Origin of the sequence: Denitromonas ohlonensis (assembly GCF_007625205.1) — a bacterium.
GTDB lineage: Bacteria > Pseudomonadota > Gammaproteobacteria > Burkholderiales > Rhodocyclaceae > Nitrogeniibacter > Nitrogeniibacter ohlonensis.
The window spans coordinates 110,292-164,954 of sequence record NZ_VMNI01000003.1 but is presented as its reverse complement, the minus strand read 5'-3'; the positions used below and the strand labels follow the sequence as shown (position 1 = coordinate 164,954).

The window sequence follows — 54,663 nt, the reverse complement described above, 5'->3', positions numbered from 1 at the left end:
CGGTGAAGGCGTAGTCGATGATGATGGATTCGCGCCGGCCGTCGAGCAGGCTCTGTCCGCAGTACAACTGCGCGGGGAAGAGCAGCCACTGGTCCTTGCCGTTGACGGTGATCTCCTGCAGCGGGTTGGCGTCGCTCTCTTCGATCAGGCCGACGGCCTTGAGGGTTTTGAGATCTTCGATGCGATTGCGCAGCAGGCGCTCGTCGCGGTAGAAGACCTTGCCCTTCCACAGGATCTCGCCCATCAGGTCGAGCTTTTTGCCGGCCACGTTCACCAGCAGGCCCTTGAGTCCGCCGCCGGCAATCTCCGACAGACGCAGCTTGCCGCTGCCGCCTTTGGGGAAGAACAGGTCGCCCTCGTAGGGGCCCTCGGGGATCGGCCCGGCGGACAGGCGCGCGTAGATCTGGTCGACCTGTTCCTGCTCGAGCAGGGCGAGGTTCTTGGGCGTGATCTTGTAGAGCTCCTCGACCGACAGCGGGTGCTGCGCCTCCAGTTCGGCGAAATCAGGCTTGGCGTTGTGGGCTTCGCCGTAGGGCGCGAAGCTGATCGCCGGCGGGGTCTTGTCTTCCTTGGCGCCGCAGCCGGCGAGCAGGGCGAGGGCGGCGGCGGTGGCGAGGAGGCGGGCGGTGCGGTGCGTTGTCATGGCGGTCCTCCTCGCTTACAGGGTGGCCAGGAAGGCGGTGAGGGCCTTCTTGTCGGCCTCGGAGAGGTCTTCGCCAAAGCGGTGACCGGCGTTTTCGATCTCGGCAAAGCAGGAGGAGTAGATCTGCTTGACCAGATAGGGCCGCTTCTTGAGCGCCTCGACCAGGCCGTTGGGTTGGCTGGTGACCTCCTCGGTGATGGCCTTGAGGTCGGTGAACACGCGCTTGCCGGCATCCGGCCCCCATTGCTTGACCAGCCGCGCTTCAACCTCCTTGGGCTTGAACTTGGCCTGCACCAGGTCGACCACGAAGGTCTTGTGCTGGAAGTTGCCCACCGTGCCGGCATTGACGCCGCGCCCGTCGATGACCGCCGGGATGGTGAGCGAGAAGCCGACCAGCTTCTCCTTCTCGGTGCCGTCCCACAGCCGCGGGCCGACGCGCAGGGTCACATCCTCGTTGAGCAGTGTGACCTTGGGGATGCGTTTGGCCGGGTTGAGCAACTCGTCCATGCTCGCCTTGTAGAGCTTGAAGCGGCCCTCGACGCTGGGGTCGTACTCCCAGCAGGCGGGTTGCTGGTCGGGCGGCAGCAACGACAGGGTGTTGCCGTCGACATAGCGCGGGCGCATGGCGTAGAAGGCGTTGGCCTTGTTGGCCGGCTTGCCGCACAGCTCGGGGCCGAGCGCGTTGTTGTGCAGAAAGGGGGCGTGCGCCCACAGGTTGATCAGTGAGATGTTGCGGTAGTAGCTGCGCCCGCCATCGGCCGGCTCGGCCAGGTTGGGGTCGGCGGCTTGCGCGCGCAGGGTTTCCGAGCCGTATTCTTCCCAGATCTTGCCGGTCATGTGGTTGCTGTGCAGGGCGCGGCAGCGGAAGGTGCCGACCTCGGACACCAGCGTGGGTGCGTCATTGCCCAGCCAGTCGGCGCGCAGGCCGCTCTTCTCGTCCATCTTGTAGAAGTCCAGTGCGTCGAACTGCCCGGCTGCTGCCTCGGGCTGGCTAGAGTGGCAGCGTGCGCAGGTGGTGGCAAACACCTGTTGCCCACGGGCCACGGCGCCCTCGCCAAACTCTTTTTCCAGATCGGCGATCAGGTCCTGCGTGGCGTAGGTGGCGCTGGGGTCGGCCTTGCGCAGGCCGGTCTCGCGCGCTTCGCGCAGGTCGGTGTTGCGCGCTTCGGCCGACATGAAGAAGTCGAGGATGTTGCCCAGCCGGTCTTCAATCGCGCGGAAGTTGGGGCAGTCGCGCCGGCACTGGCCGATGTTGAAGGGCGTCTGGCCAAAGCCGCGCTGCTGCGGGTCGGCCACGCGCAGGTCGGTGAGGTGATTGACCCAGCACTGCTCCGAGCACGAACCGATGTTGAAATACACGCGCTGGATGGCTTCGAGCGCGCCAATCGAGTCCTCGCCGCCCTTGAGGATGTGATGCACGGTCTCATCCGCCAGCGACTTCTCCCAGCACTTGCCCTCGCGAGCCGGCTCGCACCAGCAGGTGGCGGCGGCCTTGCCCTCGCAGCTGTTGGCCTTGCGCCACTTGAGCACTTTTTCGCCCATGAACACCGGCCGCTGGGGGATGTTGATCAGCGCGTTCATGGTGCCGGGGTTGTTCACCTGGTCGTTGGGGATGGCCGAGGTGTCGCTGGTGCCCGGCCGGGCGTGGGCAAACATCTGCCACTCCAGCGTGTTGCTGGCCATGCCCGACACCATGATCTCGGAGATGCGCGAGTACTGGTTGCCGAGCAGGCCCTTGATGTTCTCCCACTTGGGATGGGCCGGGTCGGCCGGCGGGTTGAGCGGGTCGAAGGAAATATGGCAGGAGCCGCAGGCGGTGCCGATCAGGTAGGGCGGCTCGACCGCGCCGTCGAGCAGGCGGCTCTTGGCCGGTTCATCCGAGCCGCCAGCGGCCGGAATCTTGCGGTTGTAGCCTTCCCAGGTGCCGGCGCTGCCGTTGAGTTTGACCCACTTGTCGCGGTCGAAGCGCGGATTCGGAAACTTGCGGATGCCGAGCATGCCGGTCGAGGTGCCGAACTTCAGATCGCAGGCGGACTGGCGCTGGTCGGTCGGGCCGTGCACCTCGACCTCGGCCAGCGGTGCGTCGTGAAAGTCGCAGGCCGGATCGGTGTAGCCGGCCTTGCCGACATACTTCAGCAATTCCTCGTCGCCGGGGCACCAGTCCAGGCCATAGGTTTCTTCCAGTGATTTGGCCGGGCAGTTGGGCTCGCCCGGCGTACAGCAGGCCGGGTCATTAATGCCGCCCCAGGCGCGGAAGCGCTCGCCGCGCTCATCGGAGCGCAGCACGCGGAACCAGTCGATCAGCACGCCCACCCGCTGTTGAAACACATAGGTGTGGAAGCGATCGTTGCCCGCCGTGGCCTTGAACCAGATCAGCCGGCCGGCGCACTCCGAGGCGTTCAGCCCCTCGCGCGCGCAGGAATCGAAGTAGGGAATGTCCTGCTCGTGCACCACCGGTGCGGCATGGGCGAGGCGGCCCATAGGGGTGATGAAGCTGGCAGACAGGGCGATGACAAGCAGAAACAGGCGGACCATGTCGGGCCTCCGAGACACGCGGTGACGACCGGCCCAAAACGGCGCGCGCGGTGAAGCGCGTTGCCGCGAAACCCCCGAAAACGTTCGGGGTAAAGGGGCTCTGATCGGGAGATGGCGCCGCCTCGCAGCAAAGTCGCGCGCCATCGTCATATTTTTATGGTTCTGTGTACTTGGTGTAGCACCCCAGCGGTCGATTGCAAGACGGGCGTGTTTTCGTCAGCGCCGCCCGGTGGGCCGTTCCTGGCGGCTTTTCGCCTTGGACGCGCGACTCGAGGTCACCGTATGATGGGGCCATGCGCCTGCCCGAAATCCCCCTGCCCCGACGCGCCCGTTCATGCCTCTGTCTGGCGCTCATCGCCGCCCTCGCCGCGTGCCAGAAAACCTCGCCGGAACAAGCCATTGGCGAAGCCATCGGCCGTATCGAACAAGGCATTGCCGAGCATCAGAATGCCACCGTCCGCGCCGAACTCGCCGAGGCCTTTCGCGGCGGCCCCAGCACGGATCCCGGACAGCTCGACAAGACCGGCGTGCAGCGCCTGCTCGCGGGCTATTTTTTGCGCTACAAAAATATTCACGTGGTGATCACCGGCGTGACGGTCGAGCCGCTCTCGCACACGCCCGACCAAGCCTGGTCGAACGCGTCGGTGGTACTCACCGGCGCTGAGGGGCTGATCCCCGAGGCCGGGCGGATCTACCAGGTGCGCGGCCTGTGGGTGCGTGCCGACGGCGATTGGCAGTTGCGCGAATTGCAGTGGGACTGAGCGAAGAGCTGCGGGTCTATGTGCCGCATGCTCGCGCTGTTGCCGACATCGTGCCGCGGCACCGGCGTGATGGCTGGCGTGGTCCTACCGACCGGTGATGTCGACGCGGTCGCCGCCGACCACCCGACCACCCGCCCGACCACCGCGGTGCCGATGCCGCGGCTGCCGCCGGTGCCCCGCGGTTAGTAGATCAGCAGCACGCGCACCTCGATGCTGCGCCGCGGTGGCGTGCCCTCGGGGATGTCCGGCTCGTCGAAGGCCGCGTGCGGGGTGAAGCGTGCCACGTCGGTGGCCGAATCGTAGGACTTGAAGGCCAGCACCTCGTGGCGTCCCATGCGCGGGGCGTAGTACCAGCGGTGGGCGGGTGAATAGGTGTGCAGGTAGATCTCGCCGCAGCGTTGCGGGTAGTGGATGTCGGCGGCGATGCGCTCGGTGGCGCGCACGCTGCGCGCATCGCACACCGGCAGCGGGGTGTCGCACACCTCATCGACCAGCGGCCGCCACAGGTTCACGATGGTGAAGCGGCCGGTGTATTCGCGCGCGTCCATGCCGCGGCACTGGCGTTCCAGCCGGCGCCGGCCGGAGGCCTCGGTCTAGTCATTGTGCACCCGGCCGACCGCGGCCGAGGTGCTGCCCTCGCGGCCGAAGCCGAGGGCCGGCCGGTCGGCCTCGCGCTCGCGCACCAGGTGGTCGAAGACCATGGCCAGCCGGGCACCGGTCAGGGCGCGCGCCAGCAGGGCGCATTCGCGGTAGTAGGTGTCGGCGAGCTCGCGGGTGTCGAGGAAGTCCGCCATCTGGCTGTGGTGCTCGATCAGGCGGAAGTCCTCGACATCGAGCGAGGTGGCGCCAGCGCGGCGCAGATCGGCCCGAGCAGGAAGGGGCGGTAGTCGACGCGGGCGCGCCCCTCGGCCTCCTGCCGCGTCACGTCGGCCGCCGCGATATACGAATAGGTGCTGGCCGGGTCGAACCAGAATTCGATGCACGGCAAGCGTGAGCGTTTGGATGTCATGGGGCCTGCTCCGTCAGTGTCGATGACAGGCATGGTGGCGTCCGGTGGCGCGGCCTCAGGTGAGAACTGCTGCGGGCGCGTCCAGCAAAATTCAATGCTCAGCCGACAGGCATGTTTAGTCTGGCCTTGTCCCATCCCTCCCTTGGCGTTTCGCCTTCGGGTGCGTCAGCAACGGCCCGGACCCGCCCCCACGGGGGCGGCCTTTTTCCGGCACCGGGACGATGGGATTTCGAGGAGGACATGACAATGCATGCCAGCGACGATGTGCGATGGACGGTCGAGCTGAACCCCGGCACGGTGCTGCGCCTGCCGCCGGGGACGACGGTCGGGTGCCGGGCGGGCAGCGTCTGGCTGACCGAGTATCGCCCCGGCCGGGATGTGCTGCTGGCCGCGGGCGATGTCCACACGGCCGGTGGTGCCGGGCCGGTGGTGGTGACCGGGCGGGCCGCGGCCAGCCTGGTGCTTGGCGCGGCCGACGATTCAGTCGGGCGGCGGCTCCTGCGCGCCATGGGCGAGGCCTGTATCCGACTCGGCAACGGGCTGCGCCAGCGCGGCGAGCGCGTTGGCACAGGCCTGCACCACCGGCCGGGCCTGCCCGCGCGCTGACACCAGCAGCACATAGCTCTTGTCGGGCAGGCGCAACGGGTGCACGGTTTTGAGGCCGTGGCGGGTGCAGAAGTCCTGCGTCAGCTGCACCGGCATCAGGGCCAGTCCATCGCCGCGCGCGCAGGCCAGCAGCGCGGCGTACAGATCATGGCAGACCAGCACCGGCGGGCGCGGTAGCTCGGTGAGCCCGAGCTGCCGCGTCAATCGCGTCCACGGCAGGCGGGCATGCTCGATCAGCGGTTCGCTGGCCAGCAGTTCGGGCAGGGCGCGCAGCCCCAGCGCCAGCGCACGGCTGGCCGGGGCGAGCACGCCGAGCGTTTCGTGCCACAGGATGCGGCCGTCTTCATGGTCCGCCGGATGACAGTAGCGGATGGCGATGTCACACTCGCTGCGATCGAGATCGGACAAACTCTCGCTCGCCGACAGTGTCAGCGCCACGCCGGGGCAGGCCGCGCGCAGGGCGTCGAGCTTCGGTGCCAGCCACAGCCGTGCCACGCCTGGGCTGGCGGCGATGCGCACCTCGGTGGCAAAGCCGCTGCCCAGCCCGTGCAGCCAGTCGGCCGCGCCACGCGCGAAGGCCGCCGCCGCGTGGTAGTAGGCGAGGCCCTCGTCGGTCAGCTCGACGGTCGGGCTGTGGCGGATCAACAATTGCAGGCCGGTGCGCGCTTCGAGCAGCGCCAGCGAGCCGGTCAGGGCGGCGCGGCTGACGCCCAGTTCGCTCAGCGCTCGCGCCACGGTGCCGTGACGCACCAGCGCTTCGAAGGCGGCCAGCGCATGCAACGGTGGCAAGGGGGCGGGCGGTGTCGACATTCAAGGAGGCTCCAGTCGATGAGTCGTTCATTATTGCGTGATCTGCCCTTGCGGGAGCTGCTGGCGCTCGAAGCCAGCCTGCGCCTGGGCTCGCTGGCGCGGGCGGCCGACGAGCTGTCGGTGACGCCCTCGGCGATCAGCCACCGCATCCGCCAACTCGAACGCACCCTGGGCATCGCCCTGCTGGCGCGCCGCGGGCGTGGTGTGGCGCCAACCGCCGCGGCCGCCGCCTGCCAGCATGAACTGAGCGCGCTGGTGGCGGATTTTCGCAACACCTCCCACGCCTTGCGTCACAGCGCGCAGCAGACGCTGCATATCGATGTCACGCCGGTGCTCGGGGCCACCTGGCTGACCGGCCAGCTGGCCGCGCTGCGCCAGGCCCTGGATCTGCCCCGGCTGCAAGTGGAATTGAGCGCCACGCGCTTGCCCAATGCCCCGGCCGACCCGCGCACCGACATTCTCATCGAGCTGGTTGCCGATCCGCAGGCGTCCGGCCTCACCCGCCTGTTCGGCGCTCGCATCGGTGCGTATGTGGATGCCCGCTCACCGTTGCCCAGCCCGGTGAGCCTCGGCGAGCTCCAGCAGCAGACGCTGCTGCGGCAGACCGTGGTCGAGTGGTCCGATTGGTGCGTCGCCGCCTTTGGCCACAGCGCGCCGCTGCATTACGGCGTGATGCTGGACGACCCGCTCAGCGCGCTCGAAGCCTGCCTGGCCGGCGGTGGGGCCGCCTTGCTCAGCACCTTGAGCGTGGCGCCCTATGTCGACAGCGGCCGGCTTCGTCCGCTCCATCCGGCGCGGATCGATGCCGGCCACTATGCCATCTCGCTCACCGAGCGCGGCCAGCGCAAGGCGCTGGCGCGCCGCGCCGTCAATGCGCTGGTGGCGCTGGCCGTGGCCTAACGGCACAGCGCCCCCAGCGACTGCAGCGCCAGCAGCAGGTCGGGCGAGGTCCAGGCGCGGGCGGCCAGCAGCGCCACCGCCGTCATCGCCAGCGCCAGCCAGAGACCGGGGTGTTTCACGCGGCGCGTCCTGCCGGCACCGGGGCGGCGGCCGGCGTGCGGTCATCGATGGGGTAGTGCAGCAGCGCGGCCAGCACGCCAAGTCCGACCGACAGCGTCCACACCACGTCGTAGCTGCCGGTGGCGTCGAACACCAGGCCGCCCAGCCACACCCCGAGGAAGCTGCCCACTTGGTGGCTGAAGAACACGAAGCCAAACAGCGTCGAGATGTAGCGCACGCCGAAGATCTGCGACAGCACCGCGCTGGTCAGCGGCGCGGTGCCCAGCCACAGGAAACCCATGCCGGCGGCGAATACGTATGTGGTGGTGGCGGTGACCGGCAGGACCATGTAGGCGGCGGTCAGCCCGGCGCGCAGCAGGTAGAGAATGCTGAGCAGGTTCTTGGCCCGCCAGTGCACCCCCATCTGGCCCCAGGCCCAGGTGCCGAGCACGTTGAATAGACCGACCAGCGCCAGCGCGCGCATGCCGACATTGGCGTTCAAGCCCTGGTCTGTCAGGAAGGCCGGCAGGTGGTTGCCGATGAAGGCCAGCTGAAAGCCGCAGGCCAGAAAGCCCAGCCCGAGCAGCCAGAAGCCGCGGTGCGAAAAGGCCTCGGTCAGCGCGCTCCACAGGCCCTGCGGCGGTGTGGCCGAGGGCGCGGTGGCAGTGCGCGGCTCGGCCACGACGACCGCCAGCAGCAACGCGACGGCCACGGTGGCGGCCAGCACCCACAGCGCGTCGGCCCAGCCGGCGCTGCTGATGAGCGACTGCGCAAAGGGCAGCATGGCGAACTGGCCGAGCGAGCCGAGCGCGCCGGCGGTGCCCAGCGCGGCAGTGCGCCGATGCGGCGGCACGGCGCGGCCGATGGCGCCGTAGATGATGCTGAAGCCGGTGCCGCTAAGCCCCAGGCCGACCAGCAGGCCAGCCGACAGGCTGAGTGTCACGCCGCTGTCGGACAACGGCATCAGCACCAGCCCGGCCACATAGGCCAGCGCGCCGAAGACCACCACCCGGCCGGCGCCGAAGCGGTCGGCCACCATGCCGGTGAAGGGCTGGGCGATGCCCCACAGCAGGTTCTGCAGGGCGATGGCGAAGGCGAAGGTCTCGCGCCCCCAGCCGTAGTCGAAACTCATCGGCTGCAGGAACAGGCCGAAGCTGTGACGCATGCCCAGCGCCAGGCTGAGGATCAGCCCGCCGCAGACGATGACCAGCGCGGGCGAGCGCCAGGATGGGGTTGTCATGTTGTTCTCCTGAAGGGGTTGGGTGATGACACCCTAGCGCCGGCGCCGCGCCCGACTAGCGAAGAATGCTGTGTGCGCGGCCAGCGCAATTCATGTGTGTGCTGGCGGCGTCTCGCCGCCCCGCCCCGGCGCGACTCGGCTATGCTTGCCTCCCTCTGAATCCTGCGCCCACCGATCATGCTCAACGCCCGCTTCTTTCTCCTCATCGCCATTGCGTTGGTCTATCTTCTCGCCGTGCCGGGCACCTCGCTGTTTCGCGCCGCTGTCTCGGGCGATGCGCTGACCTTGCGGGTGAGCTTCGGCACCCCGATGCTGTGGCTGACCACGGCCGTCATCGTGCTGATCATCTTTGGCGTGTGGAAGCGCTTCGCCTGGGCCTGGTGGCTGGGCGTCGCGGCGGCAGGCTTTCAGCTGGTGCGCATGGGGATGTGGGTGTCGCAGCACTACTCGCTGTCGCGCCTGCCGGGCGAGGGCACGCTGCTGGTGCTCGGCCTGCTGGTGAGTTTTCTGGTGCTGATGCTGCTGCCGGGCACGCGGATGGCGTGTCGGCGGTAAGGGGCTGACGGTTTGAATCCCGCCGCGAAGATCGCGGTCCGGTAGGGCGGATAAGCCGAAGGCGCATCCGCCATCGGTGGCGGCAAGGGAAACGGCGGATGCGCTGCGCTTATCCGCCCTACGCGAAGCGACGCCCCAGGCTAACTCGAACAACTCACCGACAGCGACTGCGCCCAGTCTGGCGGCGGGGCGGCGAATTCGGCGTTCTCGGGCTGTTCGTCGAAGGGCCGTTGCAGGCAGGTGTGGATGCGCTGCAGCGGGGCGAAGTCGCCGGCCTGCGCGGCGCGGATGGCGGTTTCGGCCACCCAGTTGCGCAAGACATATTTCGGATTGACTGCGTGCATCGCGGCGCGGCGTTCGGCGTCGGGCCGCGCGTCGAGCGCCAGCCGCGCGCGCCATTGGGCCAGCCAGGCGTCGCAGGCGGTGCGGTCGGCGACGAGGTCGCGCACCGGGGCGTCCTGCGCCGGCGTGCCGGCGACGGCGGGCAGCTCGCCCAGCGCGCGGAAGAACAGCGTGTAGTCGGTGTGATGGGCGTGGAGCAGGCCATAGAGCTGGCCGATGAGTTCCTCGTCGCCGTCGCGGGTGTCGGTAAGCCCCAGCTTGGCACCGAGCCGGGCGAGGAATTCGCGGTTGTAGGTCTCCACAAAGGCGGTGTCGATGGCCGCCTCCAGCGCGTCGGTATCGCCGATCAGCGGCATCAGTGCATGGCCGAGGGCGTGCAGGTTCCAGTGCGCGATGTGCGGCTGCGCGCTGTAGCGATAGCGGCCGCCACGGTCGGTGTGGTTGCAGATGTGGTCGGCGTCGAAGCCATCCATGAAAGCGAAGGGGCCGTAGTCGAGCGTGAGGCCGAGGATGGACATGTTGTCGGTGTTCATCACCCCGTGCATGAAGCCCACGGCCTGCCATTGCGCCATCAGCGTGGCGGTGCGGCGGCTGACCTCGGTGAGCATCGCCACGGCCGGGTTGGCGGCGTCGCGGGCGGCGGGGTAGAAGCGGTCGATGACGTAGTCTGCCAGTTGCTGCAACTCGCCGGGCCGCTTGTTGGCCGTCCAGTGCTCGAAGGAGCCAAAGCGCACAAAGCTCGGCGCCATGCGGGTGACCACCGCCGCGGTTTCCATGGTCTCGCGCGGCACCGGCAGGTCCGAGGCGACGAGGCTCAGCGCGCGCGTGGTGGGGATGCCGAGCGCGGCCATGGCCTCGGAACACAGAAACTCCCGAATCGACGAGCGCAGCACCGCGCGGCCGTCGCCCATGCGCGAATAGGGCGTGCGCCCGGCGCCCTTGAGTTGCAGCTCCCACGGGCCGTGCGGGGTGCGGATTTCGCCGAGCAGGTGCGCGCGGCCATCGCCGAGCTGACCCGCCCAGGCGCCAAATTGATGGCCCGAATACACCGCCGCCAGCGTGTCGCCGCCCGGCAGCGGCGTGTTGCCGGCCATGGCCTCGACAAAGGCCGGCGAGGCGAGCTCGTCCGGATGCAGGCCGATCAAGGCGGCCGCGGCATCGCTGAACAGCACCGCGCGCGGCTCGGGCAGGCCCCAGGGCGCAAGGCGGGTGTAGAAGGCTTCGGGCAGACGCGCGAAGCTGTTGTCGAAGGGCAGGGCGTCGAGGCGGTGGGGGCGCTCGAGCGCGTCCGGATGGGGGGCGTTCATGGGCACACTCTGTCGGGGGGTCGGGCGGCCGGTCTGTGCCGGCATCGGTAGACAGTGTGACAGCGGATGCGTTGCCGTGCGCGCTGGTAGCATGGTCCACCCGTGCGCCGTCGCGTGCGCACCGAATCCGCACAAGGAGCCGCCATGCCGATGTTTGTCGATACCTCGCCCCCCGGACAGTGCATCTTCTGCCGCCTGGTGGCGGGAGAGATCCCCGCCGAGCGCGTTTATGAAGACGCGCTGACCATCGCCTTCATGGACATCGGCCAGCTCAACCCCGGCCATGTACTGGTCGCCCCCAAGCGCCACGCCGCCACGCTGTTCGAGCTCACCGCGGAAGAGGCCGGCGCCATCATGCAAACCGCCCAGCGTGTCGCCTTTGCCGTGCGCGACGCCTTCGACCCGCCCGGCCTCACGCTGCTGCAAGCCAACGGCAAGGAAGGCGACCAGACCGTGTTCCACTGCCACATGCATGTCGTGCCGCGCCATGGCAACGACGGCATCGCGCTGAGCTGGCCGCGTAAGGACCCACCGGCGGCGGTGCTGGCGGAGTATGCCCAGAAGCTGCGGGCGGTGATGAAGGCGGGGTAATTTGTGGGGCAACGCCTTGCTGAAATTATGCTTTAGGCAATACGATGGAGGCGTCAATTTTCCAACGAGGACGTCATGGAATTCATCGATAAGCTGAACAGTCTCTCTGCAAAGATTCGCCAACAAGGGGGCGCGATCAAGACCGAAGAGGCAACGAAGAATGCTTTCGTTATGCCGTTCATCAATATGGTTCTTGGCTACGACGTTTTTGATCCCTCTGAGGTCATTCCCGAGTACGTCTGCGACGTGGGGACAAAGAAGGGTGAAAAGATCGACTATGCCATTCTCAAGAACGGTGAGATTCAGATTCTCGTCGAGTGCAAAAAGCTTGGCGAGCCGCTGAACGTCAATCACGCGTCGCAGCTTTTTCGATACTTCCACGTCACCAATGCCCGCATCTCGATCCTGACAAATGGTCGGGAGTACAAGTTCTTCACAGACCTCGACGCACCAAACAAGATGGATGAGCGCCCGTTCTTGGAACTCGATTTGCTCGACATTGATGAGCACGCCGTTCCGGAATTGGTAAAGCTGACTAAGTCCGCCTTCGATGTGGAGTCAATCATTAGCGCTGCGGGTGAGCTGAAGTTTGTTAGTCAGATAAAGAAGGTCATCGCGGCGCAGTTCAGCAAGCCTGATGATGATTTCATTCGCCTGATTGCTTCTCGTGTGTACGACGGTATGGTGACGCAGAAGGTTCGGGAGCAGTTCGGCGAACTTACGCGTAAAGCGGCGAGCCAGTTTTTGAGCGATCAAGTTAATGAACGCCTCAAATCGGCGATGAGCGGAGCGACGCCGCCCGCGCAAGGAGCACCTAGTCCGTCTGCGGGCGGGGCGGCCGAGCCTGACGCCGAGGAGGACAAGATTGTTACGACGCTGGACGAAATGGAAGGTTTTCACGTCGTGAAGGCGATTGTGAGGTCGGTTGTCGACTCGAAGCGAATCACGATGCGTGACACCCAGAGCTATTGTGGAATCCTTCTGGATGACAACAACAGAAAGCCAATTTGTCGGCTTCACTTCAATCGCGGTCAGAAGTACCTTGGCGTTTTTGATCAAGAAAAGAATGAAACGCGCCATCCCATTCAGTCGATCGATGACGTGTATGGATTCGCTGACCAGCTAAAGACTGCTGCGGGCTTTTACGACTAAGCAGGGCTGCGCTGGATCGTCGTAGCAGAAGAGATGCGAATGGCTCCGGCGATGTGGTCGTTTCTGGACATCCTCGCCCGCCTCGGCGGTCGATGTCGTTGCGAGTCTCGCCGCATTGGCGTCACGCGCACCCACCTTCTGGCCGCCGCGCTGCTGATCGGCTGCGCCACCGTGCGCGCCGAGTCGCCGCATGCGTTCAACGTGACGGCTTTTGCGGGTTTGGCCAAGCTGATGCCGGATGGCAGCGAGCGGCTGGACTATGTGCTCGATGGTGCGAACGGCGGCGAGTTGCGCTTCAGTCGCTGCGCCCAGGTGGCTTCGACCGACGCGGTTGCTGTGCGCGAAGATCAAACCCCGCTGTTTCAGCTGCTGCGCGCCAACTGTCAGGCGCTGGCGCGCTATGGTGCAGGTCAGCCCGCCCGACGTAGCCACCTGGCCGAGACGCTGACACCGGCGCTGATGCGTGAGTTGCCGGCGTCGGCGTTGCCCGTCGTGGGTGGTCAGGCGACGTCGCCCGCCGGCGCGCGCGTGGACGATGCGCCCGGAGTAAACATCGAGGCGTTGCCCGGCGGCCGCGTGCGGGTACTGACCCGGACCGACGACAGTGTCTACACTTTGATGGCGCAGGGCGATTTCGATGGCGATGGCGTGCAGGACATGCTGCTGCGTCTCGACTGGCGCACCCGCGACGCCTTCGGCCGGGGCGTCGATCTGCTGCAGATCACCCGTCGCTCGGCGGGCGGCGCGACCGAACTGAACTGGCGCTTGTCGGCCGTGCCTTAGTGCGCCAGCCAAAGCAGGAGACGGGATTGACCGAGATGACCATGCCCGCCGGTGCATCCGCCGACATCCCCGCCGACATCCCCGCCCACATCGACGCCCTCTACCGCAGCGACGCCCGCCGCATCCGCGCCACGCTGATCCGCCTGCTGGGTGATTTCGATCTGGCGGAGGAGGCGGTGCAGGAGGCCTTCATCGCGGCCATGGCGCAGTGGCCGCGCGATGGCGTGCCGGACAATCCGCGCGCCTGGCTGGTGTCGGCGGGGCGTTTTCGCGCGATTGACCGCATCCGCCAGCGCGCGCGCTTCGATGCCTCGCTCACCGAGCTGGCCTGGCGACTGGCGGAGGAGGAGCAGACGGCGGCCGAGCCGGCCTGCGGCATCGAGGACGACCGTCTGCGGCTGATCTTCACCTGCTGCCACCCGGCGCTGGCGCCCGAGGCGCAGGTGGCGCTGACCCTGCGTGAAGTGTGCGGCCTGACCACCGAGGCCATCGCCAGCGCCTTCCTGACTGCCACACCGACACTGGCGCAGCGCATCGTGCGCGCCAAGGGCAAGATCCGCGATGCGCGCATCCCCTACGAGGTGCCCGAGGGGCCGGCGCTGGCGGCGCGGCTCGACAGCGTGCTGCGGGTGATCTACCTGATCTTCAACGAGGGCTACCTCGCCTCCGACGGCGAGGCGCTGACGCGGGCCGACCTCTCCGACGAAGCCATCCGCCTTGGCCGGCTGCTGGTCGCGCTGCTGCCCGAGCCCGAGGCCCAGGGCCTGCTGGCGCTGATGCTGCTGACCGAGTCGCGCCGCGCGGCGCGCACGACGGCCGATGGCGAGCTGGTGTTGCTCGACGCGCAGGATCGCGGCCGGTGGAACCGCACGCTGATCGACGAGGGCTGCGCCCTGGTGGAGACGGCGCTGCGCTCGCGCCGCGTTGGCCCTTATGCGCTGCAGGCGGCAATCGCCGCGGTGCATGCCGAGGCGCCCACGGCCGCCGACACCGACTGGCCGCAGATCGTCGGGCTCTACGAGGTGCTGATGCGCGCCGAGCCCTCGCCGGTGGTGGCGCTCAACCGCGCAGTGGCAGTCGCCATGCGCGACGGGCCGGCGGCCGGTCTGGCGTTGATCGATGCGCTGCTCGCGGATGGCGAGCTGGCCGACTACCGGCTGGCGCACGCCGCCCGCGGCGAGCTGCTGCAGCGTTTGGGCGAGCGCGACGGTGCCCGGGCGGCTTTTTCCCGGGCGCTGGCGCTGACCCGGCCGGGCCCCGAGCGGCGCCATCTCGCCGCACGGCTTGCGCATCTGCGCTGAACCCGCGGGCGGGCCGACGAACGGTTGTCGAATGACCGTCACGGCGGGCGACTAAGGGGCGAAACCCCAAAAAAACAGGAGCCGATCGTGGCCGAACTGACCCTGACGACTTTTCTCAGCCTCGACGGCGTGATGCAGGCCCCCGGCGGGCCGGCGGAAGACACCCGCGGCAATTTCACGCATGGCGGCTGGCTGGTGCCGCATGCGGACGCTGACATGGGCGCGACGATGGTCGACATCTTCGCCCGCGCCGACGCCTTTTTGCTCGGCCGCAAGACTTACGACATCTTTGCTGCGCACTGGCCGCGTGTGACGGACCGCGACGATCCGGTGGCGAGCAAGCTCAACACCCTGCCGAAGTTCGTCGCCTCGCGCGCCCACCGCCAGTTCGACTGGCACAACTCGACCGCGGTGGCCGACGTGGTGCAGACAGTGGCCGACCTCAAGCAGCGTCTTGCCGGTGAAGTGCAGGTGCACGGCAGCGGCGATCTGGCGCAGACGCTGATCGCCCACGACCTGATCGACGAATACCGCCTGCTGGTGTTTCCCGTGCTGCTGGGCGCTGGCAAGCGCCTGTTTGGCGCCGGCACGGCGCCGGCCACGCTGCGCCTGGTGCGCTCGCACACCACCGGCAAGGGCACGGTCATCAGCGTGTATCGGCGCGCCGGCACGCTGGAGACGGGTTCATTTGCGCTGGACTGACCCGCTCATCATCGATTCCCCAAGGAGACCGCCATGAAATACCTGTGTCTGGTGTATGCCGACGAGCAGCAACTCCATACCCAGCCCGACAGCCCCGAAGACGCCGAATGCCAGGCCTATGCCGAGCAGGTGGCCGGCAGCGGCCGCATGCTGGCGGCCGAGGCGCTCGAGCCGGTGGCCACCGCCACCACCGTGCGCATGCGCGGCGGCAAGGTGTCGATCACTGACGGGCCGTTTGCCGAAACCAAGGAGCAGCTCGCCGGTTTCTATCTGGTCGAGGCGCGCGATCTGAATGAAGCGATCCAGGTCGCGGCGCAGATTCCGGCGGCGCGTGTCGGCAGCGTCGAGGTGCGGCCGGTGCGTCAATTGCAAGTGTGACGACTCAACCCAACAGGAGCGATGACATGACAACACAGAACAATCCGGCCGACGAAGCCGCGGTGCGCGAGATGTTCGCGGCTTGCCGCGAGGCCGTGGCCGCCCGTGACGTGACGCGTCTCATGGGCTATTACACCGCGTCGCTGGTGGCCTTCGATGCCATTGGCCCCTTGCAGTTTACCGACCGCGCGGCCTACGACACGCACTGGCGTAGCTGCCTGGAGATGTGTGCCGGCCAGATGGTGTTCGACATGCAGGACTTGTCGCTCACGCTCGGCGAGGACGTCGGCTTTGGCCACTATCTGGTGTACTGCGGCGCCACCGATCCGGAGGGCAACACCCAGGCCGGCTGGATGCGTTGCTCGATCGGGCTGCGCAAGGTCGATGGCCAGTGGCGGATCGCGCATGAGCATTTTTCGGTGCCTTTCGATCCCGAGACCTGCAAGGCGCAGTTTGAACTGACGCCTTGAGCGGGCGCGCGTCACAACACAGGAGGATGCGCATGGACATGCGTGCCGATCCACGCCGCGTCGCGTTTGCCCTGACCCATGGCGTCGCTGCGCCGCGCGACAGGGTCTGGGCGGCCTTGTCGGAGGTCGGTCACCTCACGCAATGGGGGGCCCCGGCGGGGGCGCAAATGCGCGCCGCATCCCTGAGCTTCCATCTGGGCGGGCGTTTTCTCTACACGATCGAGCGGCCGAACGCGCCGCCTCGCTGCGGGCGTTGGGTGTATCGCGACATCATCGAGGCGGTGCGGCTTGTGTTTGTCGCCTCGTTGCTGGATGCCAGTGGCGGCGTGACCCGCCACCCGCGCGTGCCGCACTGGCCGCGCTATGTGCATCACACATTGGAGCTGGCCGACGTGGCCGGCGACACCGAGCTTCGCCTGTGCTCGCGACCGATCCATGCGAGCGAGGCCGAGATATGTGCTTTTGAAGACGGGCACGATCGCCTGCGCCGAGATGCCCTTGATGCCTGGGCGCGTCTCGAGGCGTATCTGGCCGGCGAGATCGAAATCCAAACAGAGCAGGAGTCACATCATGCGAGTCGAACCCTATTTGTTGTTCCGCGGTGACTGCGAAGCCGCGCTGAGTCTCTACACCGAGGCGCTTGGCGCCGAAGTGACCGCGCTGATGCGCTTCAGCGACGCCCCGCCGGGGGCGATGCCGGAGATGCCCGGCATGGCCGACAAGGTGATGCATGCCAATCTCAAGATCGGTGACACCATGGTGATGGCCTCGGACGGGATGTGCGGTGAGGCGGCCGGCTTCGACGGTTTTGCCTTGTCGGTCGACGTGGCCGACGACGCGGAGGCACAGCGCGTATTTGCAGCGCTGTCCGAGGGGGGCGAGGTGCGCATGCCTTTGGCGCCCACCTTTTTCGCCCGGCAGTTCGGCATGCTGGTGGATCGCTTTGGCGTGCAGTGGATGGTGATTGAGCAGATGCCCGAGGGCTGAGGCCGGGCGAGTGGCTTGGCGGCGCGATGGGGTATTGGGTTGAGGGTGGGGTCGGCGGCGGTAGGGTGGGCGGCGAGCCGCCCACCCTACGCGTCGTCGTGCGATGCCGTGATGCCCGCAGGGTGGCCAGCTCGCGGTTCACCACACCGCGAATTCGGCCCCCTCACTTCACCCAGAACGGCTTGCTGCCTTCAAAGTCCGCCTGGCTGCGGCTGATGCCGACATCGCGCAGCACATGTTCATCCAGCTCGCGCAGTTCGCGGCGGGCGGCGCTGCGCTTGCGCCAGACGGTAATGGTGGTGCGCAGTGCATGGCCCAGTTGGCGCAGCACCGAGGCAATGTCGGTGCGGGCGACGGCAGGGGCGCAAGCTTTGTGTGTCAGGCTGCTCATGATGCGTCTCCTTGAGTGGGGCTTTAGTGAGTTGAAGCTTGGCCGCTCAGGACAAATGCATCCAATCGTTTATTCGGATTCGCGTCTTCGGAAATTGTGATGGCGTGGGTTCGTGATCTACGGTGTACTGTGGGTCAGACGCATTTTCGGGATCAGGTCATGGAGCTCTACCACCTCAGAACCTTTGTTGCGGTCGCCGAGGAAAAACACCTCACCCGCGCCGCCGAGCGCCTGTTTACCAGCCAGCCGGCGATCAGCGCGCACATCAAGGCGCTGGAAGAGACCCTAGGCGTGACCCTGTTCGACCGCACCCCGAAAGGCATGCGGCTGACCCCGGTGGGCGAAGAGCTACTGCCCCGCGCCCGCCAGGCGCTGGCCGCCGCCAGCGCCGTGATGCAGCACGCCAAGGGCTTGCAGGACGAACTGATCGGCAGCGTGCGCATCGGCCTCAACACCGACGCCCGCTTTCTGCGCCTGACCGCGCTGCAGGCCGGGCTGGCCGAACACTATCCCCGTCTTGAAGTGGCCATGCTCACCGGCTCGACCGGCACCAACCTGCCGGCGGTGCGTGTCGGCAAGCTCGACGCCGCCTTTGTGACCGGCGAGATCGACGACCCGAGCATGAGCGTGTGTTTCCTGTGCGATGAGCCGCTGGTGATCGGCGCGCCGGCCTCGCTGCGCGATCAGATCACCTCCACCGAAGTGGCCGATCTGGCGCGTCTGCCCTGGGTGTATACCTCGCCCGACTGCTCGCACTTTGCGGCCATGCGCGCGCTTTTCGATGCGCACTGCTGCGAGCCCACGCGGACCCTGATCGCCAACCAGGAAGACGCCCTGATCGAGATGATCCGCGCCGGTGTCGGCCTGGGCATCGTGCGGGCTGGGGTGTTTTCGGACGACGAGCAGGCCTATGAGCTGCCGGTGGCGCTGCCCTCGGTGCCGCTGCAATTCGTCTATCTGCGCAAGCGCGAGAACGACCCGCTGATCCGCGCGGTGATGGATCAACTCTGCGCGGTGTGGGGCATTGAGCCGCCTACCGCAATAGCGCGCGAAGCGGGCTAGATGTCCACCGCCCGGCTGGGGCGTGGCGTTTATCCACGGCCAGCGTGGGCAGGCTTGTGGACAAGCTGTGAGAGGCCGCGCTATGTGCTTGAGGCGATGGAGTTTTCTGGGACTGCTTAAAAATGAGGCAATCGGCGCGTCCGCACGCCAACACCAGCCGATTCGCATGAAACCCGCGCCAGTCGGGCATTTCGGCGCGGTGGGGCGGGGTTTTATCCCCGTTCGCCGTGGGCGAAGGTGTGGATAAGCTGTGTGGCAGCCACCTATCCGATTGAGACGACTCAGGTTTTTTGCGATGCCGCAAAATGAGGCAAACACGGCGTGGCGGGGCGAAAGCACGCGATTGGCATGAAAGCCTTGCCGGCCGGGCCTTTCCGCGGTGTTGAACCCAGCACTTATCCCCGTCTGGCGTGTGCGAGACTGTGGATAAGCTGTGCGTTGCCGGGCTATCCGACTGAGGTCGCAGGGTTTTTTTGCGCTGCCGCAAAATGAGGCGGTGGCGATCGGTGCGTGTTTGCGATGTCTCGATGCCGCGTCGGCGTGGCCGGGCCACGGCAGGCCACGCGAGTCGTGCTGTGGTCTGGGCGGTGCGTCTATTGAATTCAGCGGGTGGTGGCCGGATGAATCCGGCCCTACGAGGGATACCGAAGAGCGTTGAGGCGTAGGGCCGGATTCATCCGGCCGTGGACGCTCCGCACGCAACATTGCGTGAGCGATCGGCGATGCGCCGTTCGGCCAGCGCGAGCAGGCGATCGACGCCGACCGGTTCGTCCTGCAGCAGCGGCACCACAGCGTAGCGGTGGGCATGCTCGCGCGCCACGGCGTCGATCTCGCGCAGTTCGTTGTGCGCGCGCTGTCGCAGCAGGGGCGCCTCGCTGCCGGCGGCGGCGATGCTGTTGTTGATGACCCAGGCCCAGGGTTCGATGCCGGCGCGGCGCAGGTCGGCCTGCAGGTGGGCTGCTTCGAGCACCGGCGTGGTCTCGGCGAGGGTCACGAGTAGCACCTTGGTCTGTGCCGGGTCCTGCAGTTGCTGCATGGGAGTGATCTCGACCTGCGCCTGCGCGCCACGCTGGCGAAGCATTTCGCGGTGATAGGCGCCGGTGGCGTCGAGCAGCAGCAGGGAGTGGCCGGTGGGCGCGGTATCCATCACCACAAACTGCTTGCCGGCCTCGCGGATGACGCGCGAGAAGGCCTGGAAGACGGCGATCTCTTCGGTGCAGGGCGAGCGCAGGTCTTCTTCGAGCAGGGCGCGGCCGTGCGCGTCGAGCGCGGCGCCGCGGGTGGCGAGCACCTGCTCGCGGTAGCGCGCGGTTTCGGCCACGGGGTCGATGCGGCTGACGGTCAGGCCCGGCAGCGAGCCGGCCAGCGTGTCGGCCAGATGCGCGGCGGGGTCGGAGGTGGACAGGTGCACCGGCAGGCCGCGTTGCGCGAGTTCGAGCGCCAGCGCGGCGGCGAGCGTGGTTTTGCCCACGCCGCCCTTGCCCATCAGCATGATCAGGCCGTGGCCGCCGGCGGCGATGCCGTCGATCAGCGCGGCGAAGTCGGGCGCGTCAAAGGCCGGGGTGGCCGGTGCGCCGGCAGTGACGGGGGCCGGGGTGTTGGCGAGCAACTGCCGCACGGCGTCCAGCCCGACCAGATTGAAGGCCTTGAGCGGCACGGTGTCGGTCGGCAGGGCGTGCAGGGGCTCGGGCCGTGCGGCCAGTGCGGCGTCTTCGCGGTCGCACAGGGCGCGGGCCAGCGGGTCGTCGCCGGCGTCGGCGCGTGACAGGATGCCGTTGATCACGAGGTGTTGTTGCGACAGGCCGATGGCGGCCAGCTCAGCATGGGTGCGCGCGACTTCGCGCAGCGTGGATTGCTGAGCGCGGGCGACCAGCACCAGGCGTGTGCGCGCCGGGTCGGCCAGCGCGGCGACGGCGGCCTTGTATTGCGTGCGCTGCTTCTCCAGCCCGGCCAGCGGGCCGAGGCAGGAGGCGTCGCCTTTGCCGGCGTCGAGAAAGCCGGTCCACGCGCCGGGCAACTGCAGCAGGCGAATGGTGTGGCCGGTGGGTGCGGTGTCGAAGATGACATGCTCGAAGTCGGCGGTGAGGCTGGCGTCGGTGAGCAGCGCGGTAAATTCGTCAAAGGCGGCGATTTCAGTGGTGCAGGCGCCCGACAACTGCTCTTCGATGCTGCGGATCACCGCCTCGGGCAACACGCCGCGCACCGGGCCGACGATGCGGTCGCGGTAGGCCTGGGCGGCTTGCTGGGGGTCGATCTCCAGTGCCGACAGGCCGGGCACCTCGGCCACCGGCACGATGCGGTTGCCAATCTCGATACCAAACACCTGCCCCACGTTGGAGGCCGGGTCGGTGCTGACCAGCAACACCCGCCGCCCCGCGTCAGCCAGTCGGATGGCGGTGGCGCAGGCCAGCGAGGTCTTGCCGACGCCGCCTTTGCCGGTGAAGAACATGCAGCGCGGCGCTTGGTCGAGGAAGTGCATGGCGGCGCTCAGCCGGCGCAACGGCCGCCGGAGCAGCAACCGCTGACTTCGGGTTCGGCTTCGGCCGGTGCCGCGTCGGCGGTGCCCAGCCAGTGGGTCAGTTCGGCGCGGCTGGGGTAGCGGCCGGCCATGGCGATCTCGCCGTCGAGCAGAATCAGCGGCAGCGCGTCGGGGCCGGAGCGGTCGAGAAAGCTCTTGACCGTGGCGTTGCCGGCAAAGGCCAGCGGCTGCTGGCCGAGGTTGAAGCGGTCGATACGGGCGCCGTTCTGCGCCGCCCACTCGAGGTCGGCGGCGAAGGTGATGAGGGCCTGGTCGGCGTCAACGCCGCACACACCGGAGCTGCAGCACAGGGCGGGATCGAACACTTGGATGCTTTTCATGGACGGGTTCCTTGAACAGATGAGGGGAAAAAAATCAGCGTTGGCCGGCGGCGGCGCGCAACTCGATGCATTTTTCGGGCTGGTCGGCGCAGCAGGATTCGGTGAGGTAGGCGATGGTGTCGAGCATCAGCGGGATGTTGGCCCGGTAGCGCTGGTAGCGCCCCTCGGGGGTGACCGTGATGAGCCCGGCACGGGTCAGCGCCTTGAAATGGAAGGACAGGTTGGTGGGCGGCACATCGAGCGCACTGGCGATGTCGCCCGCCACCAGGCCGTCGGGCGCCTTGCGCACCAGCAAGCGATACACCTCCAGACGCAGGCCGGAGGCGAGAGATTCAAAAACGGCGGTGGCCGTGTCGGTATTCATGACGCGACTCTACAACAGATGTTGAAGAGTTAAAATGATCTGCGTCATGTGTGGCGGTGTCAGGTGGCCGCGGTTTGGGGGTCGGCGAGTGGCAAGGGGAGGGTGCCCGAGGCCTTGTGGTGATACATCGCCAGATCGGCGCGGTGGATGATGTCGTCGGCCGTGGCGCCGGGATAGGGGAACAGACACAGCCCGACGCTGGCGCTGAGTGAGATGCTCTCGGGCAGGTCATTGTCGCGGCGGGCAACCATGGCCTGGATGCGTTCGGCCTGGAGGTGCGCGGCGGTGGCGTCGGGCATCTGGGGCACCAGCACCACGAATTCGTCGCCGCCCAGCCGGGCCACCGTATCGGCGTCACGCACCGCCTGGCGCAGGCGCGCCGCCACTCGCCGGAGCGTCTGGTCACCCACGGCGTGGCCGTGCACATCGTTGATCGGTTTGAAGTCGTTCAGATCCACAAAATACAGCGCATGCTGCGCCGTCGAGCGGGTGGCGCCGGCCAGCAGCAGATTGATGCGGTCATAGAGCAACTCACGATTGGGCAGCCCGGTCAGGCTGTCGTGCAGCGCGCGGTCGAGGTGCAGACGGCGCTCGTCTTCCAGCGCCTGTTTGTGCACAAACAGCCGCCGCCGCTGAAGCTCGACCATATAGCCCGCGCCGCCGCCGATGAGGTTGGCGCTGATGATGAAAAAGTCCTGCGTGGCCAGCAAATGGCCGGGGTAATCCACCAGTGCGCCGAAGCACAGGTTGTAGGTCACCAGCAGCACCAGATCGACCGCCAGCGCATAGATAAAGCGTGTGCCGCTGAAGTTGTAGGTGAAGAAGGTGACGACCACCACCACGGGGTAATACTGCGCCACCACCTCCAGCGGCATCAGCTGCATCATGGCGATCAGCCCGAGCCCGCCCGTGAGCCCGTTGAGTGCCGGCAACAGATAGGCGCAGCGGCGGTAATACCGGGTAAAGGTGATGGCGATGAAGGAGATCGGGACGATCAGCGAACCCAGCCGTATCGCCCACAGCGCGCCCCGCTCAGCCTCGGGGATATACCAGCCGTCGAGCACAAACAGCAGCACATACAAAGCCGGCCCGATCACCAGCGCCGCGCGCCACTGCACCAGCATGCGCGGGTAGACGTAGTCGTCGTAGGCGTTTTCAAGCGCAGGGTCGTGAAACCGGAGTGTCAGCGGATGAAGCCGGGGCATGGGGCGCTCATCGATCGGGAAAAAGGTCTCCGGCGCCATCATGGCGCACGCAGATCGCTTTCGAGCCTACGGCGTGGCGGCGTGGTTCTTGAGGGCGGGGTGGGCGGAAAATGGCGGTCAGCATGACAAACTGCACAGCGGGGCGGCGCTTGGCGGCTATCAGTCAGGGGCGGATGGCTGATATCGGGCGGATCAGCGCAGCGCCATCCAACGAGTGCCACCGCTCCAATCACCTCCTGCGGTGGAAGGCGCATCGCTTTTCCACGCGACACAGGCCGCTTTTGGCGACGGGGTAGCCACAACAGGTTTCTCGATACGCACAGGACAGGCGCATCAAACATTGCGGCACTGCAAACAATGACCCTGGCAGGTTCATGCTAACTTTTCTCCGCTGGTCCAAAAAAGCACATGTTTGCCCAACAGGAGAACAGCATGAAAATCACCTCACTACTCGGCGCCCTCGCCATGGGCGCCCTGGCCGCACAGCCCGCGCTTGCCACCAACGTCAAAGTCACCCCGCTGGGCGGGCAGGACGGCGAATTCTGCGTCCTCGACCGCGCCCTGATTTTCGAAGACCCCAACGGCACCCGCCTGCTCTACGACCCCGGTCGCACCGTGGCCGGCGCGGACGACCCGCGCCTGGGCAAGATCGACGTAATTCTCGTCAGCCACATGCATGGCGACCATGTCGGCGACAAACACACCCAAGCTCCCAACGCCGGCGCCTGTAACAAACCGGACATGTCCGTGTCGGCCGCGCCCAACACGCTGGTGGTGAACATCGCACTGGCCAAGAACGCCAAGATCGTCACCGGCAGCGAAATGCCGGCCTTCTTCGCCAACAAGCTCAAGAGCAACGGCGGCGACCCGAAGAACGCCGTCCTCGCCCGCTTCGGCGGCAGCCAGACCATCGGCGGCGTCACCATCGCCACCGTGACGGCCATCCACAGCAATGGCATCGACGGCGACCTGGTCGGCGGCGATTTCGGCACGCGCCTGAAAGAAGCCGGCCTCTCCGCTTATGTCGGCGAAGCCACCGGCTACGTGCTCAAATTCAGCAACGGCCTCGTCGCCTACCTGTCGGGCGACACCGGTATCACCGGCGATCAGGAAAAGGTCGTGCGCGACCACTACAAGGCCAAGCTGGCCGTGATCAACATCGGCGACACCTTCACCACCGGCCCGGCCGAAGCCGCCTACGTCATCAACGACCTGGTCCAGCCGGTCTCGGTCATCGTCTCCCACGCCAACGAGCCGGCCACCGAGGGGGGCAAGGTCAAGGCGGGTACACGCACGGAAAGCTTCATCAAGGCCACCAAGGTGCCAGTGCATGTGCCGCTGTCGGGGAAGACGATGGAGTTTGATGGGGGCGGGGGTTGCGTTTTGGGGTGCTGATTTGTCGATGCAATGATGCTGAGGGGGCGGCACGGGTGGTCGCGCCGCCCTGCGTCGTTTGCGCTCACGGCTTGCCGGGGATTGGAGGACGTTCCTTCGCCGCCAACGGCTGCCGTGGAAAGCCGTAGAAGTCGAATGCCACTGGCGAGGCCATGACGATGAATGTCTCGGTCCGGCCAGACGGGGTACTCGTGGTAGGGCGCAATAACCAAAGGGCATTGCGCCGCGCGTTCGCGCCGTGCAAGATAGCGCTGTCCGCACAGAACGGCCAAGAGTCCCTGCGCATTCGGCTATTTGCCTCCGGACTATGATGTCTCTGTAGATCAGAATTCGCTAATAGTTCCATTGAGGGGGCGACCCAGTGCTGGACTTTGCCATCCTCCGCCTTCGGCTTCGGCCGCCTCTCACGAAAGTTAGGCCGCACAACCAACGCCATGCCACAGAACCGAAACTCTGCATCTCGGTTGTATGCTTTTCTAAGCTCGCTCCCGGGGCACCAAGAGAATACTCAGATCCTTTCTGCGTGGGCAGATGCCCTAGACATCAAAGAGAGCGAGACGTCACGCCAAGCGCGATTGGTCTCAGAGCGGCTAGCGGCGCTGAGTCGAGAGCTTGATCACATCCGAGAGGGGATGAAGAGCGCAAACTTCAGTCCGCATCTCTACACGAAGGCACTCGCAGCATTCGACGCTGCGTTCTCGCCTATGTATTTGTCGAATACATGGAGCCATGTCCGGCAGCAATTGAAGCCTGAGCACATGCTTGCCTTGCAGTTCTGTGGCGAAATTCTGCAGGATGAAGAAGACGAGATTCAACAAGCTGACCTTGACGAGATATCTACGTTGCTGTCTGAGTTGGAGAGTCTTTCTGCCAACTCAGATCAGATCCCCGAACGACTCCGGAGACTCATCGACAATCAAATCGCTCAGATCAGAGCAGCAGTAGCGAGCTACAAGATCGCCGGGGCCAAGGTACTTCGAGAGGCCGTGCGATCAAGCTACGGTGAGTTGGTTGAAGCCAAAGACATAATCACTGAGCACAAAAATTCACCCGAAATTTCAAAGCTTGCTGAAGTCTGGCGAAAGGTAAATGCCGTTGCCGACGCCGCTTTGAAGATCGATGGCGTGGTTCAGCTCGGTCAAAAGGCCTGGCTCTTCATCGAGTCAGTGATCAAAGGCGCGGTCTAACCTCTCGCTCAAGCGGTGCGGCGATTTACCCATTTGCCGCCATCAAGCTCCATCAGCAAGCGTAGCCCGGACAAGCGAGCGTAGGTTGGGCTGACGAAGGAAGCCCAACGCTCGGTGATCCACAATGGCACCGCTGAACGTTGGGCTTCGCTGTGCTCAACCCAACCTACATGAACCCATCTCGCATCCGAGAGGCGGCGCCGGGGCGACAGCCGTTATTGAGTATCGGTCTCCCGCCAATAAAAAAACGCCAGCCCGGCAAAGCCGGCTGGCGTTTTTCTTTGCGGTGAGTCTTGGCTTACAGCGCTTTCACCGACAGGCGGTGGGCGTGCAACAGCGGCTCGGTGTAGCCGCTGGGTTGCTGGCAGCCTTTGAAGACCAGGTCGCAGGCGGCTTCGAAGGCGATGCCGTCGTAGGCGGGGGCCATCGGGCGGTAGGCGGGGTCGCCGGCGTTCTGGGCGTCCACCACCTTAGCCATCTTCTTGAGCGTGTCGAGCACCTGGTCGATCGAGCACACTTCGTGGCGCAGCCAGTTGGCGATGTGCTGGCTGGAGATGCGCAGGGTGGCGCGGTCTTCCATGAGGCCGACGTTGTTGATGTCGGGCACTTTGGAGCAGCCGACGCCCTGGTCGACCCAGCGCACGACGTAGCCGAGGATGCCCTGGGCGTTGTTGTCGAGTTCTTTCTGGATCTCGTCGGCGGTGAGCTTCTGGTCGCCCAGCAGTGGGATGTCCAGGATGTCGTCCACATTGGCCGGGGTGCGGTTGCGCAGTTCGGCTTGCACGTTGGCCACGTTGATCTGGTGGTAGTGCAGGGCGTGCAGGGTGGCGGCGGTGGGCGAGGGCACCCAGGCGGTGTTGGCGCCGGACTTGGGATGGCCGATCTTGGCGGTCATCATGTCGGCCATGTTGTCGGGCACGGGCCACATGCCTTTGCCGATCTGCGCGCGGCCGGGCAGGCCGCAGGCGAGGCCGACGTCGACGTTCTGGTCTTCGTAGGCGAGGATCCACTTCATGGTCTTGAGCTTGGCCTTGGGCGCGAAGGGGCCGGCCTCCATGCTGGTGTGGATTTCGTCGCCGGTGCGGTCGAGGAAGCCGGTGTTGATGAACACCACGCGCTCGCGGGCGGCGCGGATGCATTCCTTGAGGTTGACCGAGGTGCGGCGCTCTTCGTCCATGATGCCGACCTTGAGCGTGTTTTTCGGCAGACCGAGCGCCTGCTCGACACGGCCGAACAGCTCGACGGTGAAGGCGACTTCTTCGGGCCCGTGCATCTTGGGCTTGACGATGTTCACGCTGCCGGCGGTGGAGTTGCGGAAGGGGGCGTTGCCCTTGAGGTCGTGGATCGCGGCGCAGGCGGTGAACATGGCGTCCATGATGCCTTCGGGGATCTGGTGGCCGTCGGCGGCGACAATCGCCGGGTTGGTCATCAGATGGCCCACGTTGCGCACGAACAGCATGGCGCGGCCCTTGAGCGTGAGCTTGCTGCCGTCGGGCGCGGTGTAGACGCGGTCGGGGTTCATGCTGCGGGTAATGGTTTTGCTGCCCTTGACGACCTGTTCGGACAGCGTGCCTTTCATCAGACCCAGCCAGTTGCCGTAGGCCAGCGCCTTGTCTTCGGCATCCACGGCGGCGACCGAGTCTTCGCAGTCCATGATGGTGGTCAGCGCGGCTTCGACGAGCACATCCTTGATGCCGGCCGGGTCGGTCTTGCCGATGGGGTGGTGGCGGTCAAACTGGATTTCGAAGTGCAGGCCGTGTTGCTTGAGCAGCACGGCGGGCGTGTCGCTCACGTGATAGCCGGCGAACTGCGCGGGGTCGGCCAGGCTGGTGGTGGTGCCATCCTTGAGCGTGACCACCAGCTTGCCGTCGATCACGGCGTAGTCGGTGGCGTCTTTGTGGCTGGCGTCGACCAGGGTGGCCGCGTCGTCGAGGAAGTCGCGGGCGTAGGCCACCACTTTGGCGCCGCGCACCGGGTTGTATTCCGCGCCTTTTTCGGCGCCATCGGTTTCGGGCAGCACGTCGGTGCCGTACAGCGCGTCATACAGGCTGCCCCAGCGCGCGTTGGCGGCGTTGAGCGCAAAGCGGGCGTTCATGACCGGCACCACCAGCTGCGGGCCGGCCTGGGTGGCAATCTCGGGCTCGACGTTTTCGGTGTCGATGGTGAAGTCCGGGCCCTCGGGCACGAGGTAGCCGATTTCGGTCAGGAAGGCCTTGTAGGCGGCAAAGTCGCCCTTGCCGTTGGTCTGGTGCCAGGCGTCGATCTTGGCTTGCAGGTCGTCGCGCTTGGCGAGCAGGGCGCGGTTCTTCGGGGCCAGGTCATTGACGATGGATTCGAGGCCCGACCAGAACTGATCAGCGCTGACGCCGGTGCCCGGCAGGATGTCGCGCTCAAGCAGCTGCTGGAGCGTGGTGGCGACTTGCATGCCGCCGATCTGGGTATGTGAGCTCATGGTTTAGGCCTCTGTGAAGCACCGACCGCGATGGCCGGCTGAATTCCAAATGATCGTTTCCCCCGAGGGGAATTGACCGCCATTCTAAAACGTTGCAATAAATTTATCTAATGTCTTATATAACACTTGATTCGGTATCGGCTGGCCGGGCGTGTACCGCCAGCCAGACGGTGGCCGCGTCGGTGCGCGCCACCCGGTGCTTGCAACCGGCCGGGAGCAGCACCCAATCACCCGGCGCCATGGCTTGTTCGCGTCCGTCGTCAAAGGCCAGTACCGCCGTGCCGCTGACCACCATCACCCACTCGTCGTCCGCCTGCGCGTACCAGAAGCCCGGCGGGCTGGCATGGTGATGCGAGACGATGCGCTCGATCCGTACCGTGCCGTTGTCAAACAGCGGGCGAAAGTCTTCGTCCGCACCCGCGGCAGGCAGATCGGTGAGCAGTGAGCCGTGAGTCGGTCGGGTCATGAGCCTCGCAAGCGGTTCGTGTGGCGGGATGATGCACTGCAAACACTATAGACAGGATTCAAGAATAGCGGCGGGTCGCGCGCAGGGGAATTCCTGCTAGAGTTGTTTCTGTCGATACCTGAGGTATTGAATCGGGCCGCCACGTCGGCCGTTTGTGCCGATGAGCAAGGGATGGAGCATGCGAAAGACCTCGACCTCGAGACTGCCCGCCACGCGCGCACGGCGCCGCGTTCAACCACGGTTTCCACGCTAATGGACCGGTACACCGAGATTCGCAGCTTTGTGCTCACCGCCGAAAAAGGCAGCTTCGCCGCCGCCGCGCTGGTCGAAGGCGTCACCCCCGTGGTGATGGGCCGCCGCCTCGACGCGCTGGAGCGACGCCTCGGCGTGCGGCTGATGCACCGCTCCACCCGCGGCCTCACACTGACGGACCTCGGCGAGCAGTTTGTCGAGCAATGCCGGCAACTGCTCAAAGACTTCGACGCCGCCGAGAGCAGCGTCAGCGCCGGCCGCTCCGATGTGCGTGGCCATCTGGTGGTGTCGGCCCCCGCGGGGTTTGGCCGTCAGCACATCGGCCCGCACGCGCCGGCTTTCAAGGCCCAGCACCCTGCGCTCAAGCTGTCGTTCAACTTCACCGACAGCGTGGTCGACCTGGTCAGCGAAGGCTATGACATGGCGATCCGCATCGGCGATGCCGTGCCACCCGACTACGTCGCCATCCCGCTCTACCCCAACCGTCGCGTCGTCTGCGGCACCCCCGCCTACTTCGCGCACCACGGCGTACCGCGCACGCCCGAAGACCTCGCTCACCACAACTGCCTCGCCTTCAATCTGCACGGCGGGCAGCAGCGCGGCTGGGCCTTCGTGCGCGAGGGCAAGCGCGTTACCGTGCGCGTGGACGGCGACCTCGACTGCAACGATGGCGAGCTGCTGTTCGACTGGGTGCGTCAGGGCCTCGGTATCGGCTGGCGTTCCACCTGGGAGATCCAGTCCGAGCTCGCCTCCGGCGCACTGGTGACCGTGCTCGATGATTTCGCCGTGCCCAGCAACGCCATTCAGGCGGTCTATCCGCAGCAGCGCTATTTGCCGGCGAAGGTGCGCTGCTTTGTGGACTACCTGAAGGCGGTGTACAACCAGCCGGGCTATTGGGATGGCGGTCCGAGCGTCTGAAGTGGGTCACACGACTTTGATGCGTTTTCGTCCCGCACCCGCGTTGATCGTAGCGAGCCGTTGATGGATTTGCGTCTTTCCCTCGCGGGCGAAGTGTGAAAGACTGAGCCGCAGAAACACGCAGTAATAATAAGTTCGGCCAGGCTTGCTGATGGAAGTCATGGATCGAACACCGGGATCGTTCTGGTTAGTGCGCGCAAGGGCAACTGGCAGCGTCAGGGTCCCCGGCCGCATTCGCGACGTTCGCGGCTGCAAGGTTTGCCTCCGCATCGACGCTTTTTAGCCGGGCGATCGGATGTTGCAAGCTTGAGAGAGAACGCCCCATGCAAAGAGAACATTACACCCCCTTGAATCTCGTCCCGATCGTCGCCGATAGCTGCGCGGTTGAGGACGCCGCCTACGCCCGCAAAGTCACCGCCGATTCACCCGCCGTTGATGTCATGACCGATCTTCGACTGGTGGCCGCCGCCACCATCGGCCCCGATCTTCCGCTGCCCGCAGCCACGCAAAACATGATCCAGCGCGGCGTGCGATCGCTGTTTGTGGTCGATGACACCCACGCGATGCTCGGCTTGCTGTGCGCCGATCAGGTGCTGGGCGAGGCGCCGGTCAAGATCGCCACCGCACGCGGCATCCCGCAAGCCGAGCTGACCGCACGCGACCTGATGGTTGCAGCGGACCGGGTTGAAGCGGTTGATATGGACGATGTGATGCGCTCTGAAGTCGGCCACATCGCCGCCACGCTCAAGCGCTCGGGACGGCACCACCTGCTGGTGGTGCAGCGGAATGCGGCCGGCAAGGCATCGGTTCGCGGCGTGTTTTCGGCGACACAGATCGCGCGCCAGCTCGGGATCTCGATGCCCTCCGGCACCATCGCGCAGACCTTTGCCGATATCGAGGCCGCCTTGGTCGCGTGAGCGAATCGACGCGCCGCGTTGCGTGGCGCCGTCGCCGGCACGGGCTGGGCGATCGAAGGGAAGCCGCTGGCGTGCAAGCCCAAGGATGCAGCGGAGGGCGGTGCTTCGTCGAAAGGACGGTAAGAGGCCGGGCTTCGCTCAACCCACGCGACGCTGTGTTGTGGCCGCCTCGCGCTGAGACGTTTCGTTCTGCCAAAAGCAAAAGGCCCGCTGGATGCGGGCCTTTTGCTTATTGAGTGGGCCGGTTCATGGGGTGGGGCCGGCGTCTGCACATTTCGGGTCGAAATGCCATCTCGGCGAACGGTGGCGGGGTGGGCCTGGGTCCGGCGGCGGATAGCTGCCGGGGTTCGCGCTGATCGGTTGGATGCATTTGACCTGAAAGCGGACTATCTGAAAAACACTGTTTTGAGATGTTGAAATCGCAAAACACGATGGGTGTGTAAGACGCCCCGGGTCGGTGCGGCGTCGCTTGCGCGGGGTCTCTGTCATTGCCTGGTACCGCTGGTTTTGAAAGTGGCCGAGTCGGTGTGGGGGTACGCCAGTTGTGGCGCAATGCCCTTAGGTTATGGCGCCCTGCGACCGAAGCGCTCAACGGCGCTGCGAAAACCACGCATGGATCAATCCGGCCTGATAGAACATCACCGGAGTATCGAAACCGCCGTCCGCGATGATGGACTCGACCTGTGCTGGCGGAAGGACGGCGACGTCTCGGCGATAGGCTTCGCGCATCTGTGCCATCCCGGCTGCGGGGATGCCGGCGGCGAGCATCATGTTCAGCCAGATGTTGAGCAGCGCGGTGTAGGCGCTTGAGTCGACGTCAGAGGCAAGGTCGGAACTGGCCAATAGACCGTTCGGGCGGAGTCGGGTGGCAATGGCCCGGAAGAGGCCGACGCGCGCGTCGCGGTCGGTGATGAACTGCGACACCAGAAAGCAGGTGGCCGCGTCAAAGCGGTCCTGACCGGGTAATGAGGCGAGGTAGCCTTCGTGAAATTCGCAGCGTGACAGGTAGCCGCCCTTGTCTGCCTTGCTGCGGCTCACATCGAGCATGGCGCCGGAGGGTTCGATGGCGGTAAAGGTCCATTGGGGAAATCGCTTTGCAAGGTAGTCGATTTCTTCGCCCGTACCGGCGCCGACGCACAGGATGCGCGCATGGGCCGGGAGCCCGGCAAACACGGCGTCGAGGAGGAAATGCAGTGCGTCGCGAATGGGGGCGGTCTTGGCCCAGCGCGCGTCGTAACCGGCGGCCTGCTGATCGAAGATGGCTTTGATGTCGTCGTGTTGCATGGGCGTGCTCGGGCTGTCATTGCGCCTGATTGTAGGCCATCAGCATTGCAGGATGCGGTGCATCCGGCTACGGATTGAGGGCCGCTTGACCGCTGAGAGGGTAAGGCTCAGGGGCCTCACAACCGGTCGAAGTGTTCGGCCATGCTCCGCCGCAGGGCCGCCTCCGGCAATGGTCCGTGCAGAGCCCCCATGTTCTCGCGCATGGGGGCGGGCTGCGAGGTGGCGGGGATGGCACAGGTGATGGCGGGGTGGGAGATGACGAACTTGAGGAAGACCTGCGCCCAGTTCGTGCAACCGATCTCGGCGGCGTAGCCGGGCAGGGGTTTGCCGCGCACCCGGTTGAACAGGTGGCCGCCGTCGAAGGGGCGGTTGATGATGACAGCGCAGCCGCGCTCGGCGGCCAGCGGCAGCAGGCGGCGGTCGGCGGCGCGGTGGGCGAGGTTGTAGGTCAGCTGCACGAAATCGAGCGCTTCGTTGCGGATCAGCGCGGCGAGGTCGTCATGCCGACGGCCGTGCGAGGTGGTGATGCCGAGGTAGCGGATCTGCCCGTCGGCCTTCATGCGACGCAGGGTGGGCAGGTGGGCGTCCCAGTCGAGCAGGTTGTGGATCTGCATGAGATCAAAGCGCGGCACGCCCCACAGGTCACGCGAGCGGGCCATCTGCTGCTCGCCCATCCATTGCCCCGGGGTCCAGACCTTGGTGGCCGAGAACAGCGCCGCGGCGCCCGGGCTTTGCGGCAGCAGCTCGCCGAGCACGGCCTCGGCGCTGCCGTACATGGGCGAGGAGTCAATGAGCCGGCCGCCGGCGGCGAAGAAGGTTTGCAGCACCTGCCAGCGGGTGGTGAGCGCGTCGTTGGGGATGATGGTCTGGCCGCGTGCGACATCAAAGGTGATCCAGGTGCCCATGCCGATGGCGGGCAGGCGCTCGTCGCTGACGGGGATGGCTCGCGTGTGAATGCGCGGGGCGGCCGCCGCCAGGTGCGGGGTGCCGAGCGCGGTGGCGAGAGCCAGCGCAAGAAACCGGCGGCGCGTGGTGGGGTGGGTGTCAGGCATGGGGCGTCCTGCTCCGTGTACTCGGAGCCAGGTAGACCGTGTCGCAGGCGCCGGGTTTCGGCGCGGTTGCGCCGAGGCGTGCGCGAGCGCCCCGTCGCGGACTCACTTTGGCCGCCAGGCGCGGGAGAGCGATTCGAGCCAGGCGAGGTAGAGCTTCATCGGGCCGGCGGCCATGAACTCGGTGGCGACCTCGGGGTTGCCGAACTCGGGGCGCTTGGCTTCGGTGATCTGGGCCAGATCCTGCATGGCGCGGAGGTCGGCCGGGCGCACGGCGGCAGCGCGGGCCTCACCGAGGAGGGCGTCGAGACGGTGCTGTGCGGTGCGCGGCTGCAGGGCTTCGTAGAGGTGCAGATACTCTTGCACCGCCTTGGCCCGCAGCGCGCGCTGGGTGAAAGGCCAGAGCACGGCGCGGCCGATCACGCCATGCGCCAGACCGAGCTCCCAGGGCATCCAGCGGGAGTTGGCCGAGGCCTCGGAAAAGGCGAAGACGAGCAGACGGCACTGGCGCAGGCGGCCGACCAGACGGTCAGCCAGGGCGCGGTCGGGCAGTTGCGAGAGAGCGGCGTCGCCGAAGTCGACGTAGACCGAGAAGCCCCAGCTTTCGAGGCGTTTGCACAGACTACGTGCCCGCGCTTCGTCCTGATGCGCGTGCGACAGGAAGATGTCGAACATGGGGGCGTCCTTGTTGGTGCCCGGCCGGGGGCCGAGTGTGTATGGGCGTCATGTTCACTATAGACAGCGCAGGCAGCATGGCGCCTGGCGTCCGACAGCCGCCGCGCGGCATCCCGGCCGGCGTGCTGCAGGGCTCAAAAAACAAAGGCCCGCTGGACGCGGGCCTTTGTTTTATTGGTGAGCCGGGTCGGGGGTGGGGCCGGCGTCTGCACGTTTCGGGTTGAAACGTGATCTCGGCGAACGGTGGCGGGGTGGGCCTGGGGCCGGCGGCGGGTGGCTGCCGGGGTTCGCGTTGATCTGTTGAATGCATTTGACCTGAAAGTCGGTCATCTGAAAAACACTGATTCAAGATGCTTCTATCGTGAATCAAGATGGCTGGTGTATCATTCGCCGCATGGAACTGAGACAGCTGCGCTACTTCTCCGCCATTGCCAAGCACGGCAGCTTTTCGAAAGCGGCCGAACAGGTGTTTGTGGCGCAATCGGCGCTGAGCCATCAACTGGCGCAGCTTGAGGCGGAGCTGGGTGCGCGGCTGTTTCATCGGTCGCGGCGCGGGGTGGAGCTGACCGAGGCGGGGCGCATTTTTCTGGCGCATGCGACGGCCATCTTGCGGCAGGTGGAGGATGCCCGCGCGAGTGTGATGAACGTGGCCGGCGAGCCGAGCGGTAAGGTGGTGTTTGGCGTGCCGCACAGCGCCTCGAATGCGCTGGCGCTGCCCTTGCTGCAGGCGGTGCGCGAGCAGCTGCCCAAGGTGGAGCTGGAGCTGACCGAGGAGCTGACCGGCAATCTGGTGCCGCAGCTGCGCAGCGGTCAGATCAATCTGGCGGTGTTGTTTGATGATGGTTCGCTCGACGAATTTGAGCAGACCGCCCTGCTCGATGAACACCTGTCGCTGATTTCGTCGGCCACCGCGACCGATCGCCCGCAGGCGGCGGTGAGCCTGAAGCAGGCGTTGGCCTTGCCCTTGATTCTCCCTGCGCATCCGCATGGTGTGCGCCCGATCATCGAAACGGCGGCTCGCCAGCACGGGCTGCCGACGCCGAATGTGGTGGCCGACATCAGCTCGATCAGCATTCTGCGCACGACACTGTTGGCCGGCATGGGGCATACGCTGCTGCCGGTGATGCCGCTGCAGCACGATCTGGCCAGCGGTGCGCTGTGTGCGGTGCCGGTGGCGCCCGCGCTGACACGCCGGCTGGTGCTGTGTGCGGCGAAACACATCCCGCTGTCGGCGGCCGCCACGGCGGTGGTGCAACTGGTGCAGGGGCTCACGCAGACCTTGTGCACGAACGGGGCGTGGCCGGGCGCGGCGCTGATTCCGATCGAGGCGTGATTCTGAGTCTGAGCGGCGAGCATGTCGCCGCGTTCGGCGTAGGGCGGATAAGCGAAGCGCATCCGCCGTGCCACTTTGCGGCGATGTCGGCGGATGCGCCTGCGGCTTATCTGCCCTACGACACACCACACACGGCGCCCCGCCCGCGCCGCAGTCCATATCCCCTGTATCGACAGAACTGATCGCGGCGGGAATTCCGCCGTCGGTCGGGATCGTCTACTGTGGAAGCATCATGCAAGCGTCGGCCGATGCCGGCGCGCCAGCCCACAGGAGAAGCCCATGCGCCATCTCGGCATTGATGTCGGCCCCCATCGTTTTGTCGCGCGGCTCGAAGAAGCCGCCGCACCCAAAACCTGCGCGGCCTTTCTTGACCTGCTGCCCTTCAACAACCAGGCCATCCACTCGCGCTGGAGCGGCGAGGCGGTGTGGGTGCCGCTGGGCGAGTTCGACACCGGGTTGGGCTTCGAGAACCACACCAGCCACCCCTCGCGCGGCGATGTGCTGTTGTATCCGGGCGGTTTCTCCGAAACCGAAATCCTGTTTGCCTATGGCAGCAGTTGCTTCGCCAGCAAGATGGGGCAATTGGCCGGCAATCACTTCCTGACCGTGGTCGAAGGCGCGGAGCAGCTGATGGACATGGGGCGGCTGATTCTGTGGCAGGGCGCGCAGGCGATTCGCTTTACCGATCTGGGCGAGGCGTGATGACGGCCGACCGCCGCACCCTGCTGGCCGACCTGTTCGCGGCGGCTGTGAACGCGGCCCAGCCCGAGCATTGCGTGCCGCGTTTTTTGCCGCCGCCGCCCAAGGGCCGCACGCTGGTGATCGGTGCCGGCAAGGCCTCGGCGGCCATGGCGCAGGCGCTGGAGCAGCACTGGCCGGGTGAGCTGAGCGGGTTGGTGGTGACGCGCTATGGCTATGCCGTGCCCTGCGAGCGCATCGAGATTGTCGAGGCGGCGCACCCGGTGCCCGACGCAGCGGGCCTGGCGGCAGCCGGTCGGCTGCTTGCGTTTGTGCGCGGCCTGACCGCGGACGATCTGGTGATCTGCCTGATCTCGGGTGGCGGCTCGGCGCTGCTGCCGCTGCCGGGCGAGGGCGTGACGCTTGAAGACAAGCAGGCGATCAGCCGCGCGCTGCTCAAGTCCGGCGCGACGATTTCGGAGATGAATTGCGTGCGGCGCCATCTGTCGGCCATCAAGGGCGGGCGGCTGGCGGCGGCTTGCCATCCGGCGCGGGTGGTGAATCTGCTGATCTCGGATGTGCCCGGCGACAACCCGATGGACATCGCCTCCGGCCCGACGGTGGCCGATTCGAGCACTTGCGCGGATGCGCTGGCGATCATCCGGCGCTACAACATCGTGCTGCCAGATGGCGCGCGGGCGCTGCTCGACAGCGGTCGTGGCGAGACCGTGAAGCCTGGCGATGCGCGGCTGGCGGGTGTGAGCACGCATCTGATCGCCACGCCGCAGATGGCGCTCGAAGCCGCCGCCGAGGTGGCGCGCGCAGCGGGCGTGACGCCGATGATTCTCGGCGACAGCATCGAAGGCGAGGCCCGTGACGTGGGCAAGGTGCATGCCGGCATCGCCTTGCAGGTGCGCAATCACGGTCAGCCCGTCGCGCCGCCGTGTGTGTTGCTGTCGGGCGGCGAAACCACGGTCACCGTGCGCGGCAGCGGACGCGGCGGTCGCAATGTGGAGTTCCTGCTCTCGCTGGCAGTGGCGCTCAATGGCGCGCCGGGGGTGCATGCCGCGGCCGGCGACACCGACGGTGTTGATGGCCTGGAGGAAATTGCCGGCGCCTTCATCGGCCCGGACACTTTGGCGCGGGCCTGGGCCGCTGGCCGGCCGCCGCGCGACAGCCTGGACAACAACGACGGCCACGGATTTTTCGAGGCGCTGGGTGATGCCTTGATCACCGGCCCCACGCGCACCAATGTGAATGATTTTCGCGCCATCCTGATTTCACCTTGAAACGGCGCGACACCAAGGAAGACACGACCATGAAAACCATCAGCATGCTCACCCTTCACGATGTGAAGCAGATCGCCACCGCGGCCGAGACGGAGGCCCTGGCCAATGGCTGGGCGGTCAGCATCGCCATCTGCGATGCCGGCGGTCACGCCTTGTGGTTGCAGCGCATGGACGGCGCGCCGTTGATGAGCGCGGCCGTAGCGCCCGAAAAAGCGCGCACCTGCGTGCTCACCGGCAAGCCCAGCAAGGTGTTTGAAGACATGGTCAACAAGGGCCGCTTCGCCGCGCTGGCCATGCCGGTGGTGCCACTCGAAGGCGGCGAGCCGATCGTGGTCGATGGGGCGGTGATCGGCGCGGTTGGCGTGTCGGGCGTGACGGCCGGTGAAGATGCGCAGGTGGCGCGCGCCGGGGTGGCGGCCTTGAGCGGGGTCTAACCCGATCCGACGGCATCGAGACATCAGGTAGGGCGGAAAAGCGAAGCGCCTTCCGCCATCGGTGCCGCGTCGGGGCGTTGTTCGGCGGAAGGCGCTTTGCTTTTCCGCCCTACGACGGCGGTCAGGCGTTTTTCTTGAGGTCTACCAGCGGCACCACGCTGTCGTCGAAGCGCAGCCGCTCGCGGCCGGGTTCCATTTCGGTCAGCGGGGCGCAGGGCTTGAGCGTGGCGTGGCAGCGCTCGGTCAGCTCCTGATAGGTGCGGGTGCCGTCGCTCTTCCAGGCAATTTCCTGATCGGACAGTTCGCGCACCACCTTGGCGGGCATGCCGGCGACCAGTTGTCGGGCCGGGATCTGCATGCCGGCTTTGACGAAGGCGCAGGCGGCGACGATGCTCGCCTCGCCGACCACCGCGTTGTCCATCACCACGGCGTTCATGCCGATCAGTGCGTTCTTGCCGACTCGGCAGCCATGCAGCACGGCGCCGTGACCGACATGGCCGTTTTCTTCGACCACCGTGTCGGTGCCGGGGAAGCCGTGCATCACGCAGGTGTCCTGCACGTTTGAGCCGGCTTCAAGCACGATGCGGCCGAAGTCGCCGCGCAGGCTGGCCAGCGGGGCGACATAGCAGTGCGGGCCGACGATGACATCGCCGATCAGCACGGCGTCGGGGTGCACGAAGGCCGTGGGGTGGATGACCGGTTTGAGGCCGTCGATTTCGTAGCAGGGCATGGTGGGGTCCTTGGGTGGGGCGGATACGCCGCAGGCGCATCCGCCGTTCAACGCGTCAATGGGGCACCGATGGCGGATGCGCCTGCGGCTTATCCGCCCTACGGAACAGCGTGGGGCGGGGTGCCCGCCCCGACGCATCACTCGGCGACGTGGTAACGGCGCTGGATGACGCGGAAACGGTTGGCGACAAAGGCCGCGTCCGAGTAGCTGGCGTTGGCCGAGGGGTTGGCGCCGGTGCCGTGGTAGTCGGAGAAGGCTGCCGACTGATTCACGAACACACCGCCGGTCAGGTTGATCGACAGCGCCACGCCGGCGCGTAGGGTGGCGTCGGTCATGGCGTCGATCACCTCTTGCTTGGTCGAGTACAGGCCGACGGTGAGGGCGCCGTGTTCCTTGACGATGCGCTCCGACAGCGCAATGGCGGCCGCGCCGTCGGCGACCTTGACCACGAAGCTGATCGGGCCGAAGCGCTCTTCCATGTAGCTCTTCTCGTCGGCGGCATCGCAGGTGAGCAGCACCGGGGTGTAGACCGTGGCGGCGGGGAATTGCGGGTGCACCAGCTTCTTCGAGTCGAGCACGATGGTGCCGTGTTCGCCGGCTTCGTTGATGCGGTCGACCGTGGCGTCGGACTGGATCGCCCCGAGCACGGCCGTGGCCACGTTGATGTCGCCGAGGAATTTGGCAATCGCCGCGCCGAGGTCGTGCGCTACGTCGTCAAAACTCTTGTGGCCCTGATCGGTCTCGATGCCGCCGGCCGGGACCAGGATGGCCTGGGTGGTGGTGCACATCTGGCCCGAGTACAGGCTGAGCGTGAAGGCCATGTTGCGTAGCATGGCCTTGTAGTTGTCGGTCGATTCGATGACGACGTTGTTCACCCCGGCCAGTTCGGCATACACGTTGGCCTGGCGCGCGTTGTCGATCAGCCACTGGCCGAAGACGTTGCTGCCGGTGAAGTCGATGGATTTGATCGCCGGGTGGGTGGCGAGCGCCTGGGTGTCGGCGCGCTTGTCGACCACGGCGAGGCTGATCAGGTTGGCGTCGAGGCCAGCATCAAGCAGCACTTCGCGCGCGATGCGCACGGTGATCGCGGCCGGCAGGATGGCGTTGCTGTGCGCCTTGATGATCACCGGGTTGCCGGTGGCCAGCGCGGCGAACACGCCGGGGTAGGTGTTCCAGGTCGGGAAGGTGCCGCAGCCGATCACCAGCGCGACGCCGCGCCCGACGATCTCGAAATGCTTCTTCATCACCAGCGGCGGGTTCTTGCCCTGCGGCTTTTCCCAGCGGGCCTCGGGCGTGATGCGCGATTGTTCGTCCCAGGCGTAGGCCACGGCCTCGAGGCCGCGATCCTGCGCATGCGGGCCGCCGGCCTGGAAGGCCATCATCCAGCCCTGGCCGGTGGTCAGCATCACCGCGTGGGCGATCTCGAAGCTGTTTTTATTGAGGCGGTCGAGGATTTCCAGACACACGCCGGTGCGCCCCGCGGCGCCGAGCTTCTGCCAGGCCGGCATCGCAGCCTGGGCCGCGTCGATGAGCGCCTCGGTGTCGCAGACCGGGTAGCTCACATTCATCGCCACGCCGTAGGGCGAGGTTTCGGTCGCCGCCGTGCCGCGCTGGCCGGGCTGGTTCAGGGCGAACTCGCGGCCAAAGCAGGCTTCGACCGCCGCCTTGCCGTCGACGTCGGCGGTTTCGCCATACACCCGCGGGCTGGGCATTTCGTTGAAGGGCGTCCAGTAAGCGCGGCTGCGGATGGCGCCGAGCGCCTGCTCCAGCGTGGCCTGATGCTTCTCGAAAAGCGGGTGCGACATGGTGTCTCCTTCACGGGTCTGGCGGCCTGCCACGGCGTAGCGTGTGTGCGTGGCGACCGGTTTTTGATCTGAGGGGGCTTGCTTTTTTGACGTATATCAATTTTACTGTTGATCGACCGGTCGGTCAAACAAAGAAAATCATTATCCCCGACCGGAACAGTACAGCTTGCCGACGGCGCTTGCCCAGTGGGGCGAACGTGGCCGGTGGTGGAGACAACCGCAGGCCGGGGCCATGACCCCGGCGGCTAAAGGACGACACGATGGCGCAAGACTTCGAGACGATTGCCCTGAGCATCGAGGACGGCGTAGCGACGCTGACCCTCAACCGGCCCGACCGACTGAACAGCTTTACCGACGCCATGCACGCCGAAGTGCGCAGCGCGCTCGATCTCATCCGCGCCGGCCGGGCTGATGGCTCGGTGCGCGCGATGGTGCTCACTGGCGCCGGGCGCGGATTCTGTGCCGGCCAGGACTTGTCGGATCGCAGCGTGTCGGCGGGCGACGCGGCCCCTGATCTGGGCGCTTCGGTCGAGAAAAACTACAAGCCGCTGGTGATGGCGCTGCGCGAACTGGACATGCCGGTGATCGCCGCCGTCAATGGCGTGGCCGCGGGCGCCGGTGCCAATCTGGCGCTGGCCTGCGACATGGTTTTTGCCGCGCGCTCAGCCAGTTTCATTCAAGCCTTCTGCAAGCTCGGGCTGATCCCCGACACGGGCGGCACCTGGATTCTGCCGCGACTGCTCGGGCCGGCGCGGGCGATGGGCCTGGCGATGCTGGGCGACAAGCTGCCGGCCGAGCAGGCCGAAGCCTGGGGGCTGATCTGGAAGTGTGTGGATGATGCCGATTTGATGCCGACGGTGAGCGCGCTGGCCAAGCAGATGGCGGCTGGCCCGACCTTTGGCTTTGCGCAGACCAAGAAGGCGATCTGGGCCAGTTCGACGCAGGATTTTGCCACCCAGCTCGACATGGAGCGCGACATGATGCGCGCCTGTGGCCGCTCGGACGACTACCGCGAGGGCGTGGCCGCCTTCATGGAAAAGCGCACGCCGCGCTTCACGGGGCGCTGAGCGATGGACGCACTCAAAACCGCCCACCGGGTACTGGTGATCGGCGCCGGCGCGATGGGCAGCGGCATTGCCCACGTGGCCGCCGTGGCCGGGCACACCGTCTATTTGTACGACATGCAGGCCGAGGCGATCGAGCGCGGTCGCGCCGGTATTGGCAAGGATCTGGCGTTTCTGGTGAGTCGCAACAAGCTCTCGCAGGCGACGGCCGACGCCGCGCTGGCGCGGGTGATTCCGATCAGCAATCTGGCCGACGCGAAAGATGCCATGCTGGCGATCGAGGCGATTGTCGAGCGCTTCGATGTGAAGCAGACGCTGTTTGCCGAGCTTGAGACCGTGCTCGCGCCCGAGGCGATTCTCGCCACCAATACGTCTTCGTTGTCGATTACCGCCATGGCCGCGCCGCTGGCACGTCCGGGCCGGGTGGTGGGCATGCACTTCTTCAACCCCGCGCCGCGCATGAAGCTGGTCGAAGTGGTGTCCGGCCTGGCCACCGACCCTGCCGTCGCGCAGACGGTGCATGCCACCGCCAAGGCCTGGGGCAAGGTGCCGGTGTTTGCCAAATCGACGCCGGGCTTCATCGTGAATCGCGTGGCCCGCCCCTATTACGGTGAGGCGCTGCGCGTGCTCGCTGAGCAGGCGGCCACGCCGGCTACGCTGGACGCGGTAATGCGCGAGGGCTGCGGCTTTCCGATGGGGCCCTTCGAATTGATGGACCTGATCGGTCACGACGTGAATCACGCGGTCAGCCAGTCGGTGTTCGCCGCCTGCTTCAATGACAGCCGCTACACCCCGCATCTGATCCAGCAGGAACTGGTGCACGCCGGGCGCTTGGGCCGCAAGAGCGGGCAGGGTTTTTACGCCCACGGCGAGGGAAAAGCCCTGCCGGCGTCGGTCGATTTTCCGCCGGCATCGGCCGCTCGCCGGGTGCGCGTGGTCGGCGATCTGGGGCCGGCTGCGGCCCTGATTGGTCGCATCGAGCAGGCCGGCGTCACCGTCGAACGCACCGCCGGCAGCGGCCATGGCTGGCTGGAAATCGGCGCGGCGCGGCTGATGATGAGCGATGGCCGCACCGCCACGCGACGCGCGGTCGACAGCCGTTACGACCATGTGGTGTTGTTTGATCTGTGTCTCGATTTTGCCAAGACCCCCCGCCTGACGCTGTGCGCGGCGGACCGTTGCGGGCGTGGTGCGCTGACCGATGTGGTCGGCACCTTGCAGGCGGCCGGCCTGAAAGTGGCGGCGCTTGACGACGTCGCCGGCATGCTCGGTCTGCGCACGGTGGCCATGCTCGCCAACGAAGCGGCCGACGCGGTGCTGTCCGGCATCGGCTCGGCGGCCGACATCGATGTCGCCATGCGCTACGGCACCAACTACCCGCTCGGCCCGCTGGCCTGGGCGGACCGACTCGGCCCGGCCTTTGTGGCTGAAGTGCTCGACCACTTGCGGGCGCACTATGTCGACACCCGTTACCGACTCTCGCCCCTGCTCCAGCGCAAGGCGCTGACTGGCGCGACCTTTCATGCGAACTGATGTGAGCCCCATGGATACCAAAGCCCTCGACCCCCAGCAAATCGCCGAACAGGTGCGCGACACCATGTTCGCCAACGACCAGGCCTCGCGCGGGCTCGGCATGGCCTTTGTCGAGGTCGGCCCCGGCCGCGCCACGCTGACCATGACCGTGCGCGCCGACATGCTCAACGGCTTCGCCATCATCCACGGTGGCTTTGTGACCACGCTGGCCGATTCGGCTTTCGCCTTTGCCTGCAACAGCTACAACGAACAGACGGTGGCCTCGGGCATCAGCGTGGATTTCATCGCGCCGGCGCGCGAGGGCGATGTGTTGACGGCCACCGCGCGCGAAGTGGCGCTGTCGGGCCGCACCGGAGTGTATGACATCACCGTGACCAATCAGCACGGCGCGACGATTGCCGTGATGCGGGGCAAGAGCTACCGGCTCAAAGGCCGGGCGGTGTTCCCGCAGTAAAAAACGCGTGGCGGCGCGACATAAAAAACAGAGGCGCCGCCGACATCAGATATAGGGAAGAGGAGACAAACCATGACCTGCAAGATGCCCGCGCCGGGCGACCTCGAAGCGATCGAAACCGCGAGTCGCGACGAGCTGCAAGCCACCCAGCTCAAGCGCATGCAGTGGAGCGTGCAGCACGCCTATGACAACGTGCCGCACTACCGCGCGAAGTTTGACGAGAAGGGCGTGCATCCGAGTGATCTGAAAACCCTGGCGGATCTGGCCAAGTTTCCCTTCACCGGCAAGCAGGACCTGCGCGACAACTACCCCTTCGGCCTGTTCGCCGTGCCGCGCGAGAAGGTGGTGCGGGTGCATGCCTCGTCGGGCACCACCGGCAAGCCGACGGTGGTCGGCTACACCTCGCGCGACATCGACACCTGGGCCCGCGTGGTGGCGCGCTCGATTCGCGCGGCGGGCGGCCGGGCCGGCGACATCGTGCATGTGTCCTACGGCTACGGCTTGTTCACCGGCGGCCTGGGGGCGCACTACGGCGCCGAGAAGCTCGGCTGTACGGTCATCCCGATGTCGGGCGGCCAGACCGAGAAGCAGATCCAGATCATTCAGGACTTCAAGCCCGACATCATCATGGTGACGCCGTCCTACATGCTGACCATTCTCGACGAGATGGAGCGCATGGGCATCGACCCGAAAGAGACCTCGCTCAAGGTCGGCATCTTTGGCGCCGAGCCCTGGACGCACGCCATGCGCCTGTCGATGGAAGCGCGCTCCGGCATGGATGCGGTCGATATCTACGGCCTGTCGGAAGTGATGGGGCCGGGCGTGGCCAGCGAGTGCATCGAGAGCAAGGACGGCCCGGTGATCTGGGAGGACCACTTCTACCCCGAGATCATCGACCCGATCACCGGCGAAGTGCTGCCCGACGGCGAAGAGGGTGAGCTGGTGTTCACTACGCTGAGCAAGGAAGCGCTGCCGGTGATCCGCTACCGCACCCGCGACCTCACCCGCCTGCTGCCGCCGAGCGCGCGCAGCATGCGCCGCATGGCCAAGATCACCGGCCGCTCGGACGACATGCTGATCATCCGCGGGGTGAACGTGTTCCCGACCCAGATCGAAGAGCTGATCTGCAAGATGCCCAAACTGTCGCCCCAGTATGTGCTGGAAGTCGACAAGAAAGGCCATATGGACACGCTGACGGTGAAGGTCGAGACCAACCCGGACGTGCCGGTTGGCCGTCATCCCGAACAAAAAGAAGCGCTGGCCAAAGAGCTGACGCACCACATCAAGAGCCTGATCGGCGTGTCCGCCACGGTGATTGTCGGCGAGCCGTTCAGCATCGAGCGGGTCACGGTCGGCAAGGCCAAGCGGGTCATCGATCGCCGCTCTAAGGATTGAGTGCATGAAGAGACCGACTGCGCGGCCCGATTCCGCCCCTGCGATGCTCGCCGTACGTCAGTATGGCTGCGCTTCTCGGAACGGACTCGAACCGCTCGCGACGGTCTCTTCACACACTCCCGCGAATTTCGAATAAGGAGCGCTATATGTATACCCAAGCACTCGATATCCCGCCCGGCGAACAGCCCAAGCGCAAGCCCGATGCGGTCGAGAATGCCGCCTACCAGGCCGAGTTCGACGCCCGCATCGACGCCGGCGCCACCATCGAAGCCAAGGACTGGATGCCCGAGGCCTACCGCAAGACGCTGGTCCGCCAGATCAGTCAGCACGCGCATTCCGAGATCGTCGGCATGCTGCCCGAAGGCAACTGGATCAGCCGCGCGCCCAGCCTCAAGCGCAAAGCCATTTTGCTGGCCAAGGTGCAGGACGAAGGCGGTCACGGCCTGTATCTGTATGCCGCGGCCGAAACGCTGGGCGTCTCGCGCGATGAGCTGACCGAAGCGCTGCTCTCGGGCAAGGCCAAGTACAGCTCGATCTTTAACTACCCGACGCTCAACTGGGCTGACGTGGGCGTGATCGGCTGGCTGGTCGATGGCGCCGCGATCATGAACCAGATCCCGCTGTGCAAGTGCAGCTACGGCCCCTATGCCCGCGCCATGGTGCGGGTGTGCAAGGAAGAATCCTTCCACCAGCGCCAGGGCTACGACGCGCTGCTGGCGATGATGAGCGGCACCGACGCACAGCGTGAGCTGGTGCAGGACGCGGTCAATCGCTGGTGGTGGCCCTCGCTGATGATGTTCGGCCCGCATGACGCCGACTCGCCCAACTCTGGCCAGAGCATGCGCTGGGGCATCAAGCGCATCTCCAACGACGACCTGCGCCAGAAGTTTGTCGACGCCACGGTCAAGCAGGCCGAAGTGCTCGGCGTGACCCTGCCGGACGACGAATTGAAATGGAATGAGGCACGCGGGCACTACGACTTCGCCGCCATCGACTGGGACGAATTCTGGAACGTGGTGAACGGCCATGGCCAATGCAACGTCGATCGCCTGGCCGCCCGCGTGAAAGCCTGGGACGACGGCGCCTGGGTGCGCGAAGCCGCGGTTGCCCACGCCGAAAAACAGGCTGCCCGCGAGAAGGCAGCTGCCTGATGACACCAATGGAGAACACCATGGAACGCAAAGAATGGCCGCTGTGGGAAATTTTTGTCCGCAGCAAGAACGGCCTCGATCACAAGCACTGCGGCAGCGTGCATGCCACCGACGCGCGCATGGCGCTGCAGGTCGCGCGCGATGTGTACACCCGGCGTCAGGAAGGCGTGTCGATCTGGGCGGTGAAAGCCTCCGACATCGTCGCCTCGGACCCGGATGCCAAGCCCGAGCTGTTCGACCCGGCCGAGGACAAGATCTACCGGCACCCGACCTTCTACAAGCTGCCTGACGAAGTGGACCACATGTGATGGGGGCGACCGCAATGACACAAACCACCCCCGCGCATCTGGAATACGTGCTGCGTCTGGGCGACGCCGCGCTGATTCACGGTCAGCGCCTGTCGGAATGGTGCGGCCATGCGCCGGTGCTCGAAGAAGACCTCGCGCTGGCCAATATGGCGCTCGATTTCGTCGGTCAGGCGCGCATGCTGCTCAGCTACGCCGGCACGCTCGAAGGCAAGGGCCGCGATGAAGATGCGCTGGCCTTCCTGCGCCACGAAGGCCAGTACCGCCACCCGACGCTGTGCGAGCTGCCGAACACCGATTTCGCCCACACCACGATCAAGGGCTTCCTGCTCGGCAGTTTCAATCTGCTGATGTGGAGTCGCTTGTGTGGTTCGAGCGACAAGGCGCTGGCGGCGATCGCGGCCAAGAGTCTGAAAGAAGCGCGCTACCACGCAGAACACACCGGCGACTGGGTGATCCGCCTCGGCGACGGCACTGACGAGAGCCACCGCCGCGCGCAGGCCGCGCTCGACATCCTGTGGCCCTATACCAATGAGTTGTTCGCCGCGAACCCCACCGATGACGCGGCCGCAGCGGCCGGCGTTGGCCCGGCCTGGTCGGAACTGGCGGGCGAGTGGGAAGCGGCCGTGTTGCCGGTCTTGCAGCAGGCCACGCTCACCGTGCCGGCGCGTACGCCCTTCCAGAGCTATGGCAAGTTCGGCCGCCACAGCGAGCATCTGGGCCATCTGTTGGCGGTGATGCAGCATCTGCCGCGCAGCTTCCCCGGCGCGACGTGGTGACCGGCATGCTGACCGAAGCCCAAGCCTGGCAGGCGCTCGACACGGTAGAAGACCCGGAGATTCCGGTGGTCTCCGTGACCGAGTTGGGCATCGTGCGCGAGGTGATTCTCGGCCAGGACGGCCTGCGCGTGGTGGTCACGCCCACCTACAGCGGCTGCCCGGCCACCGAGATGATCGCCGAGAGCATTGTCGATGCGCTCAAGGCGGCCGGCGCGGGCAAGGTCAGCGTCGAGACGCGGCTGGCGCCGCCCTGGAGTACCGACTGGATCGCCGAGGGCGCGCGCAAGAAGCTGCGCGCCTACGGCATCGTGCCGCCTCAGCCGGCGCTGCCCGACGGCGCGCAGGTGGTGCGCTTCATGTCGCGCAAGCTGGCCTGCCCGCGTTGCGGCTCAAGCCACACCACGCGATTGTCGGAATTCGGCGCCACGGCCTGCAAGTCGCTGTATCGCTGCGAAGACTGCCGCGAACCCTTTGAGTATTTCAAACCGATCTGAACAAAGACCGGGAGAAGAACACATGAACCCCAAATTCCATGCCCTGACCATTGCCGAAGTGCGCCGCGAACTGGCCGATGCGATCAGCCTGCGCTTCGAGGTGCCGGCTGAACTGGCCGACGACTACCGATTCGTGCAGGGCCAGCATCTGACGCTGAAAGCCGAGATCGACGGCCAGGAAGTGCGTCGTTCCTACTCCATCTGCGCCGGCGTCGGCGACGGCGAACTGCGCGTGGCGATCAAGCAGGTCGGCGGCGGGCTGTTCTCGACCTGGATCAACGGCGGCGCGATCAAGGCCGGCGATACCCTCGAGGTGATGACGCCGGAAGGGCGCTTTCATGCCCCGCTCGACGCCGCCAACGCCAAACACTACGTGGCCTTTGCGGCCGGCAGCGGCATCACGCCGATCCTGTCGCTGATCAAGACCACGCTGGCCACCGAGCCGAAAAGCCGCTTCACCCTGGTGTATGGCAACCGCGGCACCAAGAGCGTGATGTTTGGCGAGGCGCTCGAAGACATCAAGAACCGCTACCTGACCCGCTTCTGCTTCTACTCGCTGTTCTCGCGTGAGGCGCAGGATGTGCCGTTGTTTAACGGCCGGCTGGATCAGGCCAAGGTGGCCGCGTTTGTCGATACGCTGATTCCGGTCAGTGACATCGACGAAGCCTTTATCTGCGGCCCCGGCGCGATGATCGACGAAGTCGAAGCCGGCCTGCTGACCGCCGGCTTGAGTGCGGATCACATCCATCTGGAGCGCTTCGGCGTGCCCGATGCCGGCCCGGCGCACCGGGTCGAGCCGGGCGACGCGGCGACCGCGACGATCACCCTGATCCAGGATGGCCTGCAGCGCGACGTGGCCTTCCGCAAGGAAGACCCGTCGATTCTCGACGTGGCGCTGGCCGCCGGCATGGACCTGCCGTTCGCCTGCAAGGGTGGGGTATGCTGCACCTGCCGCGCCAAGGTGCTCGAAGGCAAAGTCCGCATGGACAAGAACTTCGCCCTTGAGCCGTCCGATGTGGACGACGGCTATGTGCTCACCTGCCAGGCCCATCCGCTCACCGAGCGGGTCGTCATCAGTTTTGACGAGCGTTGAGATGGCTGCCCGGACGGTGAGCGTTTTGCATTCAGACGGGCATCACACTCATGGCACGAACCAAAGCAGCGACTCACGACCAGCAACGTCAGGCCATTCTCGACATGGCGGCGAAGCTGTTTGCCGACAAGGGCTTTCACGCCACCTCCATGTCGCAACTGGCGGCCGCCTGCGGGGTGTCGAAACCGCTGCTCTACCACTACGCCAAGGACAAGGCGGAGATGCTGTTCAGCGTGGCCGACAGCTATATGGACACCTTGGTGGCGCTGGTCGAATCGGTCGAGGCCGAGCAACTGCCGCCGGATGCGCACCTCACGCGACTGATTGCCCGTTTTCTCGAGACCTATGCCGACGCCCACAACCAGCACCGGGTGCTGGTGCAGGACGTCCGGCACCTGGACGACGCGCCGCGTCAGCAGGTGGCCGACAAGGAGCGGGCGGTGGTCGCGGCCTTTGCGCGGGCGATTGCCGCCGTCGAGCCGGGGGTGAGCGAAAAGGGGCTGGACAAGGTCGTCGCGATGATCCTGTTCGGAATGGTGAACTGGACCTTTACCTGGTTGCGGGCGAACGGCCCGCTGACCTACGAAGACATGGCGCCGCTGGTGACCGGCATCCTGCTCAACGGTGTGCACGGCACCTTGGGAGCGGCCAGCAAAAAGACAAACAACGCGCCCGACTGACGATCGCAGGCGCCGGCCCATCGGCCGGTGAAGTCGCACGTCGTCAGGCGCATCGAGGGAGAGCGATGTGTTGCACGACGTGTTGATCTGTGACGGCGTTCGTACGCCGTTTGGCCGCTATGGCGGCGCGCTGTCCGGCGTGCGCGCCGACGACCTGGGGGCCATCCCCATCCGCGCGCTGATCGAGCGCAACCCCGGCGTCGACTGGACGGCGGTGGACGACATCTACTACGGCTGCGCCAACCAGGCCGGCGAAGACAACCGCAACGTCGCCCGCATGGCCGGCCTGCTTGCTGGCTTGCCCATCGAGGTGCCCGGCGCCACGCTCAACCGCCTGTGCGGCTCGGGGCTGGACGCGATCGGCACGGCCGCCCGCGCGATTCGCTGCGGCGAAGCGCAGCTGATGATCGCCGGCGGCGTCGAGAGCATGAGCCGCGCGCCCTTCGTGCTGGCCAAGGCCACCAGCGCCTTCTCGCGCAGCGCCAAGATCGAAGACACCACCATCGGCTGGCGTTTTGTTAACGCCAAAATGAAGGCCGAGTACGGCATCGACTCCATGCCCGAGACGGCCGAGAACGTGGCCGACGAGTTCAAGATCAACCGCGCCGACCAGGACGCCCTCGCGCTGCGCAGCCAGCAGCGCTATGCCGCGGCCGCCGCGCGCGGTTTCTTCGACGGCGAGCTGGTGCCGGTGACGATTCCGCAAAAGAAGGGCGACCCGGTGGTGGTCAGCGTGGACGAGCATCCGCGCGAGACCTCGCTCGAAGCACTCGGCCGGCTCAAGGGCGTGGTCCGCCCCGACGGCTCGGTGACCGCTGGCAACGCCTCGGGCGTGAATGACGGCGCGGTGGCGGTGCTGCTGGCCTCGGCCGAGGCGGCAAAAAAGTATGGCCTGACGCCGCGCGGTCGGGTGGTGGCCATGGCCACGGCCGGTGTGGCGCCACGCATCATGGGCATCGGCCCGGCGCCGGCAGCGGTCAAGGCGCTCACCCTGGCCGGCCTCTCCATCGAGCAGATGGACGTTATCGAACTCAATGAAGCTTTCGCTGCACAAGGCCTGGCCGTGTTGCGCCAGCTCGGCCTCGCCGACGATGCGCCGCAGGTCAATCCGAACGGCGGGGCGATTGCGATCGGCCACCCGCTGGGCGCCTCGGGCGCGCGTCTGGCACTGACCGCGCTACGCCAGCTCGAAGCCACCGGCGGCCGCTACGGCCTGGCCACGATGTGCATCGGGGTCGGGCAGGGCATCGCGATGGTGATCGAGCGGGTTTAATATCAACTAACGCATTTGTTATGTGGTAATTTTTCGTTGGTGCGCCGAGGCAGCTCATGCGCGTGCTGATTACAACCGGAGGAGGAGACAAAATGAAAATCCAAAAAACCGTAGTGGCCGCCGCACTGGGCATGGCTTTTGTCAGTGGCGCGGCATTTGCCGACATCAATGTGGGCGTGTCGGTGTCGGCCACTGGCCCGGCCGCGTCGCTGGGCATCCCGGAGAAGAACACCCTCTCGCTGCTGCCGACGATGATCGCCGGCCAGAAAGTGAACTACATCGTGCTCGACGACGCGTCGGACACCACCACCGCCGTCAAGAACATCCGCAAGCTGGTGTCGGAAGACAAGGTCGACGTGGTGATCGGCTCGACCATCACCCCCAACTCGCTGGCCATGATCGACGTGGCTGCCGAGTCCAAGACGCCGATGATCTCCATGGCGGCATCGAGCAAGATCGTCGATCCGGTCGACGAGAAGCGCCGCTGGGTGTTCAAAACCCCGCAGAACGACCAGCAGATGGCCACCGCCATCGTCTCGCACATGGTCGATGCCGGCGTGAAGACGGTCGGCTTCATCGGCTTTGCCGATGCTTACGGCGAAGGCTGGTGGGAGCAGTTCTCGGCCATCGCCGAAGCGCGCAAGCTGAAGATCGTGGCCAACGAGCGCTACAAGCGCTCGGACACCTCGGTGACCGGCCAGGTGCTCAAGCTGTATGCCGCCAAGCCGGATGCGATCCTCATCGCCGGCGCCGGCACGCCGGCCGCCTTGCCGCAGAAGACGCTCAAGCAGCGCGGCTTTGCCGGCAAGATCTACCAGACCCACGGCGTGGCCAATAACGACTTCCTGCGCGTGTGCGGTGCCGACTGTGAAGGCACCTTCCTGCCCGCCGGCCCGGTGCTGGTGGCCGATCAACTGCCGGCCGAAAACCCCGTGCGTGCGACCGCTCAGGAGTATGTGAGCAAGTACGAAGCGGCCTTTGGCAAGGGCTCGGTGTCGACCTTCGGCGGCCATGCCTGGGATGCCGGCATGCTGATGGTCAACGCCGTGCCGGTTGCGCTCAAGGCCGGCCAGCCCGGGTCGCCGGAATTCCGTGCCGCCCTGCGTGATGCCCTCGAAGGCCTGAAGGAAGTGGCCGGCGCGCACGGCATCTTCAACATGAGCCCGACCGACCACCTCGGCCTGGACCAGCGCTCACGCGTGATGGTGCAGATCAAGGGCGGCGCCTGGCAGATGGTGAAGTAAGTGTCAGCGCGCATCGCGCACGGCACGGCCGCGCGCGATGCCTGATCAACTCCGCCCCTGCCGGTGCGCTGGTGGGGGCGGGTTCGAGTCGAGTCGGATCGGCGGCTCGCGGTGCGCAAGCGCTCGCGGCTGGCTGCACACGGGGTTCGTCCCATGGATTTAGAAATTGCAATGTTGCTCGGGCAGGACGGGGTGACCAACGGCGCGATCTACGCGCTGCTGGCCCTGGCCCTGGTGCTGGTGTTCGCCGTGACCCGGGTGATCTTTATTCCGCAAGGGGAGTTCGTCGCCTATGGCGCGCTGACCCTGGCGATGATTGAAGCGGGGCGCCTGCCCGGCACGGTCTGGCTGCTGCTGGCGGCCGGCGTGCTGGTGGTGGCGCTCGACGGCCTGGACGCGCTGCGTCGGGGCGGCGTGGGGCGGCTGATGAAGGTGGTCGGCTGGAATATTGTTTACCCGCTCGCGCTGGTGGCCTTGATGCGCTTTGTGCCGACCGACACCTGGCCGCTGGCCGCCAAGGTGGCCCTGACCATGGCGGTGGTGGTGCCGCTGGGGCCGATGATCTACCGCGTGGCTTACCAACCGGTGGCCGAGGCCTCGGTGCTGATTTTGCTGATCGTGTCGGTGGCGGTGCACGTGGCCATGGTGGGGCTGGCCCTGCTGTTTTTTGGCGCCGAAGGGTCGCGCACATCGGCCTTTTCGGATGCCAGCTTCACGGTGGGCCCGATGATGGTGTCCGGCCAGTCGCTGTGGGTGATTGGCACCTCGCTGGCGCTGATCGTCGCGCTGGCCCTGTTCTTCGGTCGCACCATTTATGGCAAGGCCCTGCGGGCAACCGCGATCAACCGCGCCGGCGCACGGCTGATGGGCATCTCGCCCGCGCTGGCCGGACGGCTGACCTTCATGCTGGCGGCGCTGATTGGCGCGCTGTCGGGCGTGTTGATTGCGCCGATTGCGACCATCTACTACGACACCGGCTTCCTGATCGGCCTGAAGGGCTTTGTCGCCGCCATCATCGGCGGTCTGGCGAGCTACCCGATCGCTGCGCTTGGCGCGATTCTGGTCGGCGTGCTCGAAGCCTTCTCCTCCTTCTGGGCCAGTGCCTACAAGGAAGTCATCGTATTTACCCTGATCATTCCGGTGTTGGTGTGGCGCTCGCTGACCAGCCATCACGTGGAGGAAGACGAATGAGCACCCCCGCATCCTCTCGTGTGGCGACCTCGCCGAGTTCTGCTGGCGCTGGTTTGTTGCGTGTTTTGCCCTGGCTGCTGCTTGGTCTGTTGCTGCTGGTGCCCGCGACCTTGTCGCCGTTCTATGTCACGCTGCTCAACTACATCGGCCTTTACGCCATGGTGGCGCTCGGGCTGGTGCTGCTCACCGGCGTGGGCGGGCTGACGTCTTTTGGTCAGGGCGCCTTTGTCGGCCTGGGCGCCTACACCACGGCGGTGCTGTCCACCAGCGAGACGCTGCCCGGCTGGATCGCCTGGGCGGCCGGTTCGCCGTGGCTGGCGTTGGTGATTGGTCTGGTGCTGACCGCGGTGATCGCGGTGGTGCTCGGTTCGCTGACCCTCAAGCTGTCGGGCCACTACCTGCCGCTGGGCACCATCGCCTGGGGCATCAGCCTGTATTTCCTGTTCGGCACCATGGAGGTGCTCGGCGGCCACACCGGCCTGACCGGGATTCCGCCGATCAGCCTGTTTGGCTGGGAGTTGAATGAAGGCGGCGAGATCTTCTATTTGATCTGGGCCTTCCTGCTGGTCGCCATCCTGACCACCAGCAACCTGCTCGATTCGCGCGAGGGCCGGGCGATCCGGGCGCTCAAGGGCGGGCGGGTGATGGCCGAGTCGATGGGCGTGGATACCTCGCGCTCGCGCATGATCATCTTCGTCATCGCGGCGCTGCATGCGGCGGCGTCGGGCTGGTTGTATGCGCATATGCAGCGCTTCGTGAATCCCACGCCGTTTGGTCTGCACATCGGCATCGAGTTTCTGTTCATGGCGGTGGTCGGTGGTGCGGGCCATGTGTGGGGCGCGGTCATCGGTGCCGCGGTCATCACCATTCTCAAGCAGTGGCTGCAGGATCTTTTGCCCGCGCTGTTTGGCGCCTCGGGCAACTTCGAGGTGATCGTGTTCGGCGTGATGATGGTGATCATTCTGCAGCGCGCGCCCAACGGACTGTGGCCGATCCTCACCCAGTGGTGGCCGGACGCCAAGGCCAAGCGCAAGGTCGATGCCGGCGCGGTGCCGCTGCCGCGTCGGGAGATGCCCAAGGCCGGCGAAGTGCTGCTCAGTGCCATCGATGTGACCCGCAAGTTCGGCGGTCTGGTGGCCAACAACAAGATGAACCTGTCGGTCGCGGCCGGCGAGATTCTGGCGCTCATCGGGCCCAACGGCGCGGGTAAGAGCACCATGTTCAATCAGGTATCGGGGGTGGATACGCCGACCTCGGGCGAGGTGCTGTTCCGTGGTCAGGACGTGGCCGGCAAGACCTCGCGCGAAGTGGCCCGCATGGGCATGAGCCGCACCTTTCAGCATGTGCGCCTGCTGGCCGACATGAGCGTGCTCGAAAACGTCGCGATCGGCACCCACATGCGTGGCAGCAAATCGGTACTGCCGGCGGCCTGGCGACTGGACCGGGCCGAGGAGGCGCGGCTGCTCGCCGAGGCGGCGCGGCAGATCGAGCGCGTCGGGCTGGCCGAGCACATGTTTGACGCGGCCGGTTCGCTGGCGCTGGGCCAGCAACGCATTCTCGAGATTGCGCGGGCGCTGTGCTCCGACCCCTGTCTGCTGCTTCTCGATGAGCCGGCGGCTGGCCTGCGCTATCGCGAAAAACAGATCCTCGGCGACTTGCTCAAGAAGCTGCGCGGCGAGGGCATGGCGATTTTGCTGGTCGAGCACGACATGGACTTTGTGATGGGCCTGGTCGACCGGGTGGTGGTGATGGAGTTTGGCGAGAAGATTGCCGAGGGGCTGCCCGAGGACGTGCAGCAGAATCCGGCGGTGCTCGAAGCGTATCTGGGCGGGGTGGCGTGATGGCAAATATTCTGGAGGTGAAGGATCTGTGCGTGTCCTACGGCAAGGTCGAGGCGCTGCACAACGCCAACCTGACCGTGGGCGAGGGGCAGATCGTGACCGTGATCGGGCCCAATGGCGCGGGCAAGACCACGCTGCTGTCGGCCATCATGGGCGTGCTGCCGTCGCGTGGCGAGATCAGCTTTGATGGTTCGGTGGAGCGCGTCCCGGAAGTCGAGCGCATGGTCTCGCGCGGGATGAACCTCGTGCC

General features: G+C 66.2%; 56 protein-coding genes and 2 pseudogenes (2 of these 58 running past the window's edge). 37 read left to right on the top strand and 21 right to left on the bottom strand.

What is annotated here, in order from left to right; translation table 11 throughout:
- Window positions 1–643, bottom strand: partial view of a hypothetical protein gene (locus FHP89_RS03215; RefSeq protein ID WP_144176298.1) — the 5' portion only. 260 nt of this gene lie to the left of the window's left edge; the window shows 643 of its 903 coding nt (coding positions 1–643); its start codon is at window positions 641–643; its stop codon lies beyond the left edge, outside the window.
- Window positions 644–658: 15 nt separating this feature from the next.
- On the bottom strand, window positions 659–3,178 hold the full coding sequence (locus FHP89_RS03210; protein WP_260851463.1) for a cytochrome c: 2,520 nt from the start codon (window positions 3,176–3,178) through the stop codon (window positions 659–661).
- 293 nt (window positions 3,179–3,471) lie between these two features.
- Between FHP89_RS03210 and FHP89_RS03205 the strand changes: the two genes are divergently transcribed.
- Window positions 3,472–3,939, top strand: coding sequence for a hypothetical protein (locus FHP89_RS03205; protein WP_144176297.1), 468 nt, complete (start codon window positions 3,472–3,474; stop codon window positions 3,937–3,939).
- 182 nt (window positions 3,940–4,121) lie between these two features.
- Here the strand turns inward: FHP89_RS03205 and FHP89_RS03200 are convergent.
- From FHP89_RS03200 to FHP89_RS03190, 3 genes and pseudogenes are all read right to left on the bottom strand, one after another.
- Window positions 4,122–4,520 (bottom strand): annotated as a pseudogene (locus FHP89_RS03200) (CmcJ/NvfI family oxidoreductase); the annotation flags it as partial.
- Between the two features lie 12 nt (window positions 4,521–4,532).
- Window positions 4,533–4,733, bottom strand: a complete 201-nt coding sequence (locus FHP89_RS03195) for a hypothetical protein (RefSeq protein WP_144176295.1) — start codon at window positions 4,731–4,733, stop codon at window positions 4,533–4,535.
- A 17-nt stretch (window positions 4,734–4,750) separates the two neighbouring features.
- On the bottom strand, window positions 4,751–4,948 hold the full coding sequence (locus FHP89_RS03190) for a hypothetical protein (protein WP_144176294.1): 198 nt from the start codon (window positions 4,946–4,948) through the stop codon (window positions 4,751–4,753).
- Between the two features lie 111 nt (window positions 4,949–5,059).
- Between FHP89_RS03190 and FHP89_RS21290 the strand changes: the two are divergent.
- Window positions 5,060–5,377, top strand: a pseudogene (locus tag FHP89_RS21290) (DUF2917 domain-containing protein); the annotation flags it as partial.
- Window positions 5,378–5,428: 51 nt separating this feature from the next.
- Here FHP89_RS21290 and FHP89_RS03180 read toward each other — a convergent pair.
- Complete coding sequence (locus FHP89_RS03180) at window positions 5,429–6,364, bottom strand: LysR family transcriptional regulator (RefSeq protein ID WP_144176292.1); 936 nt, start codon at window positions 6,362–6,364, stop codon at window positions 5,429–5,431.
- A gap of 18 nt (window positions 6,365–6,382) precedes the next feature.
- On the opposite strand from FHP89_RS03180, the gene FHP89_RS03175 reads away from it, so the two are divergent.
- The gene (locus tag FHP89_RS03175; protein WP_186300259.1) at window positions 6,383–7,264 is read left to right on the top strand and encodes a LysR family transcriptional regulator; all 882 of its coding nucleotides are present in this window, start codon (window positions 6,383–6,385) and stop codon (window positions 7,262–7,264) included.
- Here the strand turns inward: FHP89_RS03175 and FHP89_RS21125 are convergent.
- Together FHP89_RS21125 and FHP89_RS03170 are read right to left on the bottom strand one after the other, a co-directional pair.
- Window positions 7,261–7,383 carry a hypothetical protein gene (locus FHP89_RS21125; RefSeq protein ID WP_260851462.1) on the bottom strand — a complete coding sequence of 41 codons (123 nt, stop codon included), beginning with the start codon at window positions 7,381–7,383 and terminating at the stop codon, window positions 7,261–7,263. The two genes, FHP89_RS03175 and FHP89_RS21125, sit on opposite strands and share 4 nt — an antisense overlap.
- Entirely contained in the window at window positions 7,380–8,603 is a 1,224-nt protein-coding gene (locus tag FHP89_RS03170; protein WP_144176290.1) for an MFS transporter, read from the bottom strand. Before FHP89_RS03170 ends, FHP89_RS21125 begins: the two co-directional genes overlap by 4 nt.
- 177 nt (window positions 8,604–8,780) lie before the next feature.
- Between FHP89_RS03170 and FHP89_RS03165 the strand changes: the two genes are divergently transcribed.
- Window positions 8,781–9,158 (top strand): hypothetical protein, encoded by a 378-nt coding sequence (locus FHP89_RS03165; protein WP_144176289.1) that lies wholly within the window; start codon window positions 8,781–8,783, stop codon window positions 9,156–9,158.
- 140 nt (window positions 9,159–9,298) lie between these two features.
- On the opposite strand, the gene FHP89_RS03160 is transcribed toward FHP89_RS03165, so the two are convergent.
- Window positions 9,299–10,807, bottom strand: a complete 1,509-nt coding sequence (locus FHP89_RS03160; RefSeq protein ID WP_144176288.1) for a protein adenylyltransferase SelO — start codon at window positions 10,805–10,807, stop codon at window positions 9,299–9,301.
- A 144-nt stretch (window positions 10,808–10,951) separates the two neighbouring features.
- On the opposite strand from FHP89_RS03160, the gene FHP89_RS03155 reads away from it, so the two are divergent.
- The 9 genes from FHP89_RS03155 (at window position 10,952) to FHP89_RS03115 (ending at window position 17,171) form a co-directional block, all read left to right on the top strand.
- Entirely contained in the window at window positions 10,952–11,398 is a 447-nt protein-coding gene (locus tag FHP89_RS03155; RefSeq protein ID WP_144176287.1) for an HIT family protein, read from the top strand.
- 75 nt (window positions 11,399–11,473) lie between these two features.
- Window positions 11,474–12,550, top strand: a complete 1,077-nt coding sequence (locus tag FHP89_RS03150; RefSeq protein ID WP_144176286.1) for a type I restriction endonuclease — start codon at window positions 11,474–11,476, stop codon at window positions 12,548–12,550.
- Between the two features lie 39 nt (window positions 12,551–12,589).
- Window positions 12,590–13,333 carry a hypothetical protein gene (locus FHP89_RS03145; RefSeq protein ID WP_144176285.1) on the top strand — a complete coding sequence of 248 codons (744 nt, stop codon included), beginning with the start codon at window positions 12,590–12,592 and terminating at the stop codon, window positions 13,331–13,333.
- A gap of 35 nt (window positions 13,334–13,368) precedes the next feature.
- Window positions 13,369–14,634: an RNA polymerase sigma factor gene (locus FHP89_RS03140; RefSeq protein ID WP_260851467.1), complete on the top strand. Its 1,266-nt coding sequence runs from the start codon at window positions 13,369–13,371 to the stop codon at window positions 14,632–14,634.
- 87 nt (window positions 14,635–14,721) lie between these two features.
- Window positions 14,722–15,336, top strand: a complete 615-nt coding sequence (locus FHP89_RS03135; protein ID WP_144176284.1) for a dihydrofolate reductase family protein — start codon at window positions 14,722–14,724, stop codon at window positions 15,334–15,336.
- A 33-nt stretch (window positions 15,337–15,369) separates the two neighbouring features.
- Window positions 15,370–15,714 carry a YciI family protein gene (locus tag FHP89_RS03130; RefSeq protein WP_144176283.1) on the top strand — a complete coding sequence of 115 codons (345 nt, stop codon included), beginning with the start codon at window positions 15,370–15,372 and terminating at the stop codon, window positions 15,712–15,714.
- Window positions 15,715–15,740: 26 nt separating this feature from the next.
- Window positions 15,741–16,184: a YybH family protein gene (locus FHP89_RS03125; protein WP_144176282.1), complete on the top strand. Its 444-nt coding sequence runs from the start codon at window positions 15,741–15,743 to the stop codon at window positions 16,182–16,184.
- 32 nt (window positions 16,185–16,216) lie between these two features.
- A complete protein-coding gene (locus FHP89_RS03120; protein WP_186300258.1) occupies window positions 16,217–16,789 on the top strand; it encodes an SRPBCC family protein in 573 nt (190 codons plus the stop codon).
- On the top strand, window positions 16,755–17,171 hold the full coding sequence (locus FHP89_RS03115; protein WP_144176280.1) for a VOC family protein: 417 nt from the start codon (window positions 16,755–16,757) through the stop codon (window positions 17,169–17,171). The genes FHP89_RS03120 and FHP89_RS03115 overlap by 35 nt, the downstream gene beginning before the upstream one ends.
- Before the next feature lie 163 nt (window positions 17,172–17,334).
- Here the strand turns inward: FHP89_RS03115 and FHP89_RS03110 are convergent, their stop codons facing one another.
- Window positions 17,335–17,562, bottom strand: coding sequence for a DUF1127 domain-containing protein (locus FHP89_RS03110; protein WP_144176279.1), 228 nt, complete (start codon window positions 17,560–17,562; stop codon window positions 17,335–17,337).
- Window positions 17,563–17,721: 159 nt separating this feature from the next.
- On the opposite strand from FHP89_RS03110, the gene FHP89_RS03105 reads away from it, so the two are divergent.
- On the top strand, window positions 17,722–18,624 hold the full coding sequence (locus tag FHP89_RS03105) for a LysR family transcriptional regulator (RefSeq protein WP_186300257.1): 903 nt from the start codon (window positions 17,722–17,724) through the stop codon (window positions 18,622–18,624).
- A gap of 673 nt (window positions 18,625–19,297) precedes the next feature.
- Here the strand turns inward: FHP89_RS03105 and arsA are convergent.
- The 4 genes from arsA to FHP89_RS03085 are packed head-to-tail and all read right to left on the bottom strand — an operon-like array spanning window position 19,298 to window position 23,052.
- Complete coding sequence (arsA, locus tag FHP89_RS03100) at window positions 19,298–21,103, bottom strand: arsenical pump-driving ATPase (RefSeq protein WP_144176277.1); 1,806 nt, start codon at window positions 21,101–21,103, stop codon at window positions 19,298–19,300.
- A gap of 8 nt (window positions 21,104–21,111) precedes the next feature.
- Complete coding sequence (gene arsD, locus FHP89_RS03095) at window positions 21,112–21,483, bottom strand: arsenite efflux transporter metallochaperone ArsD (RefSeq protein WP_144176276.1); 372 nt, start codon at window positions 21,481–21,483, stop codon at window positions 21,112–21,114.
- A gap of 34 nt (window positions 21,484–21,517) precedes the next feature.
- Complete coding sequence (locus FHP89_RS03090) at window positions 21,518–21,847, bottom strand: ArsR/SmtB family transcription factor (RefSeq protein ID WP_144176275.1); 330 nt, start codon at window positions 21,845–21,847, stop codon at window positions 21,518–21,520.
- A 59-nt stretch (window positions 21,848–21,906) separates the two neighbouring features.
- Window positions 21,907–23,052, bottom strand: a complete 1,146-nt coding sequence (locus FHP89_RS03085) for a GGDEF domain-containing protein (protein ID WP_186300256.1) — start codon at window positions 23,050–23,052, stop codon at window positions 21,907–21,909.
- Between the two features lie 432 nt (window positions 23,053–23,484).
- Between FHP89_RS03085 and FHP89_RS03080 the strand changes: the two genes are divergently transcribed.
- Together FHP89_RS03080 and FHP89_RS03075 are read left to right on the top strand one after the other, a co-directional pair.
- Window positions 23,485–24,447 (top strand): MBL fold metallo-hydrolase, encoded by a 963-nt coding sequence (locus FHP89_RS03080; protein WP_144176273.1) that lies wholly within the window; start codon window positions 23,485–23,487, stop codon window positions 24,445–24,447.
- A 632-nt stretch (window positions 24,448–25,079) separates the two neighbouring features.
- Window positions 25,080–25,634, top strand: coding sequence for a hypothetical protein (locus FHP89_RS03075; RefSeq protein WP_144176272.1), 555 nt, complete (start codon window positions 25,080–25,082; stop codon window positions 25,632–25,634).
- Window positions 25,635–25,932: 298 nt separating this feature from the next.
- Here FHP89_RS03075 and FHP89_RS03070 read toward each other — a convergent pair whose 3' ends face one another.
- Window positions 25,933–28,086 (bottom strand): malate synthase G, encoded by a 2,154-nt coding sequence (locus tag FHP89_RS03070; RefSeq protein WP_144176271.1) that lies wholly within the window; start codon window positions 28,084–28,086, stop codon window positions 25,933–25,935.
- 115 nt (window positions 28,087–28,201) lie between these two features.
- Window positions 28,202–28,552: a cupin domain-containing protein gene (locus tag FHP89_RS03065; protein WP_144176270.1), complete on the bottom strand. Its 351-nt coding sequence runs from the start codon at window positions 28,550–28,552 to the stop codon at window positions 28,202–28,204.
- A gap of 252 nt (window positions 28,553–28,804) precedes the next feature.
- On the opposite strand from FHP89_RS03065, the gene FHP89_RS03060 reads away from it, so the two are divergent.
- Together FHP89_RS03060 and FHP89_RS03055 are read left to right on the top strand one after the other, a co-directional pair.
- The gene (locus tag FHP89_RS03060) at window positions 28,805–29,722 is read left to right on the top strand and encodes a LysR family transcriptional regulator (protein WP_144176408.1); all 918 of its coding nucleotides are present in this window, start codon (window positions 28,805–28,807) and stop codon (window positions 29,720–29,722) included.
- Between the two features lie 323 nt (window positions 29,723–30,045).
- Window positions 30,046–30,639 carry a CBS domain-containing protein gene (locus FHP89_RS03055; protein ID WP_144176269.1) on the top strand — a complete coding sequence of 198 codons (594 nt, stop codon included), beginning with the start codon at window positions 30,046–30,048 and terminating at the stop codon, window positions 30,637–30,639.
- Window positions 30,640–31,227: 588 nt separating this feature from the next.
- On the opposite strand, the gene FHP89_RS03050 is transcribed toward FHP89_RS03055, so the two are convergent.
- The 3 genes from FHP89_RS03050 to FHP89_RS03040 form a co-directional block, all read right to left on the bottom strand.
- Window positions 31,228–31,923 carry a class I SAM-dependent methyltransferase gene (locus tag FHP89_RS03050; protein ID WP_144176268.1) on the bottom strand — a complete coding sequence of 232 codons (696 nt, stop codon included), beginning with the start codon at window positions 31,921–31,923 and terminating at the stop codon, window positions 31,228–31,230.
- A 116-nt stretch (window positions 31,924–32,039) separates the two neighbouring features.
- On the bottom strand, window positions 32,040–32,975 hold the full coding sequence (locus FHP89_RS03045; RefSeq protein ID WP_144176267.1) for an aldo/keto reductase: 936 nt from the start codon (window positions 32,973–32,975) through the stop codon (window positions 32,040–32,042).
- 102 nt (window positions 32,976–33,077) lie between these two features.
- Window positions 33,078–33,647 (bottom strand): toll/interleukin-1 receptor domain-containing protein, encoded by a 570-nt coding sequence (locus FHP89_RS03040; RefSeq protein ID WP_144176266.1) that lies wholly within the window; start codon window positions 33,645–33,647, stop codon window positions 33,078–33,080.
- 394 nt (window positions 33,648–34,041) lie between these two features.
- On the opposite strand from FHP89_RS03040, the gene FHP89_RS03035 reads away from it, so the two are divergent.
- From FHP89_RS03035 to FHP89_RS03020, 4 genes are all read left to right on the top strand, one after another.
- Complete coding sequence (locus FHP89_RS03035) at window positions 34,042–34,980, top strand: LysR family transcriptional regulator (protein WP_144176265.1); 939 nt, start codon at window positions 34,042–34,044, stop codon at window positions 34,978–34,980.
- Between the two features lie 279 nt (window positions 34,981–35,259).
- Entirely contained in the window at window positions 35,260–35,682 is a 423-nt protein-coding gene (locus tag FHP89_RS03030; protein ID WP_144176264.1) for a DUF3830 family protein, read from the top strand.
- Entirely contained in the window at window positions 35,682–36,947 is a 1,266-nt protein-coding gene (locus FHP89_RS03025; protein WP_144176263.1) for a glycerate kinase type-2 family protein, read from the top strand. Before FHP89_RS03030 ends, FHP89_RS03025 begins: the two co-directional genes overlap by 1 nt.
- Before the next feature lie 29 nt (window positions 36,948–36,976).
- Entirely contained in the window at window positions 36,977–37,381 is a 405-nt protein-coding gene (locus FHP89_RS03020) for a GlcG/HbpS family heme-binding protein (RefSeq protein WP_144176262.1), read from the top strand.
- A gap of 121 nt (window positions 37,382–37,502) precedes the next feature.
- On the opposite strand, the gene paaY is transcribed toward FHP89_RS03020, so the two are convergent.
- A complete protein-coding gene (gene paaY, locus FHP89_RS03015; RefSeq protein WP_144176261.1) occupies window positions 37,503–38,111 on the bottom strand; it encodes a phenylacetic acid degradation protein PaaY in 609 nt (202 codons plus the stop codon).
- Between the two features lie 137 nt (window positions 38,112–38,248).
- Window positions 38,249–39,916: a phenylacetic acid degradation protein PaaN gene (gene paaN, locus FHP89_RS03010; protein ID WP_144176260.1), complete on the bottom strand. Its 1,668-nt coding sequence runs from the start codon at window positions 39,914–39,916 to the stop codon at window positions 38,249–38,251.
- A gap of 260 nt (window positions 39,917–40,176) precedes the next feature.
- On the opposite strand from paaN, the gene paaG reads away from it, so the two are divergent.
- The 15 genes from paaG to FHP89_RS02935 form a co-directional block, all read left to right on the top strand.
- Window positions 40,177–40,983 carry a 2-(1,2-epoxy-1,2-dihydrophenyl)acetyl-CoA isomerase PaaG gene (gene paaG / locus FHP89_RS03005; protein ID WP_144176259.1) on the top strand — a complete coding sequence of 269 codons (807 nt, stop codon included), beginning with the start codon at window positions 40,177–40,179 and terminating at the stop codon, window positions 40,981–40,983.
- A gap of 3 nt (window positions 40,984–40,986) precedes the next feature.
- Complete coding sequence (gene paaH, locus FHP89_RS03000) at window positions 40,987–42,513, top strand: 3-hydroxyacyl-CoA dehydrogenase PaaH (protein ID WP_144176258.1); 1,527 nt, start codon at window positions 40,987–40,989, stop codon at window positions 42,511–42,513.
- Between the two features lie 10 nt (window positions 42,514–42,523).
- Entirely contained in the window at window positions 42,524–42,967 is a 444-nt protein-coding gene (paaI, locus tag FHP89_RS02995; protein ID WP_144176257.1) for a hydroxyphenylacetyl-CoA thioesterase PaaI, read from the top strand.
- Window positions 42,968–43,039: 72 nt separating this feature from the next.
- A complete protein-coding gene (gene paaK / locus FHP89_RS02990; protein WP_144176256.1) occupies window positions 43,040–44,362 on the top strand; it encodes a phenylacetate--CoA ligase PaaK in 1,323 nt (440 codons plus the stop codon).
- 146 nt (window positions 44,363–44,508) lie between these two features.
- Window positions 44,509–45,513, top strand: a complete 1,005-nt coding sequence (gene paaA, locus FHP89_RS02985) for a 1,2-phenylacetyl-CoA epoxidase subunit PaaA (protein WP_144176255.1) — start codon at window positions 44,509–44,511, stop codon at window positions 45,511–45,513.
- 20 nt (window positions 45,514–45,533) lie between these two features.
- Window positions 45,534–45,821, top strand: a complete 288-nt coding sequence (gene paaB, locus FHP89_RS02980; RefSeq protein ID WP_144176254.1) for a 1,2-phenylacetyl-CoA epoxidase subunit PaaB — start codon at window positions 45,534–45,536, stop codon at window positions 45,819–45,821.
- A 14-nt stretch (window positions 45,822–45,835) separates the two neighbouring features.
- A complete protein-coding gene (gene paaC / locus FHP89_RS02975; RefSeq protein ID WP_186300255.1) occupies window positions 45,836–46,597 on the top strand; it encodes a 1,2-phenylacetyl-CoA epoxidase subunit PaaC in 762 nt (253 codons plus the stop codon).
- Between the two features lie 5 nt (window positions 46,598–46,602).
- Entirely contained in the window at window positions 46,603–47,091 is a 489-nt protein-coding gene (gene paaD / locus FHP89_RS02970; RefSeq protein ID WP_144176252.1) for a 1,2-phenylacetyl-CoA epoxidase subunit PaaD, read from the top strand.
- 22 nt (window positions 47,092–47,113) lie between these two features.
- Window positions 47,114–48,184: a 1,2-phenylacetyl-CoA epoxidase subunit PaaE gene (paaE, locus tag FHP89_RS02965; RefSeq protein WP_144176251.1), complete on the top strand. Its 1,071-nt coding sequence runs from the start codon at window positions 47,114–47,116 to the stop codon at window positions 48,182–48,184.
- A gap of 50 nt (window positions 48,185–48,234) precedes the next feature.
- Window positions 48,235–48,864 (top strand): TetR/AcrR family transcriptional regulator, encoded by a 630-nt coding sequence (locus FHP89_RS02960; protein WP_144176250.1) that lies wholly within the window; start codon window positions 48,235–48,237, stop codon window positions 48,862–48,864.
- Window positions 48,865–48,934: 70 nt separating this feature from the next.
- Complete coding sequence (pcaF, locus tag FHP89_RS02955; protein WP_144176407.1) at window positions 48,935–50,137, top strand: 3-oxoadipyl-CoA thiolase; 1,203 nt, start codon at window positions 48,935–48,937, stop codon at window positions 50,135–50,137.
- Between the two features lie 92 nt (window positions 50,138–50,229).
- Window positions 50,230–51,381 (top strand): ABC transporter substrate-binding protein, encoded by a 1,152-nt coding sequence (locus tag FHP89_RS02950; protein WP_144176249.1) that lies wholly within the window; start codon window positions 50,230–50,232, stop codon window positions 51,379–51,381.
- 153 nt (window positions 51,382–51,534) lie between these two features.
- Window positions 51,535–52,572, top strand: coding sequence for a branched-chain amino acid ABC transporter permease (locus FHP89_RS02945; protein WP_144176248.1), 1,038 nt, complete (start codon window positions 51,535–51,537; stop codon window positions 52,570–52,572).
- Window positions 52,569–54,413, top strand: a complete 1,845-nt coding sequence (locus FHP89_RS02940) for a branched-chain amino acid ABC transporter ATP-binding protein/permease (RefSeq protein WP_144176247.1) — start codon at window positions 52,569–52,571, stop codon at window positions 54,411–54,413. Before FHP89_RS02945 ends, FHP89_RS02940 begins: the two co-directional genes overlap by 4 nt.
- A protein-coding gene (locus FHP89_RS02935) for an ABC transporter ATP-binding protein (protein ID WP_144176246.1) crosses the window boundary here: on the top strand, window positions 54,413–54,663 show its 5' portion. The gene runs 505 nt beyond the window's last position; 251 of the gene's 756 nt are visible here — the first part of the coding sequence; its start codon is at window positions 54,413–54,415; its stop codon lies off the right edge, out of view. The genes FHP89_RS02940 and FHP89_RS02935 overlap by 1 nt, the downstream gene beginning before the upstream one ends.

Excerpts from the sequence above, each read along its gene's own strand:
- FHP89_RS03210 (WP_260851463.1), bottom strand. The coding sequence starts at position 3,178 with ATGGTCCGCCTGTTTCTGCTTGTCATCGCCCTGTCTGCCAGCTTCATC.
- FHP89_RS03205 (WP_144176297.1), top strand. The coding sequence starts at position 3,472 with ATGCGCCTGCCCGAAATCCCCCTGCCCCGACGCGCCCGTTCATGCCTC.
- FHP89_RS03195 (WP_144176295.1), bottom strand. The coding sequence starts at position 4,733 with ATGGCGGACTTCCTCGACACCCGCGAGCTCGCCGACACCTACTACCGC.
- FHP89_RS03190 (WP_144176294.1), bottom strand. The coding sequence starts at position 4,948 with ATGACATCCAAACGCTCACGCTTGCCGTGCATCGAATTCTGGTTCGAC.
- FHP89_RS03180 (WP_144176292.1), bottom strand. The coding sequence starts at position 6,364 with ATGTCGACACCGCCCGCCCCCTTGCCACCGTTGCATGCGCTGGCCGCC.
- FHP89_RS03175 (WP_186300259.1), top strand. The coding sequence starts at position 6,383 with ATGAGTCGTTCATTATTGCGTGATCTGCCCTTGCGGGAGCTGCTGGCG.
- FHP89_RS03170 (WP_144176290.1), bottom strand. The coding sequence starts at position 8,603 with ATGACAACCCCATCCTGGCGCTCGCCCGCGCTGGTCATCGTCTGCGGC.
- FHP89_RS03165 (WP_144176289.1), top strand. The coding sequence starts at position 8,781 with ATGCTCAACGCCCGCTTCTTTCTCCTCATCGCCATTGCGTTGGTCTAT.
- FHP89_RS03160 (WP_144176288.1), bottom strand. The coding sequence starts at position 10,807 with ATGAACGCCCCCCATCCGGACGCGCTCGAGCGCCCCCACCGCCTCGAC.
- FHP89_RS03155 (WP_144176287.1), top strand. The coding sequence starts at position 10,952 with ATGCCGATGTTTGTCGATACCTCGCCCCCCGGACAGTGCATCTTCTGC.
- FHP89_RS03150 (WP_144176286.1), top strand. The coding sequence starts at position 11,474 with ATGGAATTCATCGATAAGCTGAACAGTCTCTCTGCAAAGATTCGCCAA.
- FHP89_RS03145 (WP_144176285.1), top strand. The coding sequence starts at position 12,590 with ATGGCTCCGGCGATGTGGTCGTTTCTGGACATCCTCGCCCGCCTCGGC.
- FHP89_RS03140 (WP_260851467.1), top strand. The coding sequence starts at position 13,369 with ATGACCATGCCCGCCGGTGCATCCGCCGACATCCCCGCCGACATCCCC.
- FHP89_RS03130 (WP_144176283.1), top strand. The coding sequence starts at position 15,370 with ATGAAATACCTGTGTCTGGTGTATGCCGACGAGCAGCAACTCCATACC.
- FHP89_RS03125 (WP_144176282.1), top strand. The coding sequence starts at position 15,741 with ATGACAACACAGAACAATCCGGCCGACGAAGCCGCGGTGCGCGAGATG.
- FHP89_RS03120 (WP_186300258.1), top strand. The coding sequence starts at position 16,217 with ATGGACATGCGTGCCGATCCACGCCGCGTCGCGTTTGCCCTGACCCAT.
- FHP89_RS03115 (WP_144176280.1), top strand. The coding sequence starts at position 16,755 with ATGCGAGTCGAACCCTATTTGTTGTTCCGCGGTGACTGCGAAGCCGCG.
- FHP89_RS03110 (WP_144176279.1), bottom strand. The coding sequence starts at position 17,562 with ATGAGCAGCCTGACACACAAAGCTTGCGCCCCTGCCGTCGCCCGCACC.
- FHP89_RS03105 (WP_186300257.1), top strand. The coding sequence starts at position 17,722 with ATGGAGCTCTACCACCTCAGAACCTTTGTTGCGGTCGCCGAGGAAAAA.
- arsA (WP_144176277.1), bottom strand. The coding sequence starts at position 21,103 with ATGCACTTCCTCGACCAAGCGCCGCGCTGCATGTTCTTCACCGGCAAA.
- arsD (WP_144176276.1), bottom strand. The coding sequence starts at position 21,483 with ATGAAAAGCATCCAAGTGTTCGATCCCGCCCTGTGCTGCAGCTCCGGT.
- FHP89_RS03090 (WP_144176275.1), bottom strand. The coding sequence starts at position 21,847 with ATGAATACCGACACGGCCACCGCCGTTTTTGAATCTCTCGCCTCCGGC.
- FHP89_RS03085 (WP_186300256.1), bottom strand. The coding sequence starts at position 23,052 with ATGCCCCGGCTTCATCCGCTGACACTCCGGTTTCACGACCCTGCGCTT.
- FHP89_RS03080 (WP_144176273.1), top strand. The coding sequence starts at position 23,485 with ATGAAAATCACCTCACTACTCGGCGCCCTCGCCATGGGCGCCCTGGCC.
- FHP89_RS03075 (WP_144176272.1), top strand. The coding sequence starts at position 25,080 with ATGAAGAGCGCAAACTTCAGTCCGCATCTCTACACGAAGGCACTCGCA.
- FHP89_RS03070 (WP_144176271.1), bottom strand. The coding sequence starts at position 28,086 with ATGAGCTCACATACCCAGATCGGCGGCATGCAAGTCGCCACCACGCTC.
- FHP89_RS03065 (WP_144176270.1), bottom strand. The coding sequence starts at position 28,552 with ATGACCCGACCGACTCACGGCTCACTGCTCACCGATCTGCCTGCCGCG.
- FHP89_RS03060 (WP_144176408.1), top strand. The coding sequence starts at position 28,805 with ATGGACCGGTACACCGAGATTCGCAGCTTTGTGCTCACCGCCGAAAAA.
- FHP89_RS03055 (WP_144176269.1), top strand. The coding sequence starts at position 30,046 with ATGCAAAGAGAACATTACACCCCCTTGAATCTCGTCCCGATCGTCGCC.
- FHP89_RS03050 (WP_144176268.1), bottom strand. The coding sequence starts at position 31,923 with ATGCAACACGACGACATCAAAGCCATCTTCGATCAGCAGGCCGCCGGT.
- FHP89_RS03045 (WP_144176267.1), bottom strand. The coding sequence starts at position 32,975 with ATGCCTGACACCCACCCCACCACGCGCCGCCGGTTTCTTGCGCTGGCT.
- FHP89_RS03040 (WP_144176266.1), bottom strand. The coding sequence starts at position 33,647 with ATGTTCGACATCTTCCTGTCGCACGCGCATCAGGACGAAGCGCGGGCA.
- FHP89_RS03035 (WP_144176265.1), top strand. The coding sequence starts at position 34,042 with ATGGAACTGAGACAGCTGCGCTACTTCTCCGCCATTGCCAAGCACGGC.
- FHP89_RS03030 (WP_144176264.1), top strand. The coding sequence starts at position 35,260 with ATGCGCCATCTCGGCATTGATGTCGGCCCCCATCGTTTTGTCGCGCGG.
- FHP89_RS03025 (WP_144176263.1), top strand. The coding sequence starts at position 35,682 with ATGACGGCCGACCGCCGCACCCTGCTGGCCGACCTGTTCGCGGCGGCT.
- FHP89_RS03020 (WP_144176262.1), top strand. The coding sequence starts at position 36,977 with ATGAAAACCATCAGCATGCTCACCCTTCACGATGTGAAGCAGATCGCC.
- paaY (WP_144176261.1), bottom strand. The coding sequence starts at position 38,111 with ATGCCCTGCTACGAAATCGACGGCCTCAAACCGGTCATCCACCCCACG.
- paaN (WP_144176260.1), bottom strand. The coding sequence starts at position 39,916 with ATGTCGCACCCGCTTTTCGAGAAGCATCAGGCCACGCTGGAGCAGGCG.
- paaG (WP_144176259.1), top strand. The coding sequence starts at position 40,177 with ATGGCGCAAGACTTCGAGACGATTGCCCTGAGCATCGAGGACGGCGTA.
- paaH (WP_144176258.1), top strand. The coding sequence starts at position 40,987 with ATGGACGCACTCAAAACCGCCCACCGGGTACTGGTGATCGGCGCCGGC.
- paaI (WP_144176257.1), top strand. The coding sequence starts at position 42,524 with ATGGATACCAAAGCCCTCGACCCCCAGCAAATCGCCGAACAGGTGCGC.
- paaK (WP_144176256.1), top strand. The coding sequence starts at position 43,040 with ATGACCTGCAAGATGCCCGCGCCGGGCGACCTCGAAGCGATCGAAACC.
- paaA (WP_144176255.1), top strand. The coding sequence starts at position 44,509 with ATGTATACCCAAGCACTCGATATCCCGCCCGGCGAACAGCCCAAGCGC.
- paaB (WP_144176254.1), top strand. The coding sequence starts at position 45,534 with ATGGAACGCAAAGAATGGCCGCTGTGGGAAATTTTTGTCCGCAGCAAG.
- paaC (WP_186300255.1), top strand. The coding sequence starts at position 45,836 with ATGACACAAACCACCCCCGCGCATCTGGAATACGTGCTGCGTCTGGGC.
- paaD (WP_144176252.1), top strand. The coding sequence starts at position 46,603 with ATGCTGACCGAAGCCCAAGCCTGGCAGGCGCTCGACACGGTAGAAGAC.
- paaE (WP_144176251.1), top strand. The coding sequence starts at position 47,114 with ATGAACCCCAAATTCCATGCCCTGACCATTGCCGAAGTGCGCCGCGAA.
- FHP89_RS02960 (WP_144176250.1), top strand. The coding sequence starts at position 48,235 with ATGGCACGAACCAAAGCAGCGACTCACGACCAGCAACGTCAGGCCATT.
- FHP89_RS02950 (WP_144176249.1), top strand. The coding sequence starts at position 50,230 with ATGAAAATCCAAAAAACCGTAGTGGCCGCCGCACTGGGCATGGCTTTT.
- FHP89_RS02945 (WP_144176248.1), top strand. The coding sequence starts at position 51,535 with ATGGATTTAGAAATTGCAATGTTGCTCGGGCAGGACGGGGTGACCAAC.
- FHP89_RS02940 (WP_144176247.1), top strand. The coding sequence starts at position 52,569 with ATGAGCACCCCCGCATCCTCTCGTGTGGCGACCTCGCCGAGTTCTGCT.